This window comes from Deinococcus multiflagellatus, from assembly GCF_020166415.1.
Taxonomy (GTDB): Bacteria; Deinococcota; Deinococci; order Deinococcales; family Deinococcaceae; genus Deinococcus; species Deinococcus multiflagellatus.
The window spans coordinates 53,827-108,846 of the sequence record NZ_JAIQXV010000008.1 but is presented as its reverse complement, the minus strand read 5'-3'; the positions used below and the strand labels follow the sequence as shown (position 1 = coordinate 108,846).

54 protein-coding genes and 1 tRNA gene (2 of these 55 cut by a window edge) are annotated in these 55,020 nt (G+C 67.9%); 32 read left to right on the top strand and 23 right to left on the bottom strand.

The features are described from left to right. From K7W41_RS11645 to K7W41_RS11630, 4 genes are all read right to left on the bottom strand, one after another. Positions 1-461 carry the 5' portion of an alpha/beta fold hydrolase gene (locus tag K7W41_RS11645; protein WP_224608448.1) on the bottom strand. It extends 235 nt beyond the left edge of the window, so 461 of the gene's 696 nt are visible here — the first part of the coding sequence; its start codon is at positions 459-461; its stop codon lies beyond the left edge, outside the window. A 55-nt stretch (positions 462-516) separates the two neighbouring features. Continuing rightward, positions 517-1,290, bottom strand: coding sequence for an isocitrate lyase/PEP mutase family protein (locus K7W41_RS11640; protein WP_224608444.1), 774 nt, complete (start codon positions 1,288-1,290; stop codon positions 517-519). A gap of 71 nt (positions 1,291-1,361) precedes the next feature. Next, positions 1,362-1,529, bottom strand: coding sequence for an isocitrate lyase/phosphoenolpyruvate mutase family protein (locus tag K7W41_RS11635; protein ID WP_224608441.1), 168 nt, complete (start codon positions 1,527-1,529; stop codon positions 1,362-1,364). Then, positions 1,519-2,979 carry a DNA-3-methyladenine glycosylase 2 gene (locus tag K7W41_RS11630; RefSeq protein WP_224608438.1) on the bottom strand — a complete coding sequence of 487 codons (1,461 nt, stop codon included), beginning with the start codon at positions 2,977-2,979 and terminating at the stop codon, positions 1,519-1,521. The genes K7W41_RS11635 and K7W41_RS11630 overlap by 11 nt, the downstream gene beginning before the upstream one ends. A gap of 346 nt (positions 2,980-3,325) precedes the next feature. Here K7W41_RS11630 and purC point away from each other — a divergent pair, with 346 nt between their 5' ends. The 7 genes from purC to purL all read left to right on the top strand — a co-directional run bounded on the left by purC (position 3,326) and on the right by purL (position 8,872). Further along, a complete protein-coding gene (purC, locus tag K7W41_RS11625) occupies positions 3,326-4,054 on the top strand; it encodes a phosphoribosylaminoimidazolesuccinocarboxamide synthase (protein ID WP_224608435.1) in 729 nt (242 codons plus the stop codon). 76 nt (positions 4,055-4,130) lie between these two features. After that, positions 4,131-4,382: a phosphoribosylformylglycinamidine synthase subunit PurS gene (gene purS / locus K7W41_RS11620; RefSeq protein ID WP_224608432.1), complete on the top strand. Its 252-nt coding sequence runs from the start codon at positions 4,131-4,133 to the stop codon at positions 4,380-4,382. Next, entirely contained in the window at positions 4,379-4,750 is a 372-nt protein-coding gene (locus K7W41_RS11615) for a cupin domain-containing protein (protein ID WP_224608429.1), read from the top strand. Before purS ends, K7W41_RS11615 begins: the two co-directional genes overlap by 4 nt. A gap of 127 nt (positions 4,751-4,877) precedes the next feature. Then, positions 4,878-5,549 (top strand): phosphoribosylformylglycinamidine synthase subunit PurQ, encoded by a 672-nt coding sequence (purQ, locus tag K7W41_RS11610; protein WP_224608426.1) that lies wholly within the window; start codon positions 4,878-4,880, stop codon positions 5,547-5,549. An 11-nt stretch (positions 5,550-5,560) separates the two neighbouring features. Next, positions 5,561-5,914 carry a hypothetical protein gene (locus K7W41_RS11605; protein WP_224608423.1) on the top strand — a complete coding sequence of 118 codons (354 nt, stop codon included), beginning with the start codon at positions 5,561-5,563 and terminating at the stop codon, positions 5,912-5,914. Next, positions 5,911-6,624 carry an MOSC domain-containing protein gene (locus K7W41_RS11600; protein WP_224608420.1) on the top strand — a complete coding sequence of 238 codons (714 nt, stop codon included), beginning with the start codon at positions 5,911-5,913 and terminating at the stop codon, positions 6,622-6,624. The genes K7W41_RS11605 and K7W41_RS11600 overlap by 4 nt, the downstream gene beginning before the upstream one ends. A 19-nt stretch (positions 6,625-6,643) precedes the next feature. Next, the gene (purL, locus tag K7W41_RS11595) at positions 6,644-8,872 is read left to right on the top strand and encodes a phosphoribosylformylglycinamidine synthase subunit PurL (protein WP_224608417.1); all 2,229 of its coding nucleotides are present in this window, start codon (positions 6,644-6,646) and stop codon (positions 8,870-8,872) included. A gap of 74 nt (positions 8,873-8,946) precedes the next feature. Here the strand turns inward: purL and K7W41_RS11590 are convergent, their stop codons facing one another. Further along, entirely contained in the window at positions 8,947-9,318 is a 372-nt protein-coding gene (locus K7W41_RS11590) for an endonuclease domain-containing protein (protein ID WP_224608597.1), read from the bottom strand. Between the two features lie 110 nt (positions 9,319-9,428). Between K7W41_RS11590 and purF the strand changes: the two genes are divergently transcribed. Next, entirely contained in the window at positions 9,429-10,847 is a 1,419-nt protein-coding gene (purF, locus tag K7W41_RS11585) for an amidophosphoribosyltransferase (protein WP_224608414.1), read from the top strand. Between the two features lie 56 nt (positions 10,848-10,903). Here the strand turns inward: purF and K7W41_RS11580 are convergent, their stop codons facing one another. Continuing rightward, positions 10,904-11,686, bottom strand: a complete 783-nt coding sequence (locus K7W41_RS11580; RefSeq protein WP_224608411.1) for an SDR family oxidoreductase — start codon at positions 11,684-11,686, stop codon at positions 10,904-10,906. Between the two features lie 140 nt (positions 11,687-11,826). Between K7W41_RS11580 and K7W41_RS11575 the strand changes: the two genes are divergently transcribed. The 4 genes from K7W41_RS11575 (at position 11,827) to K7W41_RS11560 (ending at position 14,312) form a co-directional block, all read left to right on the top strand. Further along, the gene (locus K7W41_RS11575; RefSeq protein ID WP_224608408.1) at positions 11,827-12,033 is read left to right on the top strand and encodes a YwbE family protein; all 207 of its coding nucleotides are present in this window, start codon (positions 11,827-11,829) and stop codon (positions 12,031-12,033) included. A gap of 210 nt (positions 12,034-12,243) precedes the next feature. Further along, a complete protein-coding gene (locus tag K7W41_RS11570) occupies positions 12,244-13,383 on the top strand; it encodes a M48 family metalloprotease (protein WP_224608405.1) in 1,140 nt (379 codons plus the stop codon). Positions 13,384-13,682: 299 nt separating this feature from the next. Next, positions 13,683-13,874: a hypothetical protein gene (locus K7W41_RS11565; protein ID WP_224608402.1), complete on the top strand. Its 192-nt coding sequence runs from the start codon at positions 13,683-13,685 to the stop codon at positions 13,872-13,874. A gap of 144 nt (positions 13,875-14,018) precedes the next feature. Beyond that, positions 14,019-14,312 carry an addiction module toxin RelE gene (locus K7W41_RS11560; protein WP_224608399.1) on the top strand — a complete coding sequence of 98 codons (294 nt, stop codon included), beginning with the start codon at positions 14,019-14,021 and terminating at the stop codon, positions 14,310-14,312. Positions 14,313-14,379: 67 nt separating this feature from the next. Here the strand turns inward: K7W41_RS11560 and K7W41_RS11555 are convergent, their stop codons facing one another. From K7W41_RS11555 to K7W41_RS11545, 3 genes are all read right to left on the bottom strand, one after another. Further along, complete coding sequence (locus K7W41_RS11555) at positions 14,380-15,561, bottom strand: hypothetical protein (RefSeq protein WP_224608396.1); 1,182 nt, start codon at positions 15,559-15,561, stop codon at positions 14,380-14,382. 383 nt (positions 15,562-15,944) lie between these two features. Then, positions 15,945-16,202: a hypothetical protein gene (locus K7W41_RS11550; RefSeq protein ID WP_224608393.1), complete on the bottom strand. Its 258-nt coding sequence runs from the start codon at positions 16,200-16,202 to the stop codon at positions 15,945-15,947. 69 nt (positions 16,203-16,271) lie between these two features. Next, a complete protein-coding gene (locus K7W41_RS11545; RefSeq protein WP_224608390.1) occupies positions 16,272-17,147 on the bottom strand; it encodes an SMP-30/gluconolactonase/LRE family protein in 876 nt (291 codons plus the stop codon). A gap of 138 nt (positions 17,148-17,285) precedes the next feature. Between K7W41_RS11545 and K7W41_RS11540 the strand changes: the two genes are divergently transcribed. Beyond that, the gene (locus tag K7W41_RS11540) at positions 17,286-20,132 is read left to right on the top strand and encodes a 2-oxoglutarate dehydrogenase E1 component (RefSeq protein ID WP_224608387.1); all 2,847 of its coding nucleotides are present in this window, start codon (positions 17,286-17,288) and stop codon (positions 20,130-20,132) included. Between the two features lie 59 nt (positions 20,133-20,191). Here the strand turns inward: K7W41_RS11540 and K7W41_RS11535 are convergent. Continuing rightward, positions 20,192-20,312 (bottom strand) — tRNA-OTHER (locus tag K7W41_RS11535). A gap of 353 nt (positions 20,313-20,665) precedes the next feature. Next, positions 20,666-21,400: a DUF7873 family protein gene (locus K7W41_RS11530; protein WP_224608384.1), complete on the bottom strand. Its 735-nt coding sequence runs from the start codon at positions 21,398-21,400 to the stop codon at positions 20,666-20,668. Positions 21,401-21,602: 202 nt separating this feature from the next. Here K7W41_RS11530 and odhB point away from each other — a divergent pair, with 202 nt between their 5' ends. Together odhB and K7W41_RS11520 are read left to right on the top strand one after the other, a co-directional pair. Continuing rightward, positions 21,603-22,898, top strand: coding sequence for a 2-oxoglutarate dehydrogenase complex dihydrolipoyllysine-residue succinyltransferase (odhB, locus tag K7W41_RS11525; protein WP_224608346.1), 1,296 nt, complete (start codon positions 21,603-21,605; stop codon positions 22,896-22,898). A gap of 138 nt (positions 22,899-23,036) precedes the next feature. Next, positions 23,037-23,522 (top strand): hypothetical protein, encoded by a 486-nt coding sequence (locus K7W41_RS11520; RefSeq protein WP_224608343.1) that lies wholly within the window; start codon positions 23,037-23,039, stop codon positions 23,520-23,522. A 3-nt stretch (positions 23,523-23,525) separates the two neighbouring features. On the opposite strand, the gene ubiE is transcribed toward K7W41_RS11520, so the two are convergent. The 3 genes from ubiE to K7W41_RS11505 are packed head-to-tail and all read right to left on the bottom strand — an operon-like array spanning position 23,526 to position 25,873. After that, positions 23,526-24,245, bottom strand: a complete 720-nt coding sequence (gene ubiE / locus K7W41_RS11515) for a bifunctional demethylmenaquinone methyltransferase/2-methoxy-6-polyprenyl-1,4-benzoquinol methylase UbiE (protein ID WP_224608340.1) — start codon at positions 24,243-24,245, stop codon at positions 23,526-23,528. 51 nt (positions 24,246-24,296) lie between these two features. Further along, entirely contained in the window at positions 24,297-24,677 is a 381-nt protein-coding gene (locus tag K7W41_RS11510; RefSeq protein WP_224608337.1) for a hypothetical protein, read from the bottom strand. Between the two features lie 5 nt (positions 24,678-24,682). Further along, positions 24,683-25,873, bottom strand: coding sequence for a BioF/Kbl family PLP-dependent acyltransferase (locus K7W41_RS11505; RefSeq protein ID WP_224608334.1), 1,191 nt, complete (start codon positions 25,871-25,873; stop codon positions 24,683-24,685). A 65-nt stretch (positions 25,874-25,938) separates the two neighbouring features. Between K7W41_RS11505 and K7W41_RS11500 the strand changes: the two genes are divergently transcribed. After that, positions 25,939-26,469, top strand: a complete 531-nt coding sequence (locus tag K7W41_RS11500) for a WapI family immunity protein (protein WP_224608332.1) — start codon at positions 25,939-25,941, stop codon at positions 26,467-26,469. A gap of 3 nt (positions 26,470-26,472) precedes the next feature. On the opposite strand, the gene K7W41_RS11495 is transcribed toward K7W41_RS11500, so the two are convergent. Both K7W41_RS11495 and K7W41_RS11490 read right to left on the bottom strand, forming a co-directional pair. Then, entirely contained in the window at positions 26,473-26,982 is a 510-nt protein-coding gene (locus tag K7W41_RS11495; protein ID WP_224608329.1) for a GNAT family N-acetyltransferase, read from the bottom strand. Next, the gene (locus tag K7W41_RS11490; protein WP_224608326.1) at positions 26,979-27,908 is read right to left on the bottom strand and encodes a carbon-nitrogen hydrolase family protein; all 930 of its coding nucleotides are present in this window, start codon (positions 27,906-27,908) and stop codon (positions 26,979-26,981) included. The genes K7W41_RS11495 and K7W41_RS11490 overlap by 4 nt, the downstream gene beginning before the upstream one ends. A gap of 209 nt (positions 27,909-28,117) precedes the next feature. Here K7W41_RS11490 and K7W41_RS11485 point away from each other — a divergent pair, with 209 nt between their 5' ends. From K7W41_RS11485 to K7W41_RS11460, 6 genes are all read left to right on the top strand, one after another. After that, positions 28,118-28,678: a 5-formyltetrahydrofolate cyclo-ligase gene (locus K7W41_RS11485; protein ID WP_224608323.1), complete on the top strand. Its 561-nt coding sequence runs from the start codon at positions 28,118-28,120 to the stop codon at positions 28,676-28,678. 33 nt (positions 28,679-28,711) lie between these two features. After that, positions 28,712-29,332, top strand: coding sequence for a DinB family protein (locus tag K7W41_RS11480; RefSeq protein WP_224608320.1), 621 nt, complete (start codon positions 28,712-28,714; stop codon positions 29,330-29,332). 27 nt (positions 29,333-29,359) lie between these two features. Then, a complete protein-coding gene (locus tag K7W41_RS11475; protein WP_224608317.1) occupies positions 29,360-30,436 on the top strand; it encodes a PilT/PilU family type 4a pilus ATPase in 1,077 nt (358 codons plus the stop codon). A gap of 127 nt (positions 30,437-30,563) precedes the next feature. Further along, a complete protein-coding gene (locus tag K7W41_RS11470; RefSeq protein WP_224608314.1) occupies positions 30,564-31,019 on the top strand; it encodes a DUF488 domain-containing protein in 456 nt (151 codons plus the stop codon). 256 nt (positions 31,020-31,275) lie between these two features. Next, positions 31,276-33,411, top strand: a complete 2,136-nt coding sequence (locus K7W41_RS11465; RefSeq protein ID WP_224608311.1) for a hypothetical protein — start codon at positions 31,276-31,278, stop codon at positions 33,409-33,411. After that, positions 33,411-33,914 carry a hypothetical protein gene (locus K7W41_RS11460; protein ID WP_224608308.1) on the top strand — a complete coding sequence of 168 codons (504 nt, stop codon included), beginning with the start codon at positions 33,411-33,413 and terminating at the stop codon, positions 33,912-33,914. Before K7W41_RS11465 ends, K7W41_RS11460 begins: the two co-directional genes overlap by 1 nt. 10 nt (positions 33,915-33,924) lie before the next feature. Here K7W41_RS11460 and dnaE read toward each other — a convergent pair whose 3' ends face one another. Beyond that, positions 33,925-39,234, bottom strand: coding sequence for a DNA polymerase III subunit alpha (gene dnaE / locus K7W41_RS11455; protein WP_224608305.1), 5,310 nt, complete (start codon positions 39,232-39,234; stop codon positions 33,925-33,927). Between the two features lie 313 nt (positions 39,235-39,547). Between dnaE and K7W41_RS11450 the strand changes: the two genes are divergently transcribed. The 5 genes from K7W41_RS11450 (at position 39,548) to K7W41_RS11430 (ending at position 44,691) form a co-directional block, all read left to right on the top strand. Next, positions 39,548-40,117: a PAS domain-containing protein gene (locus K7W41_RS11450; RefSeq protein WP_224608303.1), complete on the top strand. Its 570-nt coding sequence runs from the start codon at positions 39,548-39,550 to the stop codon at positions 40,115-40,117. Between the two features lie 153 nt (positions 40,118-40,270). Then, complete coding sequence (gene dnaK / locus K7W41_RS11445) at positions 40,271-42,163, top strand: molecular chaperone DnaK (RefSeq protein ID WP_224608300.1); 1,893 nt, start codon at positions 40,271-40,273, stop codon at positions 42,161-42,163. Between the two features lie 169 nt (positions 42,164-42,332). Continuing rightward, entirely contained in the window at positions 42,333-42,980 is a 648-nt protein-coding gene (locus tag K7W41_RS11440) for a nucleotide exchange factor GrpE (RefSeq protein WP_380057113.1), read from the top strand. A 13-nt stretch (positions 42,981-42,993) separates the two neighbouring features. Beyond that, positions 42,994-43,725, top strand: a complete 732-nt coding sequence (locus K7W41_RS11435; RefSeq protein ID WP_224608297.1) for a VF530 family DNA-binding protein — start codon at positions 42,994-42,996, stop codon at positions 43,723-43,725. A 51-nt stretch (positions 43,726-43,776) separates the two neighbouring features. Next, on the top strand, positions 43,777-44,691 hold the full coding sequence (locus K7W41_RS11430; protein ID WP_224608294.1) for a DnaJ C-terminal domain-containing protein: 915 nt from the start codon (positions 43,777-43,779) through the stop codon (positions 44,689-44,691). Positions 44,692-44,888: 197 nt separating this feature from the next. Here K7W41_RS11430 and K7W41_RS11425 read toward each other — a convergent pair whose 3' ends face one another. The 4 genes from K7W41_RS11425 to fba form a co-directional block, all read right to left on the bottom strand. Further along, positions 44,889-45,305, bottom strand: coding sequence for a CBS domain-containing protein (locus K7W41_RS11425; RefSeq protein ID WP_221090514.1), 417 nt, complete (start codon positions 45,303-45,305; stop codon positions 44,889-44,891). Between the two features lie 238 nt (positions 45,306-45,543). Then, positions 45,544-48,081: a S8 family peptidase gene (locus K7W41_RS11420; RefSeq protein WP_224608592.1), complete on the bottom strand. Its 2,538-nt coding sequence runs from the start codon at positions 48,079-48,081 to the stop codon at positions 45,544-45,546. Positions 48,082-48,162: 81 nt separating this feature from the next. Continuing rightward, positions 48,163-48,858 (bottom strand): hypothetical protein, encoded by a 696-nt coding sequence (locus tag K7W41_RS11415; RefSeq protein ID WP_224608291.1) that lies wholly within the window; start codon positions 48,856-48,858, stop codon positions 48,163-48,165. Between the two features lie 194 nt (positions 48,859-49,052). Beyond that, entirely contained in the window at positions 49,053-49,970 is a 918-nt protein-coding gene (gene fba / locus K7W41_RS11410; protein ID WP_224608288.1) for a class II fructose-1,6-bisphosphate aldolase, read from the bottom strand. A 220-nt stretch (positions 49,971-50,190) separates the two neighbouring features. Here fba and K7W41_RS11405 point away from each other — a divergent pair, with 220 nt between their 5' ends. From K7W41_RS11405 to K7W41_RS11385, 5 genes are all read left to right on the top strand, one after another. After that, complete coding sequence (locus tag K7W41_RS11405; protein ID WP_224608285.1) at positions 50,191-51,405, top strand: aminotransferase-like domain-containing protein; 1,215 nt, start codon at positions 50,191-50,193, stop codon at positions 51,403-51,405. Continuing rightward, entirely contained in the window at positions 51,402-51,737 is a 336-nt protein-coding gene (locus tag K7W41_RS11400; RefSeq protein ID WP_224608282.1) for a nucleoside triphosphate pyrophosphohydrolase family protein, read from the top strand. Before K7W41_RS11405 ends, K7W41_RS11400 begins: the two co-directional genes overlap by 4 nt. 242 nt (positions 51,738-51,979) lie before the next feature. After that, positions 51,980-52,816 (top strand): glutamate racemase, encoded by an 837-nt coding sequence (gene murI, locus K7W41_RS11395; protein ID WP_224608279.1) that lies wholly within the window; start codon positions 51,980-51,982, stop codon positions 52,814-52,816. Beyond that, positions 52,813-53,562, top strand: coding sequence for a ribonuclease PH (gene rph, locus K7W41_RS11390; protein WP_221090507.1), 750 nt, complete (start codon positions 52,813-52,815; stop codon positions 53,560-53,562). The genes murI and rph overlap by 4 nt, the downstream gene beginning before the upstream one ends. Positions 53,563-53,621: 59 nt before the next feature. Then, complete coding sequence (locus K7W41_RS11385; protein WP_221090506.1) at positions 53,622-53,981, top strand: DoxX family protein; 360 nt, start codon at positions 53,622-53,624, stop codon at positions 53,979-53,981. A 46-nt stretch (positions 53,982-54,027) separates the two neighbouring features. Here K7W41_RS11385 and K7W41_RS11380 read toward each other — a convergent pair whose 3' ends face one another. After that, a complete protein-coding gene (locus tag K7W41_RS11380) occupies positions 54,028-54,477 on the bottom strand; it encodes a DUF4262 domain-containing protein (RefSeq protein WP_224608276.1) in 450 nt (149 codons plus the stop codon). After that, on the bottom strand, positions 54,474-55,020 hold the 3' portion of the coding sequence (locus K7W41_RS11375; RefSeq protein WP_224608273.1) for a magnesium transporter CorA family protein. Its footprint extends 389 nt past the window's final position; only the last 547 of its 936 coding nucleotides appear in the window; the start codon falls outside the window, past its right edge — the gene reads right to left on this strand; its stop codon occupies positions 54,474-54,476. The genes K7W41_RS11380 and K7W41_RS11375 overlap by 4 nt, the downstream gene beginning before the upstream one ends.

Below are 55,020 nucleotides of genomic sequence, written 5' to 3'. Positions count from 1 at the left end.
CAGCTGGTGATCAGGGCGCGGTGAACATCTGGGTTCCACTCGACCTCCAAGGCCGGCTCCTGCCCTTGCCCGGCCTCGTAGGCGGCTTTCCAGTCGCGGTCATTCTGAATGCCGGTGCCAGCCACGCTCAGCAGCCGGGTCACGCGCTCTGGGTGCGCCAGGGCGTAGGCCAGCCCCAGATCCGCGCCCCAGGAGTGGCCCAGCACGGTCCACTGCGCGGCGCCGAGGGTCTGGCGCAGGGCTTCTATGTCGGCCAGGGCCGTGCTCAGATCGTGCGGGCCACCGCCGCTCTGGCCCACCCCGCGCGGGTCGGGCAGCAGGCAGGTCCAGCCGGGCAACAGGTGGGCCACAGGTTGCAGATAGTTCACGCAGCCAGGGCCACCCGAGAGCAGCAGCAGGGGCGGGCCGTCGCCCAATCTGTTCACGTACAGAGGCGTGCCGTCGGGCGCAGAGAAGACCATGCCCCAGTGTGAGGTGAGGGCCGTGCGGGCCACATCGGCCAGCTGGCGCAGGGCTTCAGGGGGTGCGCTGTGGGCTGAACCACCCCTGCACCTGGGCAAAGGGCAGCGCGGCTGGGGGCGTCAAGGTGCCCCCGGTGCGCAGGGTCTGGGCCAGCTGTGCCACATACCCCAGCGCGGCCAGCAGCAACCCCGGCCCCACGCTGACCCGGCAGGCCCCGGCCGCCAGTAACTCTGGGGCGCCCGGCCCACCACCCTGCAGCATCACCGCCACGGGCCCGCCGATGCCCTCGCGTAGCGCCTGCACGGTGGCCGGGTCGGTCACGCCGGGCACGAACACGCTGTCGGCGCCGGCCTGCAGGTAGGCCCGGCCACGCCGGATGGTTTCGGCCAGCCGCTCGGCTGGGTCCTGCCCAAACGCGGTGAAATAGGTGTCGGTGCGGGCATTCAGATAGAGGGGCACGCCCAGGGCGTCCGCCGCCGCGCGGGCAGCGGTCAGCCGCGCCACCTGGGCGGGCAGCGGGTATAGGGGCGCGTGGGCCTCCCCGGTGGCGTCCTCCAAATTCACGCCCGCCGCCCCCAGCCCTACGGCGGCCTGGACCATCTGGGCCACGGCTTCAGGGGGGTGGCCATACCCCGCTTCGAGGTCGGCGGTGACGGGCACCTGCACCGCCGCCACGATACGGGCCAGGGCCTGCAGGCCGCCGGCGCGGGGCAGCACCTGGCCGTCGGGCTGGCCCAGGGCAAAGGCCACCCCCGCGCTGGTGGTGCCGATGGCGGGAAACCCCGCTTCCTGCAGCAGCCGGGCGCTCACAGCGGCTGCCAGTTCCATTGAGGGACCAGAAAGCGGCCCCTCAATTCCACTTCTGCCGCTGTGGTTTTCGGACACTCACTTCGTTCGCCTCAGGACGGTTGAGGGGACGTCCCCTCAACCGTCCTGAGTTCCGCTGTCAGGGCGTCCCAGGCGTTGGGCAGCACGAGGCCACTGGCGTGCAGGGCGCGCAAGTGCCCGGCGCGGGCGGCAGTCTCGGTCAGGGACGGAGGCGAGGGCTGGAGGGATTCAAGGGTCATGGGCGGCTCCTTTGGGATGAACGTGGTGCCAGAGAGAGAAGACCGCCGCGCTGCGCTGCGGGGCGTACGGGGCCAGGAGGGCCTGCACCTGCGGGGGGTCGGGGCGGCGGGGCAGTTGGTGGGCCCACTGCAGGGCCGCCGCCAGCGCCGCGTCTCCGGCCGGAACCACATCGGGAAAGCCCAGCACGCGCAGCAGCACGTATTCGGCGGTCCAGGGGCCAATGCCGGGCACCGCCCGCAGCGTGCGCCGCGCCGCCCCCACTGGGCCCCGGGCCAGGGCCGACAGGTTCAGTTCCTGCCGGGCCACCTGCCCCGCCAGTCGCCGCAGCAGGTCGGCGCGGGCCCCGGTCAGGCCCAGGGCGCGCAGGTCGGCCGGGAGCAGCGCGGCCACGGCCTCTGGCGTGGGGGGCGCCCACAGGCCCTCGCCCAGCGGGGTGCCGCAGCGCTCCACCAGCCGCCGCCGCAGGGTGCAGGCGTGGGCAAAGGTGACCTGCTGGCCCACCACCGCCCACACAAGGCCGTCAAAGAGGTCCGGCACCAGCGGCACCCGTAACCCCGGGGGCACCGCGAGCGGCGCCGCAGGTGTGGGGGCAGGCAGGGGGCCCGCCCCCGCTGCGCTCAGCCCCAGCGCCCGCCACGTCAGGTCGTGCAGGGCCAGCGCGTCGGCGGGGGCCAGCGGGCCGCCCGGTTCAGCCCTCACGGTGACGGTGCCGCCCCCCTCGCCCGAAAAGGTCAGCGTGACGCGGCGCGGCCCCGAGGGCAGGCGCCAGCCCAGCGTGACCCGCTGGCCCTGCACCTGGGCTGTGGGGCTGCGTGGGTCGCGGCCCAGGTCGCGCCGCACCTCCAGGGCCCGGAAGTCGCCGGGCAGGGCCAATGTCCAGCTGCCCTGGGCCAGCCCCTGCCGGAAGGCCTGCGGCGACACCCCCATGCCCCGCCGGAACTGCGCCCCAAAGGCCGACAGGCTGCCGTAGCCCGCCTCGAACGCCACCCCGGCCACCGAGGTGTCGGGCTCGGCCAGCAGCCGCCTGGCGGCCAGATGCACCCGCTCGCGGGCCAGCCACGCGGCGGGCGGGCGCTGCAGGTGGTCGCGGCACAGGCGATGCAGCGCGCCCCGGCCCACCCCCAGCCGCTGGGCCAGGTCGTGCGCACCCGGCACCTCGGCCACCGGCACCCCGGACAGGGCGGTCCAGAACGCGGCTTCTTCCGGGGGGACCCCGGCGCCAAAGGCCTCGGGGTGGCAGCGGCGGCAGGCGCGCAGCCCGGCGGCGCGGGCCTGGGCAGGGGTGGCATGAAAGGCCACATGCGCGGGCAGCGGCTTGCGCGCCCGGCACGACGGCAGGCAGAAGATGCCGGTACTTGTTACGCCGGTGTAAAACAGGCCGTCGAACGCCGCGTCGGCGGCGAACATCCGCTCCAGCATGAAATCGCGCGAGTACGGCAGAGCAGGCATGTCGCCTATTGTCTGCGCCCGGAACCCGGGTCCTCTACCGGATCTGTGCGGGGGAATTTCAGGGCGGCCCCGCCGCGTTTCGTCCCAGTCCTCTGAACACCCCCGGCGCGTGAAGGCGCGGGGGTGTTACGCTGGGGCACGGCAGGCCTCTTGGGGGCCCTGCACACCACCTTCCACTCCGCGTCCAGAGAGACGCCCCGCGCCGAGCGCGCGGTAAGTCCGTCCGAGAGACGGCGACTGGAGCCCATATGTTCAGCACCGCGACATTCAGGCGTCGCCCCGGCACGGTTGCGGGGGACGCCTGTCCTACGTGTGGCCCCGCGCCACGCCCCCACAGGGAGACGGTATGACCCAGCGCACCCGAGGCGAACTGAAGTACGAAGGCAAGGCCAAGCGCGTGTACGCCACCGACCACGAGCACGAGTACATCGTGGCGTACAAGGACGACGCCACCGCCTTCAACGGGGTCAAGAAGGCGCAGATTGGCGGCAAGGGGGCCATCAACAACGCCATTACCGCCCACCTGTTTCCGCAGCTGGAGCAGGCCGGGGTGCCCACCCACTTTCTGGAGAAACTCAGCGACACGGAACAGCGCGTGCGCGCCGTGACGATCATTCCGGTGGAAGTGATCGTGCGCAACGTGGCCGCCGGGTCGTTCAGCAAGCGGCTGGGGATTGAAGAAGGCACCCCCCTCTCGCGCCCGGTGGTGGAGTACTGCTACAAGAGCGACGCCCTGGGCGACCCCCTGATCAACACCGATACCGCCGTGGCGCTGGGCTGGGCCACCCCAGAGCAGCTGACGCGCATCCGCGAGCTGGCCCTGAAGGTGCAGGCGTTCCTGGTGCCCTACTTCGCCGCGCGCGACGTGCGCCTGATTGATTTCAAGCTGGAGTTTGGCACCACGGCTGACGGCGAGGTGGTCCTGGCCGACGAGATCAGCCCCGACACCTGCCGCTTCTGGGACGCCGCAACGAACGAGAAGCTCGACAAGGACCGCTTCCGCCGTGACCTGGGCGGCGTGGAAGACGCATACAGCGAGATGCTGCGGCGCGTGACCGCGCCGGTCAATGGTTGATGGTCGAAGGTTGATAGAAAACAGCCTTTTCCATCCACCATCAACTTTCAACCATCCACCTCCGAAGGAGCCCCCCATGTCCACCTACAAAGCCAAAGTCTTCGTGACCCTCAAGCCCAGCATTCTTGACCCCCAGGGGCGCACCGTGGAGCGCGCGCTGTCGCACCTGGAGCACGGCAATGTGTCGGGCGTGCGCGTGGGCAAATACATCGAACTGACGTTGCACGGCCGCCGCGAGGACGTGGAAGCACAGCTGAGGGACATCACCGAGAACGTGCTCTCGAACCCCGTGATGGAAGACGCCCACTGGGAGCTGGAAGGCGCGTGAGCGTGCCGCCGGTCGTGAATCTGAACGCCAAGTTTGGGCTGTTCAGCGAGCACTGGTCCCCCAAGGTGGTGGCCGAACTGAACGGCCAGCAGGTGAAGCTGGCCAAGATCAGCGGCGAGTTTCAGTGGCACCACCACGAACACGAGGACGAGCTGTTTTTTGTGGTACGCGGCACGCTGCGCCTGAAGTTCAGAGACGGCGACGCGGTGCTGCGCGAAGGCGAGCTGCTGGTGGTGCCGCGCGGCGTGGAGCACCTGCCGGTGGCCGAAACAGAGGAGACCTGGATCATGATGTTTGAACCCGCCAGCACCCTGAACACGGGCAACGTGACGAGCGAGCGCACCGTGGCGCAGCTGGAGCACCTGTGAAACGCCGGGCCTCCACCTTCGTGTCCTGCAGCGCTCCGCTGCAGGCCCCTGCGGCTCCGTCCCGGCGCCCTCTCTCCCTCTCGCTTCGCTCGGGTTTCGCCGCCTGGGCGGCTTCAACCGGAGTCCTATGAGAACGGCCGTCATTCAGTTTCCTGGCTCCAACTGCGACGCCGACGCCCTGCACGCCGCGCGGCTGCTGCTGGACGAGAACGCCCAGTTTGTCTGGCACACCGAGGCCGGGTTGCCCCAGGGCACCGACCTCGTGTTTCTGCCCGGCGGCTTTTCCTACGGCGACCACCTGCGCAGCGGGGCGATTGCGGCGCGCAGCCCCATCATGGGCGCAGTGAAAGCCCATGCCGAGCGCGGCGGCTTTGTGCTGGGCGTGTGCAACGGCTTTCAGGTGCTCACTGAAAGCGGGCTGCTGCCCGGCGCCCTGAGCCGCAACCGCGAACTGCATTTCATGTGCCGCCCCGTGCATCTGCGTGTGGAGAACGCGGCCACGGCCTTCACCCGCGCCTACGAAGCCGGGCAGGTCATCGAGATTCCCATCGCCCACGGGGAAGGCAACTACTACGCCGACGCCGAGACGATTGCGCGGCTGGAAGGCGAGGGGCAGGTGGTCTTCCGCTACGTGGACAACCCCAATGGCTCGCTCAACGACATTGCCGGCATTGTGAACGCGCGCGGCACCGTGCTGGGCATGATGCCCCACCCCGAGCGTGCGGTTGAGGCCCTGCTGGGCAGTGAGGACGGCCAGGGGCTGTTCGAGAGCCTCAAGGGCGCCCTGATCACCCGTTGAGGATGGAGCGCATGCCGTGGGACACCTTGACGCTGTGGGGCAGCGCGGGCCTGAGTGCCGCCCTGCTGCTGCTGCCGCTGGTCACGGCGCTGCGCTTTCCCGCCGCCCTGCCCTGGCCCAGAGCCCTGCTGGTGATGGGGGCGGCCCTGCTGGTCGCCCTGGCCCTCACGCTGGTGCTGGCCCTGGCGCTGAGTCTGCTGTACGCCGTGGCCCCTGGCTGGAATCCCTACAGTGGACCTGCGTTTGAATCCGTCGATGCTGGGCTGTTTCAGCTGTTTCTCAGCGTCTTTCTGGCGCTCGTGGTGACTGTGGCCGCGCAGTTCTGGTGGCTGCGGTCGCTGGTGAAGCGGAGCGGCACTTCATGAGCCACGTTGGTCACGTCGCCCAGCTGTACCGCTACCCCATCAAATCGGTGGGCGGTGAGGCCCTGACGCAGGTTGCCGTCAACGAGCGCGGCTTTGAAGGCGACCGCTGGTGGGCCGTGGAAGACGAGAACGGCAAGTTCGGCTCGGGCAAGAGCACCCGGCGCTTTCGCCGCATGGAGGGGCTGCTGGACTTCCGCGCGGCCCTGCCTGAAGGCGCCGCAGAGCCCATGTTGACCCTGCCGGGCGGCGAGACCTGCGCAGCGACCTCACCGCAAGCGACCGCCGCCCTGCGGGAGCGCACTGGGCACAGGGTCACCGTGACGCCAGAGCGCGAGATTTCCCATTTTGACGAGGGCGCCCTTCACCTCCTGACGACCTCGGCCCTGGCCTGGCTGGCGCAGGCCCACGGCGCCCCGGTGGCCAGCGGGCACTTCCGGCACAACCTGCTGCTGGACACCGGCCCGGTCCCCGAACATCTGGAAGAACGCTGGCTGGGCCGACAACTAGCTATTGGGGACACCCTGACCATCCAGATTGCAGCCCCCATGCCCCGCTGCGTCATGGTCAACATGGCCCAGCCCGGCGTCCCTGCCGACCCCGGCCTGCTGAAAACCATCGCCACCCTGCACCCGGACGCGTGTTTTGGCGTGCTGGCCCAGGTGGTGCAGCCCGGCATCCTTCGCCTGGGCGACGCGGCCCGCCTTCTTTAATCCCTCCCAAGGAGCTTTCATGACCCAGACCCAGTCTCTCCGTGACCGCGCCGGCACCTTTGGCCTGACGACGGACGAATTCGACCTGCTCGTGTCCCGCATGGGCCGCGAGCCCAACGCCCTGGAAGCCGCCATCGTGGGGGCCATGTGGTCCGAGCACTGCGGCTACAAGAACAGCCGCCCCCTGTTCCGGCACTTTCCCACCACCGGGCCGCAGGTGCTGCAGGGCCCCGGCGAGAACGCGGGCGTGGTGGACATTGGCGACGGCTGGGGCGTGGCCTTCAAGATGGAAAGCCACAACCACCCGTCAGCCGTGGAGCCCGTCCAGGGCGCGGCGACCGGCGTGGGCGGCATTCTGCGCGACATCTTCGCCATGGGCGCGCGCCCCTTTGCCGTGCTGGACAGCCTGCGCTTTGGCAACCCCGACAGCCCCCGCACCCGCTTTCTGGTGAACGGCGTGGTGGAAGGCATTGCCCACTACGGCAACGCCATTGGCGTGCCCACCGTGGGCGGCGAGGTGACCTTTCACCCCAGCTACCAGGAAAACCCGCTGGTAAACGTCATGGCCCTGGGCCTGCTGCGCCACGAGGACCTGGCCAAAGGCACGATGGGCGAGGTCGGGAACACCATCGTGTACGTGGGCAGCAAGACCGGACGTGACGGCCTGGGCGGCGCGGTGTTTGCCTCGGCGGACCTCAGCAATGCCAGTCAGGCCGACCGCCCCGCCGTGCAGGTGGGCGACCCCTTCATGGAAAAACTGCTGCTGGAAGCCACCCTGGAAGCCATTCAGGCGGGCGTGGTGGCAGGTGTGCAGGACATGGGCGCCGCCGGCCTGGTGTCCAGCACCTGCGAGATGGCCTACCGCGCGGGGCTGGGCATCACCATGAACCTCGACCTGGTGCCCACCCGCGAGGAAGGCATGGTGCCGATGGAACTGTGCCTCAGCGAATCGCAGGAGCGCATGATTCTGGTCCCCGTGCCCGGCAAGGAACAGGCGCTGCTGGACCTGCTGGCCAAGTGGGAACTGGACGTGGTGACCATTGGGCAGGTGGAAGAGCACCACAACTACCGCCTGACGTGGCGCGGCGAGGTGGTGTGCGACCTGCCGGTGGACCTGCTGAACGAGGCCCCCAAGTACACCCGCGAGGGCGTGGAGTCCGAGGAGATTCGGGCCAAGCGCGAGCAGGACCTGAGCGGCGTGCCCGTCCCCGGCGACCTGGGCGCGGTGCTGACCGAGCTGCTGTCTCACCCCACGATTGCCAGCAAGCGGCCCATTTTTGAACGCTTTGACCATCAGGTGATGACGAACACCGTGGTCGTGCCCGGCGCCGCCGACGCCGCCGTGATGCGGGTGAAGGGCTCGGGCATGGGCGTGGCCGCCACCAGCGACTGCAACCCGCGCTTCGTGTACCTGGACCCCTACGCGGGCGCCGCCGCCGCCGTGGCCGAGGCCGCCCGTAACCTCGCCTGCGTGGGCGCCACGCCGCTGGCCATCACCGACAACCTCAACTTCGGCAACCCCCACCGCCCCGAGGTGTATTACCAGCTGGAACGCGCCGTACACGGCATTGCCGACGCCTGCCGCGCGCTGAACACCCCGGTCACAGGCGGCAACGTGAGCCTGTACAACCAGTACACCGAAGGCCAGGAGCGCGTGGCGATTCACCCCACCCCGACCATCGGCATGGTGGGCGTGCTGCCCGACGTGACCAAGCGCGCCACCCTGAACTTGAAGGGCGAGGGCCAGACGCTGTACCTGCTTGGCGAGCACGCGGGGACCATTGGCGCCAGCCAGTACCTGGAAACCATTCACGGCCTGGAAGCCGGCCAGGTGCCGCCCCTGGACCTGAACCGCGAGCAGACCGTGATTGACGCCGCGCTGCACCTGATCCGCGCCGGCCTGACCGACACCGCCCACGACTGCGCCGAGGGCGGCCTCGCCGTGGCCCTGGCCGAGATGGCGATTGCGGGGAACACGGGCTTGAAGGTCACCCTGGACGCCCCGGATCACCTGCGCCCCGACGCCGTGCTGTACGGCGAGGCCCACAGCCGCATTGTGATTGCCACGCGCGATGAAGCGGGCGTGGAAGCGGCGCTGACGGCGCGCGGCGTGCCGTTTGCCCGCCTGGGCGTCAGCGGTGGCACCAGCGTCACGATTGCCCTGCCGGCCCACCACATACACTTGAGCGTGAACCTTGAGACGCTCAAGTCCGCGTACGAGACGCCCCTGAAGGGGATTCTGGGATGAGCACTGGTTGGGCACGGCCGACACAACGCCCTGCTCCCTCTCCCCTTGCGGGAGAGGGCTGGGGTGAGGGGAGACTACGACCCACTCACCGAATGCCCAAGTTCTTCCTGAATTCGCATCAGAACGCCGTCCAGATTGCCCCGCACCTCATGGTTCCAGAACCGCAGGACCCGAAACGTGCGGCCATTCAGATACGCCGTGCGCGCAGCGTCGTAGGCCTGTCCAGCGAGCTGGGCATGTTGCCCACCGTCCACCTCAACGACCAAGGCGCGCTCGAAACACACGAAGTCGGCTATGTAGAAGCCCAGAGGCTGCTGACGGCGAAATTTGACTCCCAGCTGCTCATTTCTGAGGGCGGCCCACAAGATCCGTTCCTCTGGTGTCGCGTCACGACGAAGACGCCGCGCTCGCTGCGTTCCTTCAGCATGTGTAAATCGCAATGCCATCAGCGTCAATATTGCGACTTGCATCACCTCAGCGCTGCTCACTTTGCGACCCAGTTCCCCTCTCCCCAGCCCTCTCCCGCAAGGGGAGAGGGAGCCTCAAGGACTCACCCATGATCTTCGACCCCGCCACCGACAAACCCCAGGACGAATGCGGCGTGTTCGGCCTGTATTCACCCGAACCCAACGACCTCGCCTGGTTGACCTACCTGGGCCTGTTCGCCCTGCAGCACCGGGGCCAGGAAGCGGCGGGCATGTGCGTCAGTGACGGCGAGCGCTTTCATGTGGAAAAAGACCTGGGGCTGGTCACGCAGGTGTTCGACGAGCGGCGCCTGGACGCGGTGCGGCTGGCCAACGCGCGCGTGAGCATTGGGCATGTGCGTTACAGCACCACCGGCAGTAACCTGCGCTTCAACGCCCAGCCGCTGACCACCCGCACGAACAAAGGGATTCTGGGCCTGGCGCACAACGGCAACTTCGTGAACGCCCGCGAGGTCCGCAACGCCATGCTGATGCAGGGCGCGCTGTTCCAGACGACCAACGACAGCGAGGTGATGCTCAACCTGATTGCCCGCGAGGCTGACCTGGACCTCGTGGAGGCCACCGCCGCCGCCATGAAGGAACTGCGCGGCGGCTTTGCCTGCGTCCTCATGAGCCGCACGCAACTGCTGGGCTTCCGCGACCCCAACGGCGTGCGCCCTCTGGTGATTGGCCAGCGCGACGACGGCGCGTATGTCATGGCCTCTGAGCCCTGCGCCCTGTACGCGGTGGGCGCGCGGCTGATCCGCGACGTGCAGCCCGGCGAACTGGTGTGGGTGGACCGCAGCGGCCTGCATTCGCTGATGGTGGAGCCCCGGGTGCCCACCCCGTGCGCCTTCGAGTGGATCTACTTTGCCCGCTCGGACAGCCAGCTGGACGGCGTGGACAGCCACGAGAGCCGCATTCGCATGGGCCACCAGCTGGCCAAGGAGCACCCCGTGGAGGCCGATATCGTGGTGCCCGTGCCCGACAGTGGGATTGGCGCGGCCATCGGCTACGCGCGGGAAAGCGGCATTCCCTTTGACTACGGGCTGTACAAAAACCCGTACGCGGGGCGCACCTTCATCGCTCCCACGCAGGAAGCGCGCGAGCTGAAGGTGAAGATGAAGCTCTCGCCCACCAGCGCGGTGCGGGGCAAGCGCGTGGTGCTGGTGGACGACTCGATCGTGCGCGGCACCACCAGCCGCCAGATCGTGAACCTGCTGCGCGAGGCGGGCGCCACCGAGGTGCATTTCCGGGTCAGCAGCCCGCCCATCAAGCACCCGTGCTTTTACGGCATTGACACCGCCGCCCGCAAGGAACTGGTCGCCAGCACGCACAGCATCGAGGAAATCCGGGAGCTGATCGGTGCCGACACCCTGACCTTTATCAGCGAACAGGGCATTCGGGAGGCCGTGAACGGGCCGGGCCTGTGCCTGGCGTGTTTCAACGGGGAATACCCGGCGGGCACGCCCCTGCTGAACGACGTGGACAAGCTGGCGCTGGAGGTGTAAAGCGCGTTCCCTCCAGGCCCCGCCCTCTATCTGGGCGGGGCCTCTCCTTTTCCCCTCTACCGCAGCAGCGAGGCGCCGCCGTCCACGTACAGCTCAATGCCGGAGACATGCCGCCCCAGGTCCGAGGCCAGGAACAGGCAGGCGTCGGCGACGTCCACCGGCTCGCCCTCGCCGCCGTGCAGGGCGGGGCTGCCTTTGGGAAGTTCCACCTCAATGCCAATGCGCTCGGTGTGGCGCTGGTCGGTGCGGTCCTGAATGTTGGTGTGAATCAGGCCGGGGCACACCGCGTTGCAGCGGATGTTGTGCCGGCCCAGTTCCAGCGCGATCATCTTGGCAAAGGCCACCTGCCCGGCCTTGGAGGCGCTGTAGGCACTGGCCCCCGGCGTGGAAAAGGTGCGGTTGCCGTTCACGCTGCTGGTGATCAGGATGCTGCCACCCCCCGCGCGCTTCAGGTGCGGCACGGCGTAATGCACGGTCAGGTAGGTGCCGCGCAGGTTGATGCTCTGGGTCTTGTCCCACTCCTCGGGCTGCAGCTCGTCAATGGGGGCCCACACACCGTTGATGCCCGCGTTGGCAAACACGATGTCCAGGCGCCCGTACGCGGCCACCGTCGCCTCAATGGCGTCCCGCACCGAGTCGGCGTCGCTCACGTCGCACTGGAGGTACAGTGCCTCACCACCTGCGCGGGCAATCTCGCTGCGTAATTTCTCGCCCTCCTCAGGCTGCACGTCCGCCAGGACCACGCGCGCGCCTTCCTGCGCAAACCGCCGCGCCGTGCCCGCGCCAATGCCGCTGGCGCCGCCCGTAATAAAGGCCACCTTGCCGTCTAACATGCCCATGTGCGCTCGCCTCCTGTGGACTGAACTTGCGGTGGGGTGCCTGCTTGCCCGTGCAGGGTAAACCGCGCCCCCAGCCCAAGCCTGATGCCCGCCTTGACCGTCCGATCACGTTGGGCGCAAGTGTGGCGTACCGTGCGGTCATGGATCCTCCCCGTTCCCAGATTCGCCCCGGCCTCACCGTGGACATCGTGCAGAAACAGGACCAAGCTTCGGGGCGGCTCACCCGTGGGGTGGTCGCGGCCCTGCTCACCCGCTCGCCCTCGCACCCCCACGGCATCAAGGTGCGCCTGACCACCGGACAGGTGGGCCGGGTGCAGGCGGTGGTCTCCCCCGGCGGGGGCGAGTAAAGCTGGGCAGCAGACGCGGCTGGCTGTCCCTATGCTGGGGCTGTGACGTCGACAGCGGCTGCCAGTTCCATTGAAGGGCTCAACAGCAGCCCTTCAACTCCACTTCTGCCGCTGTCTTTCACGGAGACTCACTTCGTTCGCCCCAACGTCGTTGAAGGGGGGCCCTCCAACGACGTTGGGTTCCGCTATGAACTTGCCCCGCAGAGCGCAATGGACCGGGTGTGGCAGCGGGTGGCGGACCGCGAAGCCGCGCGCCTGCGTGACCTGTTTACCGCTCATGCCTCGCCCACCGTGCCCCCCCGGGCGGCGCTGGGCCACGCGCTGGCCGCGCTGGTGCTGCTGGGCTTTGCGGCGCTGGCCCTGCTGGGCGGGTGGCTGCTGCTGCGCGCGCTGGGGCTGGGAGGGCTGAGCCAGGGCACCCGGATCGCCTGTGGGCTGGGGGCCTTGCCCCTGCTGCTGTTTGCCTGGACCGCGCGGCCCCGCGTTCACCGCATTGAAGGGGCGCGCCTGACTGAAGCCCAGGCCCCCGAACTACACGCGCTGCTGCGCCGGGTGGGCGAGGCGGCCGGGGTGACGCGCCCGGTGCAGATCGTCCTGACGCCAGAGGCCAACGCCTTCATGGGCCTGCACGGGCCGCGCCGCGAACCCACGCTGGGCCTGGGGCTGGCGCTGTGGTACGGCCTGGGCCCGCAGGAACGGGTGGCGCTGCTGGCCCACGAACTCGCGCACCTGAAAAATGGCGATCCCACCCGGGGCGGGCTGGTGCACCACGCGCTGACCGTGCTGGAGCAGACCGTCAGCGTCCTGTGGCCCGACCCCATTATGGAGGCGCGCGCCACTCTGCCCGAAAAAGTGGGGAACCTGCTCCTCAAGGGCGCAGCCCTGCTGCCCCTGGGCCTGGCCCACCTGCTGCTGGGGCTGGTGGGGGCCGGCCAGCAGGCGGCCGAATACCGCGCGGATCTGCTGGCCGCGCGGGTGGCTGGCTCGGCGGCCAAGGCAGGCCTGCTGGACCGGCTGCACATGGCCCACCTGCTGGACAGCGCCCTGCACAAGCAGCGCCACCAGCCCCAGCGCCCCCACGCCTTTGCCGAGTTCCGCCACATGCTCGACACCCTGCCGCCGGCGCAGTGGCAGCAGGCCCGCCAGGAGCAAGCGCAGCACCGCGTGCGCCTGGACCAGTCGCACCCCCCCACCGCCGACCGGCTGCAGGTGGTGCAGGCGTGGCCCAGTGCGCCGCAGCTCACCCTCAGCAGCGCCGAGGCCGCCCGGATTGACGCCGAACTGCTGCCCTTCGTGCCGGCCCTGGAGGCCGCCGCGACCGAGGCCTACCGCGACCGCATTTCGCGCTGAGAGCGTCGGCCGTGTGGCTCCACAGAGCCCTCGATTCTTCCGAAGCCGCCTCTTTTCCGGGAAGTCATAACGCAGGGCCCAGGAGCACTCCCGCCCCAGGGCGTCGCTTGAGCCGCCCCTCAGGCGCCCTTCATAGGGTGCCCACCCGTACGTTCTGGGCGCGGGGGCTGCGCTTTGCTGGGGGTGTTCGTCCCGGGGCAGTCCTCCCCTGCCCACGCCGGAGCCGTCTGCTCTGCGTGCCCCCGGCCTGGCCCTGGCGGGGCCAGCCCCCCTGTCCTCTTTTTCCCGGAGGTGTGGCTATGAAACTGCACAACATCCTGTATCTGCTGGGCTTCGGCTCGATTCTGCTCAGTGCCTCGCAATACTTTAAAGACGAGTCCTCGGACAAGGAGCGCGACGGCCTGTTCGTGGGCCACTGGGCGCCCACCTTCTTTATTCTGGGCAAGATTGCCGAGGACAAGGCCCGCCTCAACCGCGCCCTGACTGAGTAGGGCCGCGCCGCCCTTTGCCGCTGTGCCAGTGCCCCGAGGGGTGGACTGGTGCAGCGGCCTTTGTGGTGAACGGTGACGGGGCCTGAAGACCTCCCTCACCGCCCTTCATGGCCCCTGGCCTACGGTCAGGCCCAGGAGGTCCCCATGCCCAAAGCCTGGACCAACAAAGACGAGCGGCAGTACGAGCACATCAAAGGCAGTGCCCTGGAACGCGGCGAACCCGAAGACCGCGCCGAAGAGATTGCCGCCCGCACGGTGAACAAGCACCGCCGCGAGGAAGGGCGCACGCCGAACACGCGCACCCAGGGCACCGGCAACCCCAACAGGGCCCTGGCCGAGCTGACCCGCGACGAGCTGTACAACCGCGCCCGCGAGCAGGGGATCAGGGGCCGCAGCGCCATGAGCAAGGCGCAACTGGTCGCCGCGCTGGGCGGTTAAAGAGCTGGGGCCACGAAAGGAGGCCGGTGCAGCGAATGCACCGGCCTCCCCTCTTTTCCTGCCCTGCTTATTTGCCGTTGCCGTTGCCGTTGCCATTCCCGTTGCCGGGAGGGGGCGTGGTGGGGCAGCCCTCGGGCGGCGCGGGGATGATGTCGCCGTGGCCCTCGTGGGCGCTGAGGGCATTGCGGCTGATCGTGATCAGGTTGTAGGGGTTGTTGGCGCTGCCCGTGGCGTGGCAGATCGTCACCTTGTCATTGTCCGAGCCGCCTCCAGGCGGGGTGGGGCTGGGGGGCGCCGGGTTGGGCGGGGTGGGGCTGGGTGGAGTCGGGCTGGGTGGGGTCGGGCTGGGGGCCGCACCGCTGGCCGTGGTGGGGCACCCTTCGGCGGGCGCCGGGATGATGTCACCGTGGCCCTCGTGGGCGCTCAGGGCGTTGCGGCTGACGGTGATTAGGTTGTAGGGATTGGTCTCGCTGCCCGTGCGGTGGCAGATGGTCACCTTGTCGTTATCCGAGCCGCCTTCAGGGGGCGTGGGGGCGGGTGGCGCGGGGTTGGGGGGCGTGGGGCTGGGCGGCGTAGGGGACGGCGGCGTGGGAGAGGGCGGCGTGGTGCCGGGGGCGCTCACGGTGACCGGGCAGCCGCCCGCAGGCGCGGGGATAATGTCGCCGTGGTTGCGGTGGGCGCTCAGGGCATTGGCGCTCACCGTGATCAGGGTATAGGGGTTCGTGGCGCTGCCGGTGCGGTGGCAGATGGTCACGCGCCCACTCGTGCCGCCCGCAGGCGGGGTGGCAACGGGGGGCGTGGTGCCGCCCGCCACCGGGGCCGTGACGGGCGTGGGGGTCGCCACAGGCGCGGGAGCGGGCAACTGGCCGGGCAGCAGGGTTACCGGTGCCACCGGTAGCAGGCGCACGCTGCCCACGGCCACGGGGGTGCCGGGGGCCACTGGCGTCTGCAGTTCGTAGCGCTGCGCCCCGGTGCCGCGCGTGACCACCACGGCCGTGGCGGGCGCACTGCCCGCGGCCAGCAGGACCGTGGGCCCGCGCACGGTGGCGGCCACCACGTTGCGCCCGGTGACCAGGGTCAGGACGCCGCCGCCCCGCTGCAGATCGGCCAGCGTCACCGGGGTCACGGGCACCGCCGTACCAAATGGGTTGATGGTGGTGCCCGCCGGGCGCGACACCGCCGGACCACCGCCCGCGAGGGCAGGGGTCAGCAGCAACAGGGCAAGAGAAAGGGCGCGTTTACCGTTCATATCGGCCTCCTGGGAAGGGCACTGCTTGGAATGTCCACCGATGGTAGGAGGCCGGCGCCCGGCTGTCTTTTAAGTGACGTTGGTTTTTCTGTGTTACACCACACGGTTGAAGAACCCCTCAAGGGCCGCCTCATCTGGGGACGGACGGGGTTGAGGGCAGGCGCCGGCTGGGCCGCCGCCCCAAAGGCCTTGGACCGTGGCGCGCATAGGGGCCTCTTCTTGGCCTCCATGCGGTGAGCAGCGGAGCGTTTGAGCGGATTTGACCGCCGAGCCTTGTGTGGCGCGCAAGCCTCCCCCCCCACCAACAGTTGACCCCCGCGTGGCCCCAGAACACCTCCAGGGCACGCGGGGGCGTCTCAGGCCGCTCAACGGCAGCGCAGGCGTTAAGGGCGCCCGGCTTCAGTATCAGGGCGCGGCCGTTCAGCGCGGCGCAGGCCCAGTCCGGCCAGGAGCCCGCCCACTGCGGCCAGCCCCACAGTGATCAGCACGTTGTTCAGCGGGCTGGGAAAGTTGGTGCTGCGGTTGGCGTTGGCCACAGCGTGCAACTGGTTGATGTCAATGACATCCTTGCCCAGCAGCACCGCCGCAGCGATGAGCAGAATGACGCCAAGCAGCAGGGCCACGCGCGACAGCAGGTACATGCCCCAGTGTAGGCACCCGGCCCCCGGCGCGGCCTTCAGGCGTTCTTGGGGCTGTGGCCCGCCGAGCCCTCAGCCGCGCACCCGGGTGGGCACGCGCCAGAATTCGGTGCTGGCCGTCACGTACAGCGTGGTGCCCTCCGGCCCGCCGAAGCACAGGTTGCTGACCGTCTGGGGAAAGAGGATGCGGCCCAGTTCCTGGCCGTCCGCGCTCAGCACATGTACCCCGTCCCCGGCGCTGCTCCAGATGCGCCCGGCCCCGTCCACGCGCAGGCCGTCGGTCTTGCCGGGCGCCACGCGGAAGTGCTCACCCGCGCAGGTGGCGCGGCCATCTGGCTCCACCTCGTAGCGGTAGGTGACGCCGTCGCCCGTGTCGGCCAGCAGCAGCGTGCGGGCGTCAGCAAAGACGAGGCCGTTGGGCTTCTGGCGGTCGCGGATGGGGGCGGTCAGTTCGCCGTCCGGGCCCAGGCGAAACACCCAGCGGCCCGGCAGTTCCATGGGCGCGCCGGTGCCGCCTTCCTCCGGCTTGTCCAGACCGTAGCTGGGGTCCGAGAACCACAGGCTGCCGTCGGGGTGCAGGGCCACGTCGTTGGGGGAATTGAATCTGTGGCCTTCAAAGCGCTCAGCCAGGGTGGTCCAGGTGCCGTCTTCTTCCTGGCGCAGCAGCGCGCGCTGGCCGTGCGAGCAGGCGATCAGGCGCCCCTGGGCGTCCAGGCAGTGGCCGTTCTGGTGGCCGCTGGGGTTCAGTTCCTCGCGCAGCTCGCCGCCGTCCGTGTAGGCCCAGGTGCGGTTCTGGCGCACGTCGCTGAAGATCACGGCCCGGCGCGCCGGAACATACACGGGCCCCTCGGTCCAGGTAAACCCCTCGCCCAGCCGTTCGGGGGCGGCGCCTTCAGGAAAAAGGCTCAGGAACTCGGGGTGGGTGGCCTGAAAGGCGGAATGCGGCATGGGCCTATGGTGCCGCGTCTGGGGGCAGGCCGGGCCGCAGACCTCTGTCCAGCCCCTGGGAATGGTTACGCGCCCAGGGACAAACAGGCGGCGCTGGGGTGCCATTTCGCGCGACACCGGGCGGTATGCTGAGGCGTTATGACGCAGTCGCAGACGATCATGTCCGGGGGCAACGCGGCCTTTATCGAGGGGCTGTACGAGGCCTACCTGGCTGACCCGAACAGTGTGGACCCGCAGTGGCGGGCCTACTTCGACGAGGTGCGCGCCGGCGCGCCCGACACCGCGCATTCCGCCATTCAGCAGGCGTTTTACCAGCTGGGCACCCAGCGCCGGGGCCAGGCCGTGCTGCCGGTGCCCCAGGGCGTCAGCGGGGCGCAGCAGGCGGCGGGCGCCCTGATCACCGCCTACCGCGTGTACGGCCACATCAGCGCGCGCACCAACCCGCTGAAAATGCGCGGCCTGCCGGTGGTCCCCGAACTGACCCCCGAGTACTACGGCCTGTCGGCGGCCGACCTGAACGAGCACGTCCACGACAGCACGTTCAGCGGCCCGCTGGGCCAGGTCATTGAGGACCTGCGCACCACCTACTGCGGCGCCATTGGCTTTGAGTTCAACTACCTGCCCGCCACCGAGCGCGCGTGGTTTCAGGAGCGCATTGAGGCCGGGCGCGGCCGGGGCGGGTACAGCCGCGAGGAACGCCGCCGCCTGATGCAAAAGCTCACGGCCGCCGAGGGGCTGGAACTGTACCTGAAAAACAAGTACCCCGGCGTCAAGCGCTTCGGCCTGGAAGGCGGCGAGAGCTTTATTCCGCTGCTGGACCGCATTATTCAGCAGGCGGGCAAGGCGGGCGTGAAGGAAGTCGTGCTGGGCATGGCCCACCGGGGCCGCCTGAACACGCTGGTGAACATCTTCGGCAAGCCCAGCTCGGTGCTGTTCGACGAGTTCGACGGCAAGAAGAAGCTCAGCGACAACCCCGACGTAGCGGGCGACGTGAAATACCACATGGGCTATTCCAGCGACGTGCGCACGCCCGGCGGCCCCATGCACCTCGCGCTGGCCTTTAACCCCAGCCACCTGGAAATCGTCTCGCCCGTGGTGCACGGCTCGGTGCGCGCGCGCCAGGACCGCCGGGGCGACGTGGAACGGCGCAGCGTGCTGCCCATCACCGTGCACGGCGACGCGGCCGTCAGCGGGCAGGGCGTGGTCATGGAAACGCTGAACCTCTCGCGGCTGCGCGGCTTTTCCACGGGCGGGGCAGTGCGCATCGTCATCAACAACCAGGTGGGCTTTACCATCTCGGACCCGCGCGACACCCGTTCCAGCCGCTACTGCACCGACGTGGCCAAGATTGCCAACGCGCCTGTGCTGCATGTGAATGGCGACGACCCCGAAGCCGTGGCCTTCTGCGGCGACCTCGCGCTGGCCTACCGCCAGGAGTTCGGCAAGGACGTCTTCATTGACCTGATCTGCTTCCGCCGCAACGGCCACAACGAGGGCGACGAACCGCGCATGACCCAGCCGATCATGTACCGCGAGATTGACCAGCACCCCGGGACCCGCGCCCTGTACGCCAAGATGCTGGAGGGCGCGGGCGTGCTGGAGCCCGGCGAGGGCGACCGCCTGGTCGAGCGCTTCCGCGACCAGCTGGACGCGGGCGAAGCTGTGGTCGAAGAGATGGAAAACGCGGCCCAGAGCAAATTGGCCGTGGACTGGAGCGAGTACACCGGCACCCACTGGCGCGACGAGGTGCCCACCAGCGTGCCCCAGGCCAAGCTGACCGACCTGGGCCTGAAGCTGACCGAGGTCCCCGAAGGCTTCAAGGTGCACCGCACCATTGAGCGCACGGTGATCAAGCCCCGGCAGGCCATGGCGCGCGGCGAGCAGCCCCTGGACTGGGGCATGGGGGAGATGCTGGCCTACGCGACCCTGCTGGACGAGGGCTACGGCGTGCGGCTGGTGGGCCAGGACTCGGGGCGCGGCACCTTTGTGCACCGCCACGCCGTGCTGCACGACCAGAACGCCCAGGACCCCATGAACGAGGAATACATGGCCCTGGCCCACCTGCGCCCGGAGCAGGGCCGCGTGGAAGTGGTGGACTCCACCCTCTCGGAAGAAGCCGTGATGGCCTTTGAATACGGCTACTCCACCTCTGAACCCAAGGCGCTGATTGCCTGGGAAGCGCAGTTCGGGGACTTTGCCAACGGTGCGCAGGCGGTCATTGACCAGTTCCTGAGTGCGGGGGAAAGCAAGTGGCAGCGCCTCAGCGGCCTGACGCTGCTGCTGCCCCACGGCTATGAGGGCGCGGGCCCCGAGCACTCCAGCGCCCGCCTGGAGCGCTACTTGCAGCTGTGCGCCCAGAAGAACATGCAGGTGGTGGTGCCCTCAAGCGCCGCGCAGATCTTCCACCTCCTGAGGCGTCAGGTGCTGCGCCCCTACCGCAAGCCCCTGATTGTGATGACCCCCAAGAGCCTGCTGCGCAACAAGCAGGCCATGAGCCCGCTCTCGGAGCTGGCCGAGGGCCGCTTCTGCGAGGTCATTGGCGACGACACGGTGCAAAGCGCCCGGCGCGTGGTGATCAGCTCTGGCAAGCTACACTGGGAACTGGTGGAAGCGCGCGATGCCGACAAGGATGGCTACGCCGGCACCGCCCTGATTCGCCTGGAACAGCTCTACCCCTTCCCGGCCCAGGCCCTGGCCCAGGAACTGGCCAAGCACCCCGGCGCGCAGGTCGTGTGGGCCCAGGAAGAACCCGAGAACCAGGGCGCGTGGCTGATGATCTGGGAGGACCTGGAAAAGATCCTGGCCCCCGGGCAGACCCTGAAGAGCGCCACCCGCCCACGCGCCGCCAGCACCGCCGCCGGGTACGCCAGCGTGCACGCCAAGGAACAGGCCAAGGTGATTGCCGACGCCCTGGGCGAGAAGATCAGCCGCGAGGTCGTGCAGGACCAGAAGGAACTGGCCCAGACCGCGCAGCAGGACGGGTAAGGTTCACCTGAAAAGCCCCTGGGGACATCCCCGGGGGCTTTTTCTGCCCATCAAAGAGGTGGAGCGAAGGACATGTCCGGTCCTCCGCCCCTGGGGTGCCACTGAATTGCACGGGTCCACGGCGTTTAAGCGTCCGGTTCATGCTCAGCAGCCGTGCTCTCCCGGCTGAGCTACCGCTCCGTGGGTGGAGGAGCGAAGGGGTTTTGAACCCCTGACCTCGGCTTGTCCGACCGGCCGCCCTTGATTGGACCCTCAGCGGCGAATGCTCAGCTTGGAGTGGGAGCTTGAGCTTGTGTTTCGAAGGGCCGCCGCCGCCTCTACCGGTTTGGGCTACCCCGCCGCAGTGGTGGCGGGCGCAGGACTCGAACCTGCATTGAAACGCGGCCTTCCTGTCAGCTTGAGGCTGAGCCTCAGCGTGGTACTCCGAGGCTCAGGATAAAGACTAGGTCTGCACTCCACATGCGCTGGGTGGCGTACGCCAACGGAGGCGCCGGAACCCCGTATGGAGGTTCCGGCGCCGGTGTACTTATGGCTCAGCTGTCCAGCAGGTACGCAAACACCCGCTCGCCCACCTTCTGCTCGGTGACTTCAAAGCTGTTCGCTTCCTCGCGGGCAAATTTCACGGCCTGCTGCAACTTCTGCACGCGGGTCTGCAACTCGTGCACGCGCTGGGCGGGCAGGGCGCCGCTGAACTTCACGGTGCGCCAGTAGCCCACCGTCACGTCCTCGTAGTACACCTCCACCTGCGCGGGGTGCTTGTCAGTGGCCTCGGCCTTGACGTGGTTGCGCGGAATCTTGCGGGTGCGCACGGTCTGAATGGGCTCGGTGGCGTAGGCGTCGGCACCCGGGTCGAAGGTCCAGCTTTCGCTGGCGTCCAGCACGGGCAGCTTGCGCAGAAAGGTGTTCAGGTCGGTGAGCTGCTTTTCCAGAAACAGAAGGTAGCTGACCGGCACCTGTTTCAGGAGCACGCGCTCGCCCACCACCACGTCGGCCTTGGCCTGGCAGTTGGCCCAGTCCTTGGTGGCGGTCACGTCAAACAGCCCGGTCAGAATCTGGGCGGTCTGGCGCACCACCTCTTCGGCTTTCACCTGCACGCGGGTGGATTCGGGTGGCAGCAGTTCGCCTTCCTCGTCCTTGGGGCGGTAGGTGCGGGCAATACCGCCCAGCAGGGTGGGCTTTTGCAACTGCTGGTGGGCGTCGGTGAGTTCGGCAAAAGAGCGGCTTTTCACACCCTTTTCCACGGCGATAATCTGGTTCAGTCTGGTCATGGCAACACCTCCGGAGGCGGCGTCAGGCGCGCGCCCCTTGCTCTGCCCTACGCTAGCGGCCCGCCGCGCCCGCCGAAATTCGCCGCATGACGCACTGGCCCCTAAGCCAAAGGGCGCGGCCCGCCCGCAGAGACAGCCGGGCGGCCCTGGGCCTGCGTTCCCGGCCCAGTCACAGCCGCCGGGGGGTATAACAGAGGGCGTTATGGCGGACATCAAGGTTCCTGTTTTTTCCGAGTCGGTGAGCGAAGGCACGCTGCTGGCGTGGCACAAGAAGCCCGGCGATCCCGTGAAGCGCGGCGAGGTGCTGGCCGAGATTGAAACCGACAAGGTGGTGCTGGAAGTCACTGCCCTGCAAGACGGCGTGCTGGTCAGCACCGCCAAGAACGAGGGCGACACCGTCCTGAGCGAAGAGGTGCTGGGCGTGGTGGGGGACGCAGGCAGCGCGCCCGCTGCTGACCCCGCCGCTGGCCCGGTGGCGGGCGAGACCTCGGCGGGCGGCACCGCTGCGCAGCCCGACAGCGCCCAGGCGGGTGCCGCCGGCAACGAGGCCACCCGCCGCGACGACCTCTCGCCCGCCGTGCGCAAGATCGTGGCCGAGCAGGGTCTGAACCCCGCCCAGATTCCTGCCACCGGGCCCCGGGGCAACATCACCAAGGCCGACGCTGTGGCCGCCGCGCAGGGTGGCCTGACCTACCAGGGCCCCCAGGACGCCGCCCGGCCGGTGAGCCAGCAGGCCGCGCCGCCTCAGCAGCCCAGCACCCCCGCTGTGGTGCCCGCCGCCCACATTCCGGCTGGCGCGCGCCCCGAACAGCGCGTGCCCATGACGCGCATTCGCCAGCGCATTGCCGAGCGCCTGAAAGACGTGCAGAACACGGCGGCCCTGCTGACCACCTTCAACGAGGTCAACATGAAGCCGGCCATGGACCTGCGCAAGAAGTACCAGGACCAGTTCGTGGCGAAGCACGGCACCAAGCTGGGGTTCATGAGCCTGTTCGTGCGCGCGGCCACCGAGGCCCTGAAGGCCTTCCCGGTCGTCAATGCCAGCGTGGAAGGCAAGGACATCATTTACCACGGCTATTACGACATTGGCATTGCCGTGGCCAGTGACCGTGGCTTGGTGGTGCCCATCCTGCGCGACACCGACCAGATGAGCCTCGCGGGCATTGAGAAGCAGATCGCTGAATTTGCCACCAAGGCCAAGGGCGGCAAGCTGACGCTGGAGGATATGTCCGGCGGCACCTTCTCTATTACCAACGGCGGGACCTTCGGTTCCATGATGAGCACCCCCATCATCAACGCGCCCCAGAGCGCGATTCTGGGGATGCACAACATCATTGAGCGCCCCATTGCCCAGAACGGGCAGGTGGTGATCGCCCCCATGATGTACATCGCCCTGAGCTACGACCACCGCATCATTGACGGCAAGGAAGCCGTGCAGTTCTTGGTGATGATCAAGAACCTACTGGAAGACCCCGCGCGGATGCTGCTGGAACTGTAAGGGGTGATGGTCGAAGGTTGATGGTTGATGGAAACATCCCCTTCGACCGACAAGGGGCAGGCTGGCGCACCCATGACGCCGCCTGCCCTTTCTTTTTCCATCCACCATCACCCATGAACCATCACCCATAATCCCCCTATGGATGCTCTCTCAGGCCGCTTTGGCGGTGTTGCGGATGGGGTGGCCCTGCAAGCCACCTGGGACGGCGAGCGCCTGAAGGGGCGCGTGGGCGGCTACACGGACGGCACCGATGTCACGGTCTGGATTGACGAGGGCGTGCTGCTGGGCCGTGTGGGCGGGGTCACCCACGGCTTCGACGTGCGCGCGCAGATTGCGGCGGGCGTGATGACCGTGCGCCTGGGGGGCTACACCGAGGGCGTGGACGTGAGCCTGAATTTCACCCCGGACACCGTGACGGGCCGCTACGGTTCGTTTACCGACGGCCTGGACGTCAACCTGCGCCACTACGCGGGCGAGGTGCGTGGGCGCTTCGGGTCGTTCACGCGGGGGGTGGACGCCCGCATGGACCTGGGCGCGGTGCCCTTTCCGCTGGGCGCCCTGCTGCTGGCCTGCGCCCTGCGCCTGTGGCTGGGCCAGGGCCGGCTTCTCAGCGCCAGCCGCTGAGCCCTACAGCTTGTCGCCGACGTGGATGGCGGCAATGCCAAAGGTCAGCAGCCGATAGCGGGTGCGAAAACCCGTGGCCTGCATCATGCGTTCCAGCCGCGCCGGCTCGGGAAAGGCCAGCACGCTTTCGGGCAGGTAGGTGTAGGCCCCGGCGTTGCCGCTGACCAGCGCGCCTATGCGCGGCAGGACGTGCTGGAAGTAAAAGCGGAACAGGGCCCCAAACAGCCCGGGGCGGGGCGGGGGGAACTCCAGAATCACCGCCCGGCCCCCCGGCGCCAGCACCCGCCAGAATTCGGCCAGCCCGCGCTCGTAGTCGGCAAAGTTGCGAAACCCGAAGGCGCAGGTCACGGCGTCGAAACTGCCATCGGGGTAGGGCAGGTTCAGGGCGTCGCCCTCTTCCAGAGCGATCTTCAGGTGGCGGGCCTGGGCCTTCTCGCGGCCAATCGCCAGCATCTCCGGCACGAAATCGCTGCCGATCACCTCGGCTGCTGGAGCGCGGCTCTTGAGTTCCAAGGCGAAGTCGGCGGTGCCGGTGGCCACGTCTAGAACGCGGCGGGGCTGCAAGGCCAGCGCCTCCTGGGCCGCCGCGCGGCGCCAGCCCCGGTCCACGCCCAGGCTCAGCACCCGGTTCAGCAGATCGTAGCGGGGCGCAATGGCGGCGAACATCGCCTGCACGTCCTGCCCCTTGTCCTGCCGGTCGCCCACCGCTGGCCGCTTGGTCATGGGGGCATGATAGGGCGCGCCGCCCGGGACAGGAGGGAAAAAAGGGCAGGGTCAGGCAGGCCCCGCCGCCACGCGGCGCCACAGGCACTCACCCACCCCAGGCACGGTGTGGACCGTCAACCCCTTGAGTTCCATCATCCGCCGCAGCCTCAGGTTGGGCCGGGCGCAGTGCAGGGCATGCACGCGCCACTCGACAAACCCCAGCCCCTGCTGCCGCGCGTACCGGCTGGCCAGGGCCGCCAGCACGCCCTCGCCGCCGTCGTCAATCTGGGCCAGTTCGAGGATCAGGGTGTCACCCGAGACCGTGAATTGCCCCAGCACCTCCGACGAGCCGATGCGGAACACCACCGGCTCGTCCGTCAGGGCCAGGGCCCGCAGCTGCTCATCCGGCAGGGCCAGGCGTTCGTCGGCGGTGTAGCCCTCAAAGAGCACCGCCCTCAGCCCCCAATCGTGCCCAGGGCGCGGCCCACCTTCTCGTAGGCGGCCAGGGCCTGTTCCAGATCGTCGCGGGTGTGCTCGGCGGTCACGATGTTGCGGATGCGGGCCAGGGTGCGGGGCACGGTCGGGAAGCCCAGGCCCACGGCAAAAATCCCCTCGTCGAACAGGCGGCGGCTGGCCTCGAAAGCGGCGGGCGCTTCCCCGAAAATGACCGGGGTAATGGGCGTGACGCTGCCAAAGGTATCGAAGCCCAGGCGCTGCAACTCCGCCTTGAAGAAGCGGGTGTTGTCCCATAGCCGCTCCATCATGGTGGGGTCGCGCTGCACCTCGTCCAGGGCGGCGGCCAGGGCGCCCACGGTGGCCGGAGCCTGGGCGGTGGAGAACAGGTAGGGCCGGGCACGGTTGATCAGCAGCTGGCGCAGGTTGGCGTGCCCGGCCGCGTAGCCGCCCACCCCACCCCAGGCTTTGGACAGGGTGCCCACCTGAATCACGTCGTCGGCGTATTCAAAGCCGAAGTGGTGCACCGTGCCCCGGCCCTGCGCGCCCATCACGCCGCTGCCGTGGGCGTCGTCCACATAGGTCACGGCCCCGTACTTGCGGGCCACCTCAACGAGTTTGTCCAGCGGGGCCACGTCGCCGTCCATGCTGAACACCCCGTCGGTGACCACCATGATCAGGCCTTCGGTGGGGTTTTCGCGCAGCACGCGGTCCAGGTCTTCGGGGTCGGCGTGCTTGAAGACCTTGCGGGTGGCCTTGGTCAGGCGCAGGCCATCAATGATGCTGGCGTGGTTCAGCTCGTCGCTGACCACGAGGTCGCCTTCTTTCAACAGGCCGCCCAGCACGCCCTGGTTGGTGGAAAAGCCGCTGTGCAGCACCAGCGCGCTGCCGGTGTGCTTGAAGCCCGCAATCTGCTCTTCCAGTTCCTCGTGAATGCGCAGGGTGCCCGCAATGGTGCGCACGGCCCCGGCGCCCACGCCCCATTTCTCCAGGTACTCGGCGGCGCGCGCCTTCAGGGCCGGGTGGTCGGCAAAGCCCAGGTAGTTGTTGCTGGCAAGGTTCACGACCTCGCGCCCGTCCACGGTGGTGCGGGCGTGCTGCGGGGCGTCCAGCACGCGCGGGCTGATCAGCAGGCCACTTTCACGCAGGCCGGAGAGTTCGGCGCTCAGGCGGTCGGACAGGGTGACAGGCATGGGGGCAGTGTACGGGCGTGAGGGCGGGTTTGTCCGTGCGGCAGGGACGGGTAAAATCAAGAGACATGCAGTTGCAGAACGGTGGCGGCCTTCACCTGTCTCTCGAGATCGTGGACTACCAGTTTCCGGAGGCCACCGACGAATGGGACGCCAACTGGCTGAATGTGCGGCTGCATCTGCACTTGCCGGATGGCCGCACCTGGGACGTCATTGACCCCTGCCTGACCGCGCAGGAGGCGCAGCGACTGGGGACCTGGCTGAAAGAGGTGGCAGAATACGCCCCGACCTTTATTGGCTGGCAGGGGACCGTGCTGAGCAGCGAGGAATCCTTTACCGAACCCTGCTTGATGATCGCAGCCCGTTCGCCCTGGTTCAGACACCCTGAACGGGACGACCACCTGCACCTGCGCGTCACGCTGAGTTCAGAGTATCTGCCGCCCTTTGCGCACGAACTGGACCATTCACCAGCCTGGTCAGAAACTGGTGAAATCTTGGAATGCTGGCTCGACTTTCCCCTCACCGAGGAGGGTCTGCGCAAGCTGATAGCGCAGTGGGAGGCACAGATCAGCCAGTTTCCAGTTCGGCCCACACCCTGAAAGCTAAAGGGGCAACCACATCCAATGCTCCTCATGTACCCGCCCGTTCCGGCGCACCGCGTCCGGCTGGGTGCCCCACACGCGAAAGCCGCAGCGTTCGTACAGGCGCCGGGCGGCGTGCTGGGTGTCCATGACGGTGAGGTGAAGTGAAGTCACGCCGGGCCAAGTGTGGGCGTGGTCCATGGCGGCCCTTACCAGCGCCTCGCCCACGCCCTGCCCGCGCGCCGCTGGGGCCACCGACACGCTGAAGATGTTCACGCGGTGCGCCTGGGTTGGGGGCTCCTCGCGCATCAGGGTCAGCAGGCCCACGAGGTCGCCGTTCAGGAAGGCGCCCAGGGTCACGCCGGGGGCGTCGGGGGCGAGGCGCTCGGCCAGCCGTTCAGCCGGCCACGCGGCGAACTGCTCGGCGGTGGTCACAAAGGCCTCGGGGTCGGCGCGCAGGGCGGCGAGACGAGCCGCACGGTAGGCGGGGGCATCGGCCAGGGTCAGGCGGCGAATGGTGGGGGCGGTCATGCGGGCACCTCGGCCGCCAGGGGGACCACCTCGGCGGGGCCGGGGCGGCTCTGGCCTATTTGCCGGTCGCGCCAGTTCAATACGTGGCCGTCGGCGCGCACATGGCGGGTCAGGGCCAAGTCCAGGTCGGCCACCAGCCAGCCGGTCTCGTTCCAGCCGCGCTGCGCCACCACGCCGTCGGCGGGCAGGCCGTTGTCGGCGGGGGCGTAAATGCCGGCGGCGCCGTGGGCGTCTTCCACCGCGTAGGTCCAGGGGGCATGGGCAATCAGGGGCGCGTGCAGGGCGTAGCACTGGTTTTCCAGCGCGCGGGCCATGCTGCCCACCCGCACGCGCGTGTACCCGGCGCGGCTGCCGGTGAACGACGGCACCACCAGCAGTTCCGCGCCGGCTTCAGCCAGTTGGCGGGCCAGGGTGGGGAACTCGCTGTCGTAGCAGATGGCAATGCCAAAGCGCAGCGTCCAGCCGGGCAGCGGCAGGTCAAACACACGCACGCCTTCGCCGGGGGCAATGGCCCATTCCTCGGCCTCAAAGCGGGTCATCAGCAGCTTGTCCTGGTGGGTCTGGGTGCCGTCGGGGCCAAACACGTAGGCGCGGTTCACAAAGCCCTCGCCCTGGGCCACCGGATAGCTGCCCGCCACGATCCCCACGCCGTGCTGGCGGGCCAGCCGGGCGTGCAGGGCCAGGAACTCGGGCAGAAAGGCCTGCAGCGCCGGGCGCATGCCCAGCACGTCGTGGTGCAGGGCACGGGGCAGCAGGCTGATCAGTTCCAGCGGGCTGTACTCGGGAAAGACGAGGAGCTGCGCGCCCTGGGCCGCCGCCTCGCCCACCCAACGCGAGAGCTTGGCCTCGTAGGCCGTCCAGCCCTCCAGAAAATCCACCGGGTACGCCGCCGCCGCCACCCGCACCACCAAGCCCTGTGCCGTCATGGGCCCGAGTGTAGGCCAGGGCCCCCGCCGCGCGCCGCCGCCAGATGACCTAAGTCACTCGCTGTTGATCTTGAGATCAACCGAGCGGGCTGGAACAGCTGCGCCGCAGAGCGAGAGGCGAAAAAAGGACCTCGCACCGAGAATGGAAACGTTTCGGCGCTCTTCTGAAACGTTGAATTGGGAGGGGCGAGGTCCTTAGCCTGGGCGGCATGCTGACCGCTGGGGCCTACCGCGAGCAGGTGTGGGACGAGTTGCAAGCCCGCCGCGCCTGCGCCTACCCGCTGCCGCCGCACGGGCACTGCCCGAACTTTACCCACGCCCGCAAGGCCGCCGCCCAGCTGCTGGCCCACCCGCAGGTGGCGGCCCTGCACACCCTGATCGTGGGCCCGGAGCGCGCCCTGTACCCGCTGCGCACCCTGGCGCTGAAGGCGGGCAAGACGCTGTATGTGCCCCACCAGAAAAAAGAGGGCTGGGCCTGGCACCTGACCGACCCCCGGGGCGCGCGCCTGAGCGCCATGCCCACGTACGGCGAGCCGAAGCTGACCACCGAAGGCGCTCAGGCTGCCGTGCTGGCCTGCGTGGCCGCCGACCCCCAGGGCGGGCGGCTGGGCAAGGGCTTTGGCTGGGGCGCGCGCGGCCTGGGGCTGGGCCTGCCGGAGTACACGCTGGCCCACCCGCTGATGCTGCCCGCGCAGTTGCCCTGCCCACCGGATTCCCGGGTGGCGCTGATCGGCACGCCCGGCGGCGTGGTGGAGTGTACCCCGGTCTGAAACTTCCCAGACCCGCAGCGCGTACCATGCGGCATGAGCCGACGTGCCAATCCCTATGTGCCCGCCCTCGTCACGGTCGCCACGGTGGGGGTGGCGGCCGGCGCCGCGTACCTGGCCCGCACGCGGAAGAAAGAGGTGACGGGGCTGGTGGTCAGCCGCGTGCTGGAACGCCCGGCCTCGCGGTCCTCGTACAGCGACCTCGCCCAGAGCCTGGAACGGTCGGGCACCTTCCTGGCGGGCCGCAGCGAGCGCGCCGCCGACACCCACGCCAACCGCGAACTGCTGGGCCACATCATTGGCATTGAGCGCTGGGGCCAGAGCCGCATTGAGGCCGCCCTGCGCGGTCAGGCGCCAGCCGAGGCCACCTACCACCCCCATCGCCCGCCGCAGGACACGCCCCTGCCCGAACTGCGTGCCCAGGTGAGCGCCACCCGCGCGGCCACGGTGGACCTCGCGCGGCGCCTGCAGCGCGAGGCCCCCGACGACACCCTGAGCGCCCCGCACAACCAGTACGGCGACCTGAGCCTGAAGGCGTGGCTGCGCTACCTCTCGCAGCACGCGGACTTTGAGAGCCGGCGGCTGCGCGGCGCCCCGGCCCAGACCCCGCCGCAGGGCCAGCCAGCGGCGCTGCCCTCGCCTGCAGCAAAACTGTAAGAGGCCCCCACGTACCCTGAGGGCGCCATGAGTGTCCTCAACAGCGTTCTGACTGCCCTGGTCAAGGAAGGGGCCAGCGACATCCACCTGCGTACCGGAAGCCCGCCCGCCGGGCGCGTGAACGGCCTGATCAAACGCTACGGCGAGACACGGCTGGCCCCCGACCACGTGGAAGGCTTTGCGCGGGAAATGATGACCCCCGCCATGTGGGAGGAGTTTGTGCTGCGCCGCGAGGCCGACTTTGCCTACGGCATCCCCAACTTGGCGCGCTTTCGCGTGAACGCCTACTGGCAGCGCGGCAGCATTGGCCTGATCATGCGCGTGATTGAGGAAAAACCCATTCCCAGCTTTGCGCAGCTGGGGTTGCCCCAGGAGACCTTCGAGCAACTGGCGCAGCACGAGCGCGGCCTGATTCTGGTCACCGGGCCCACCGGCAGCGGCAAGACCACCACCCTGGCCAGCCTGCTGGACCACATCAACGACACGCAGCCCGTGAACATCGTGACCCTCGAAGACCCCATTGAGGTGCTGCACAAGGACAAGACGGCGATGATCAGCCAGCGCGAGCTGGGCATGGACACCCTGACCTTCGCCAACGGCCTGCGCGCCTCCATGCGCCAGGACCCCGACGTGATCCTGATTGGCGAGATGCGCGACAAGGAAACGGTGGAAGCCGCCCTGTCGGCGGCGCAGACCGGGCACCTCGTGTTCTCCACGCTGCACACCCAGGACGCCATTCGCACGGTCAACCGCATCATTGACTTCTTTGCGCCGCACGAGCGCGACCAGATTCGCCAGGGGCTGTCCGAGAGCATCGTGGGGATCATCAGCCAGCGCCTGCTGCCCAAGGCGGGGGGCGGGCGCGTGCTGGGCCTGGAAATCCTGCTGGGCACGCCCACCGTCCGCGAGTGCATCAAGGACCCGGAGCGCACCGAGGAAATCAAGCAGGCCCTGCTGGAAGGCGGCGCCCGCGGCATGCACACCTTTGACCAGCACCTCGCCAGCCTGGTGCAGGCGGGCCTGATGACCGAGGAAGACGCCCTGGCCAGCGCCACCAGCGCCCACGAACTGAAGATCATGATGATGCGGGCGCAGTACGCGTAAAGGGGGTTGTGGGGAGTAGGCAGTGGGTTGTGGGAAAAGAGGAGGGCGGGCCTGTGGGCTCGCCTTTTTTTGTGGGGGTGGATGGGGGTCACGGTGGCGCGGTGGCGTCTCCCCTACCCTGCGGGACATGAGCGCCCCGACCCTCTGGACCATTGGCTACGAGGACGCCGAGCTACATGCCTTTCTGGACACGCTGAAGGCGGCAGGCGTGACGGTGCTGGTGGACACCCGCGAGCGCGCCCAAAGCCGCCGCCGGGGCTACAGCAAAACCGCACTGGGGCAGGCGCTGGCTGAACAGGGCATGGGCTACCGGCACCTGCGCCAGCTGGGCACGCCCCCCGTGCTGCGCAAGACGTACAAGGTGGATAAAGATTTTGTCGCGCTGAAGGCGGGGTACACCCTGCACCTGGCGACACAGGGCGAGGCGCTGGATGAACTGGGCGCCCTGGCCGCGCGGGAGCGGGTGGCCCTGCTGTGCTACGAGCGTGAAGCGGGCGAGTGCCACCGCAGCCTGATTGCTGGGCGGTTGCAGACGCTCGGGTGGGTGGGGGACGTGGTGGACTTGGTGCCGCCGCGCCGGTGAGCGGGACCCTGGCCCCTGGGACCGTCACGCCGCACCAGACGAGCGCCCTCCATTCCCGTTCCCCACGCCACTGGGCTGAATCAAAGGAACGCGTGCCTGGACAGGGGTGACGGCTTGGGAGTCGCCAGATCGCCAAACCATCAGCCGGCCGCCCCTATGCCTTGAGAACGCCCTTGGTGTTCATGACTTCCGCATGGACGCCAGGCTGCGCAGGAGTATTGTGGCGACGAACCGCAATCCGTCCTGGAGGGCCGCCTTGATTCAGCCAACCGAGCGCAAAACTGCCACGTCAGCCACGTCTGTACCGCTCTCACCGGCAGGCCAAACAACCAAAGCCAGCGCCCTGAAAACCAACCAGCAGTCCTGGACGCGAAAGTTCAGTGGCTCCGCCAAGGGCGTTCATTTTCAGCTGTGGGTGCAGCGCGAACCTTCAGGCCACCTGCACGCCCGCTATCAGGTGACCCCGGGCAATCCAAAGGGCTGGCACCTGGAAGGCCAGATCCGGGAAGACAATACGTTTGCCCTCAGTGGCGCCAACGGCGCTGTCTTCGAAGGGCGATTCCTGGCCGGCGGCGTGGGCCTGATTGCGCATTTTCGGCGTGGAACCGCTTTTGAAGTCAACGCCCTGAAAATGACCAAGACTTCACCCAGCGCCGCCGCACGGCGGCCAGCGGTCCCGAAGACAGCCCCTTCAGCGGCCTCAACCCCGCAGCAGACGGTTCCAGCATCTGCAGGTCACAGCGCGCCGCCACCCAAAGGCGCCGACAGCACAGGTGTGAAGTGGCAAGCCCAGAAAACGGGGCTGAGGGGGTTTGACCTTCAACCCGACGTGCAGGCGGCCATTCTCTGGGGCGCAGAGCAGCTCAAGGTCAATCCCAATGATCTGGCCGCAACGATTGGCTACGAAACGGCAGGCTCGTTTCGGCCATCGGTTGAAAATGAAGCGGCACGCCGCAAGGGCAAGAAGGGGGCGGTCGGCTTCATTCAGTTCACCCCCAGCGTGGGTATCCCCGGGCTGAATGAGTTCTTGCAAACCCCGAAGGGCCGTCAATGTGCGCGCACGCTGGGCATCACCGCGACCAGCGTGACCCGCGACAGCCTGCTGAACATGGCGCCGTTGGAGCAGATGCGTTTTGTGGTGCTGTATTTCAGGATACCGGTCAATGCCCTGCCCGAACACGCGACCTACGACAAGATTTACCAGAAGATCCTGGCCCCTGGACGCAACAGCGACATCTGGTACCGGGAAGGCGACGGGAACTACGAGGCCAACAGCCAATTCGACACCAACAAGGATGGGCAGATCACGCGCCTTGAAGCCGCCGGCGAAATCAGGAAGCAGGGGTTTGTGGTCAACTACTTTCAGCCCGTGACCGACGCTTCAGCGCAGTCCGCGCCTGCACCCAGGAAGCCGAGTCCGCAAGGCCCATCGGCCGCACCACCAAAACCAGCCGCGCAGACGCAGGCCGCTGCCCCAAAGACCCCGGTTCCGACAACCGTCAATCCCCAGATGGGCGACAAGGCCTCCTTTGACGACCGGGTGACCCAGGTCCTCACCGCATTTACCCAGGCCTACCATTTCCCCGTCACGGTGCGGTGGCAAGACCCGCAGGGAACACACGAGAACAGCATTCAGGTTCAGACGCCCTACTTCATCAACAGCGGCTCTATTCAGGTGTCCATTCGAAAGAACAGGGCCAACATGTCGGCGGCGGACCGCGCGGTCTTTCAGCAGGCGCCCGCGACCGCCCGTCTGGGCAAGGCCAGCCCCGAACAGATGCAGGCGTTCGCGCAGCTTCTCGTGCAGGCCAATCCCTTCGGGGTGCCCCCAGGCAGCATCACTGGCGCGCTGGTGACGGGCTGGCTGAAAAAATATGGCATTGGTGTGGACTGCTCCGGCTTCGTCTCGCAGGCGCTGGACACCGCCACCACGCAGCTGACGGGCCAAGATCCTCACATCGGCGATCCCAATGTGCGTGTCAACCGGGCTTCGGGCAGCCTGCACGGCAACAACCAGGAGTTTGAGAAGGTCGGCACACCGGCCGAGGTGCGGCCCGGCGACACCATGTGGCTCAGTGGACACATTCGGATCGTGCTTCGGGTGGGACCCGGGCCGGGCGGCAAAGGCATTCAGATGATGATTGCCGAATCAACGCCCAATGCCCAGCTTCCGGTGGCCCGCGCCCAGGGCACCACCACCCTGACGGGGGTTGACCGCGCGATCTGGTGGTTTGCTGACGCCACCAAGTTCACGCGGCGGGGCCTGAAGAAGAAAACCGAATCCTACAACTGGGACGCCCTGCCCACAGACAAATGGGAAACGGCCAACACGGCAGACATAGAGAGCTTCTACTTTAGCCGCTACCGCCCGCTGGACCGGGGGCGGCGCTGATGATCCGGATGCTGTTCCTCATGGCGCTGCTGGCGCCCACAGCTGTACCGCCCGGCATTCAGGAGTGGGCGCAGGACGAGCAGTTGACCCTGCAGAGTGCGCGCACCACAACGCAGGGCGACTGGTCGGTGTTTGACGGTCAATACAGGGCCTTGTCCGGGAAAGTGACCGTCAAACTGGTGTCCTCCCGGGCCGGGGGCGACGGCACACCGTACAACCGGTTGCGGTACGACTTCGTGTATCCCCGTGACAGCGCCGCAGCGGTCACGATGGTCAAGACGTATGCCCAGCAGGAGGCCGTCGAGGTGCTGGACAGCAAACGGCTCAACGCCTGTCTTGAAGCGGTCCAGCAAGCGAAAGCGCCCCAGGTCAAGACGATGGTCTGGAAAATGCTCAATGCTCAGGAGGGCCGGTTCCTGAAAGTGAACTGCGGGGTGACCGCCACCTCAACGTATGTCACGTACGAGGAAAAGGCCCTCTCGTCGACGTACTGGAAGAAGTAGCTCGGGCGCCTCACGCCCGCATGCCCCCACCGTTCTGGCGGTTCATCCATGCCGGCGGCTTGGGCGCAAAGCGGCCCAGGATCGTCTGCTGGTCGTAGGCCAGGTAGGCTTCGGCCCAGGGGAAGGTCTGGTTCAGCACGCGAATGGCCTCCGGGCTGCCCATCCCGTGGTCCAGCTGGTACAGCACGAATTGTTCGGGCGTCTCCAAGCGCAGGTAGGTGGGCATGGACCCCGCGTGCTCGTCCAGCACGCTCTGAAACTCGCCCACCGCGTCAGGCGTGGCGTTCTCCAGGTCAATGGTCACGTACATGACCTTGGGCACGTCGGCCAGCTGCTCCACGCTCACCACTTCCTCGGCAATGGCGCGCAGGCCACCGTCCTCGCTTTCCAGTTCCACGATCACCAGGGCGGGTGTGTCGTTGACCAGCTTATCCTGAATGCGCTCGTAGGCCCGGCTGAAGGCCACCAGTTCGGTCTGCCCGGATTCGTCGGCCAGGATGAAACGGGCCATCATGCCGCCCGATTTGGTGGGCTTCTTGACCACGCTCTCGATCATGCCCGCCAGCACCGCCTTGATGCGTTTGCCGGGCGCCACGTTCTGCGTCTGGAACCACGTGTCCAGGTCCGAGATGCGGCAGCTGGCGGCCTCGCGCAGGCCTTCGTGCTGTTCCAGCGGGTGGCCGGAAATGTACAGACCCAGCGCCTCTTTCTCGATGCTCAGGCGTTCCAGGTCCGTAAAGGGCGCAATGCCGGCGCGCAGGGGCCGCTCCTGCTTCACCTCGTCCATGCCGAACATCATTGCCATGCCGCTCTGGGCCTTGGCGTTGATATCCGCCGCGCCCGCCGCGTCTTCCAGGGCGTCTTCCAGGCTGTGCATCAGCTGGTTGCGTTCGCCAAACTGGTCAAAGGCGCCGCTCTTGATCAGGCTTTCCATGGCCTTGCGGTTGCACACCTTGTTGCCCAGGCGCGAGCAGAAGTCCGCCAGCGACTTAAACCGCCCAGCCCGCTCGCGCTCTTCCAGAATCTTCTGCACGGCGGCCTCGCCCAGGCCCTTGATGGCGTACAGCCCGAACAGAATCTCCTCACCCTGCACCGCAAAGTCAGCCGCCGAGCGGTTGATGTCCGGCGGCAGCACCCGCACGTCCATTTTGCGGGCATCACTGACATATTCCGCGACTTTGTCTGAATCCTTGCGCTCGACTGTTAAAAGCGCGGCCATGAATTGAACGGGGTAGTTGGCTTTCAGCCACGCGGTCTGGTAGGTGATGACCCCGTACGCCGCCGAGTGGCTGTTGTGCACCACCAGATCGTTCGCCACGAAGTTGTGGGTGCCCGGCACTTCCAGGTCGTAGGTCTGGGCCTCGCCAGCAGGTTCAATGCTGACAATGGTGTCCCAGTACAGCTCCTCCGAGCAGGCGTCCAGCAGCGCGGCATCCTCGAAGAACTCGCCCAGCGTCTGAATCGTGGCGCGGCGGAAGCCCTTCTTGTGGGCCTTGGGGGCGCCGTAAAACTCCTTGGTGCATACGCCGGTCTGCGCTTCAATCTCGCGCCAGCCCAGGCCGCTGGCCTGCTTGGCGGTCTGCACGCGGGCCTTGATGCTGGCGGGCACGGTGTCCACTGTCTCACGGCCCTGCGGGGTGCCCGCGTAGTAGGCGCGCAGCGCGGCCAGTTGCGCCTCGCGGCCCACCAGATGCGGCGCGACCACCGTGAGGAACTGGTCAATGGAGCGCCGACCCACCAGATGCACGGTGTACCCGGTGCGGCCAGCGGTGTCCTCGCCGCGCGCATACGCAAAGTGCTTCTCGCTGACCTTGGCGACCATCCCCAGGCGCAGCAGAACGTGCGCCAGATCGTCGGCCAGCTGGCGCGAGGCCGTGGCGGCGTACGGCGTGGTGTTTCCCGGGCCAGACAGAAACCCGTCGCCCGACCAGTAGCGGCCCACCAGCACCGCCAGAGAAGCGTTGTTCAGACGGAAGGCGGCAGTGGGCAGCGCCTTCTCGGTGGCTTTCACGCCCACCAGCCCCAGCCCTTCCAGCCACAGCCGCACGCCGGACTTGCCCGCCGCACTGCCGCGCAGGCCAGTGCCCAGGTACACGTCATGCACGTTGTGGCGGTCGGGTCTGGCCTTCACGCTGGGCCGGGTGTTGGGGAACTGCCCGGCCAGCGCCACCATGTCGGCCACCTGGGCCTCACTTTGCGAGTACAGGTAGGCGCCGCAGGGGTGGCAGGTGTTGCCTTCGGCCAGCACCCAGCCCAGCAGGCCCGCTTCGTGCTCGGGCCAGTGGTCGGTGCCCAGTTCCGGCAGGCGGGCCGGTGCGGCAATCCGGTCGCCCGCCGTCAGGTCGTCCACGTTGCGCCAACCGTCCAGCGTCAGCAGGGGGTGGTTGCCGGTGGCCGTCAGTTCGCGGCCCAGCGCGGTCTTCACCTTGAACACGGGTTTTACGCCATTGTCGAAGAACTGGCCGGTGGGGCGCAATTCCAGGCGGTACGCGGCGTTCACGCTGGGGAGCTCAACTTGCCGGCCTTCGCGGTACAGGTCCTCCATGCGGCGCAACTCGCCGCCGGCTACGGGCACGCGCGTGTCGCCTGTCAAACACTTGTTGAAGCCGTAATTTGCAAAGGCATCCAGCAAATCAAAGAGCTTGTTCCCTTCTTCTTTGGGCACGCCATTCTTTTCCGCACCGTCCACAAAGATCTGCCGCTGGCGTTTCATCTCCTCGGCGTCTTTCTTGCCCATCGCGCGGCGCAGCAGGTCCGCGCCGCCTAAGCTAAAGCCCGCGACCTCCGAAGCGATCTGCATGATCTGCTCCTGGTACACGGGGATGCCGTAGGTTTCGGCCAGGATCTTTTCTAGGTGCTGGGCGCTGGCAGGAAAGCCGTCGCGCTCGTAGTTCACCTCTTCCAGGCCGTGGTGGCGCCGGACATAGGTAGGAATGTTTTCCATCGGCCCCGGGCGGTACAGGGCCGAGAGCGCGATGATGTCCGCCAGGCGCCGGGGCTTCAGGCGGCGGGAGGCGTCGGCAATCCCGGCGCCTTCGAGCTGAAACACGCCCTTGGTGTCGCCCCGGCTCATCAGGGCGTAGGTCTTCTCGTCGTCGAAGGGAATATTGTCGAAGGTGCCGTACGTGTCCTCGAAGTCGGTGCCGGATTCCTTGAGGATGCGCTTGGCTTCGTCCAAGAACGACAGGGTGCGCAGGCCCAGGAAATCCATCTTGATCAGGCCAATGTCCTCGACGGCCTTCATGTCGTACTGGCAGACCATGCCCTCGCCGGACGTGTCGCGCATCACGGGCACCAGGTCGGTCAGCTGCGTCTTGCCGATCACCACGCCCGCCGCGTGGACCGAGGCGTGGCGGGTCAGCCCTTCGAGTTTCTGCGCGAACTCATAGGCTTCCAGCAGTTGGGCGTCCTCGGCCAGCAGCTGCTGAATGTCCGGCACCGCCTCGCGCGCCTGTTCCAGCGAGTAGCTTTTGCCGAACTTGATCGGAATGAGCTTGCTGACCTTGTCCACCTTGGCGTATTCCAGACCCATCACGCGCGCCACGTCCTTCAGGCACGCCTTGGAGGCCATCGTTCCGAAGGTGGCAATCTGCGCCACCTTGTCCTCACCGTACTTGTCCTGCACGTAGGCAATGACCTCGCCGCGCCGGGCGTCGTTGAAGTCAATGTCGAAGTCGGGCATGGAAATGCGGTCGGGGTTCAGGAAGCGCTCGAACAGCAGCTCGAATTCCAGCGGGTCGAGGTTGGTGATCCGCATGGCATACGCCACCAGCGACCCGGCGCCCGAACCACGCCCCGGCCCCACCGAAATGTCCTGATCCTTGGCCCAGTTGATGTAATCCGCGACAATCAGGAAGTAGTCGGGGAAGCCCATGTTGTTGATCACGCTCAGCTCGTACTCCGCGCGGCGCAGGATGACCAGGGCGTGCTTGTGGTGTGCGCGGGTGGTTTCCTCGTCGGGCGCGGCGGGGTCAAGTTCAATACGGGTGTCGCTGTCCTTCTGGCTGGCCTTGCGGCAGTCCTCGTGGGCGTAGGCGGGGAGGCCCCCAGCCTCGGCTTCTGCCTCCATCAGTTCCAGCGCCGGATATTTCGTGTACTTCTCGCCGGCTGCCTTGCCGCGCGCCTCCCACACGCTGCCCATGAAGGCCAGCAGCGTCAGCAGCGTTTCGAGGTCGCAGGTGCGGGCGTCGCAGCCGTCCACGCGTTGCAGCACCGCCGGGGCATCCTCGCCCAGGGCCGCCAGGGACCGCTGGGCGTAGTCGCGCAGGAGGTTCTCGGTGGCGTGGCCGGGGTAGCGCTTGACCGTGCCCCGGTAGGTCTGCACCCGCAGTTCCTCGGCCATGGTGCGGCCCTCGGGAATCGGCAGGGCCGGCATCTGGTACACGCGCTTTTTGCCCACGGGCAGGTCCACGTTGCACAGCTCGGCAATCATGGCGGTGTTGTCGAAGGGCTCCTCGCCCCAGTCAGCCACTGGCAGGGCGCGCTGCATCTCTTCCAGGTCCTTCACATAGAACTCGTCGCAGGGAAACTTGAAGCGGTTCTCGTCGGCCAGCGTGGCTTTGGTCTGAATGGCCAGCAGCGTTTCGTGGGCGGTGGCGTCGGACTTCTTCACGTAGTGGCCGTCGTTGGTGGCGACCAGGCCAATGCCCAGTTCCTGCGCCCAGGCTTTCAGAATGGGGTTGTTCTTCTTCTGTTCCGGCAGCCCGTGGTCCTGAATCTCAATGAAGTAGTTTTCCCCGAACAGCTCGCGGTACCACAGCAGCCGCTTTTTGGCGTCGTCCTCGCGGCCCTGCAGCAGCAGTTGCTGCACCTCGCTGCCCAGGCAACCGGAAAAGGCGATCACGCCTTTGTGGTGCTCCTGCAGCAGTTCGTGGTCAATGCGCGGCTTGTAGTAATAGCCTTCGGTATAGCCCCGGCTGCTCAGGCGGCAGAGGTTCTGGTAACCCTCGAAGTCGCGCGCCAGCAGGGTCAGGTGAAAGATGCCCTTCTCGCCGTCCTGGCCGCGCGTGCGGTCGCGCCGGGTGCCCTGCCCGGGAACCACATACGCCTCGTAGCCGATGATCGGCTTGACGCCCATGCCGGTCGCGTAGTTGTAGAAATGCACCGCCCCGTGCATGTTGCCGTGGTCGGTCATCGCCAGGGCGGGGGTGCAGCCTTCTGGCGTGACCTCCTTGGCCCATTTGAGCAGGTCCTTCAGTTTCGCCGCGCCGTCCAGCAGGCTGTACTGCGTGTGCTGATGCAGGTGGGCGAAGCGCTTGGGCTTGCAGCAGGAGCCGTCGGGCAGGTGAATGTGGGGGGCAGCGGCGTCGGGGGCGGTCACGGCTTCAGGATAAGGAGCGGCCGCAAACCCTACCGCGACGCGCGTCTCTTGACGGCGCTCCTCTCAGCAGCCGTGCCGCGCGTCACTGCCTTGAGAAGCGCCCTGCGCGTTGCCTGTGGCGGCCGATCATCTCAGCCCCCCGAGCATGCTCTCTGTCTCAGTCAGACTTTTGTAAGAGCCCTGTAACCCCGGGCCCCGCACCCTAAGGCATGGAGCGGGCTGCGGCGCTGTCGCTTTCCTTCCGGCGTGGGTCTGGCCTGCCGCCGGGCGCCCGCATGGCCCTTGTTTCCCATCCCGGCGGTCCACACCGGCCATGAGACCGGGGCTGCTAGAGCTGCGCTGGGCGTACCTGCTGTTCGCCCTGCTGGCCCTGAACAGTTTTCTGGTGGTGTGGCTGGTGCCGCGCCCGCAGGCGTTCTGGGTGCTGGCGCCACTGGTGGCGGTGCAACTGATTGCCGCGTGGCTGGCCCCGCGCATCGTCCGCATGGTGCGCGGCCACCGCCTGCTGCAGGAATCCTACGCCGAGGAACTGGCCTTTGCCCGGCAGCTGATGGAAAGCGTGGAACACGGCCTGACGGTCACCGACGAGGACGGCCGCTTTGTGTACGTGAACCGCGCCTACGCTGAGCTGCTGGGCACCACCCCGGAGCGCGTGCTGGGCCGCACGCCCTTTGAGTTCACGCTGCCCGAGGACCACGCCCGGCTGCAGGCGGCCCGCGCCGAGCGCCGGGGCGGCCAGAGTTCGTCCTACCGCACCCGGCTGCGCCGCCCTGACGGCGCCCTGGTGGACGTGGTGGTGACCGGCACCCCGCGCTGGCATGCGGGCCGCATTGTGGGCAACGTGGCGGCGGTAGTGCCGCTGCGGGACCTGGGCGAGGGCTAAGCTGGGCGCGGCCCTGGCTCCACCTTCACCTGCCCTAAACTTGAGCGCACTGCACTCAACTCTATTGACACTCCTGAACTGTGGCCCTATGATTGATGGCAGTCAGAACTGCTGCCCACATGGCGGCAAATCCCCATACTTACAGGAGTCAACATGCCCAAAGCAGTCGGAATTGACCTTGGTACCACCAACTCCGTGATCGCCGTGATGGAAGGCGGTCGCCCCGAAGTGATCGTGAACGCCGAAGGCGCGCGCACCACCCCCTCCGTCGTGGCCTACAAGGGCGACGAGCGGCTGGTGGGCCAGATTGCCCGCCGCCAGGCCGCCCTGAACCCTGCCGCGACCCTCTTTGAAGTCAAGCGCTTCATTGGCCGCCGCTGGGACGAGGTGAAAGAAGAAGCCGCGCGCAGCCCCTTTACCGTGAAAGAAGGCCCCGGCGGCTCCGTGCGCATTGAAGTGAACGGCAAGGACCTCGCCCCCGAGCAGGTCAGCGCCGAGGTGCTGAACAAGCTGGTGCAGGACGCCAGCGCCAAGCTGGGCGAGAAGATCAAGGACGTGGTGGTCACCGTGCCCGCGTACTTCGACAACTCGCAGCGCGAAGCCACCAAGCAGGCCGGTGAAATTGCGGGCCTGAACGTGCTGCGCGTGATCAACGAGCCCACCGCCGCCGCGCTGGCCTACGGCCTGGAGCGCAAGGGCAACGAGACCGTGCTGGTCTTCGACCTGGGGGGCGGCACCTTCGACGTGACCATCCTGGAACTGGGCGACGGCGTGTTCGAGGTGAAGTCCACCTCCGGCGACACCCACCTGGGCGGCGCGGACTTCGACCAGCGCATCGTGGACTGGCTGGCTGGCGAATTCCAGAAGGACAACTCCTTCGACCTGCGCAAGGACAAGCAGGCCCTGCAGCGCCTGATCGAGGCCGCCGAAAAGGCCAAGATCGAGCTGAGCAACGCCTCGGAAACCACCATCAGCCTGCCCTTCATCACCTTCGACCCCGAAACGCGCACCCCCATGCACCTGGAGCGCACCCTGAGCCGCGCCAAGTTCGAGGAACTGACCGCCGACCTGCTGCGCCGCGTGCGCAAACCGGTGGAGCAGGCTTTGGCCGACGCCAAGCTGGACGCGGGCAAGATTGACGAAGTGATTCTGGTGGGCGGCTCCACCCGGATTCCCGCCGTCAAGCGCATCGTGCAGGAGATCGTGGGCAAGACCCCCAACGAGTCCGTGAACCCCGACGAGGCCGTGGCGCTGGGCGCCGCCGTGCAGGCCGGGATTATCCAGGGTGACAGCAGCCTGGGCGACATCGTGCTGGTGGACGTCACCCCGCTGACGCTGGGCGTGGAGGTCAAGGGCGGCATGATCGCGCCGATGATCACCCGCAACACCACGGTGCCCGCCAAGAAGACCGAGATCTACACCACCGCCGAGAACAACCAGCCCGGCGTGGAGATCAACGTGTTGCAGGGCGAGCGCCCCATGGCCGCCGACAACAAGAGCCTGGGCCGCTTCAAGCTGGAGGGCATCCCCCCCATGCGCGCCGGCCAGCCGCAGATCGAAGTGACTTTCGACATTGACGCCAACGGCATTCTGCACGTCACGGCCAAGGAAAAGCAGAGCGGCAAGGAAGCCAGCATCCGCATCGAGAACACCACCACCCTCGACAAGAGCGATGTGGAGCGCATGGTCAAGGAAGCCGAGCAGAACGCCGAGGCCGACAAGAAGCGCCGCGAGCGCGTCGAGAAGCGCAACAACCTCGACTCCATGCGCGTGCAGGCCCTGGGCCAGATTGAAGAGAACGAAGGCGCCGCAGGTGACGCCAAGGACAAGCTCAAAGCCGCCGCTGACGAGGCCGAGGAAGCGGTGCGCAGCGACGACGACGCCAAGATCGAGGCCGCCCAGAAGCGACTGGAAGAGGAGCTGCGCAGCTTCATGACCGCCGCCCAGGCCGGTGCGCAGGGCCAGGACGCGGGCGCCCAGGGCCAGCCCCAGGCGAACAAGGCCGACGACGACGTGATCGACGCGGACTTCAAGCCGGCGGAATAAGGCCACCCCTCAGTCGCCCTGCGGCGACCGCTCCCCGCCCAGGGGAGCCGACACAGCCCCCCTGCCTCCCCTCTCAGGGGAGGTGCCCCGAAGGGGCGGAGGGGTTCTCCCGGGAGAGGACGGCCAGCGCGCCGCCTCTCCCCTCTTCCACTCCACTACTCTGGAACCGATGTTCCGCAAGCGAGGCCCCAAGATGACCGACGAACACAAACCCGGCCAGACCCCTGACACCGAAGCCCAGGCCACCGAAACCGAACTGGACGTGCCCGAAACCGACACCGACAACCTGGAAGAAGACCAGGACGCGGCGTTCCCCGGCCTGGACGGCATGGACGAAGGCATGCTGGGCCAGGTGCAGGAGATGATGGCCAAGCTCCAGCGCGCCGACGAGCTGGAAAAGGAAAACGCGGACCTGAAGAACCGCCTCGCCCGCCTCGCCGCCGACTTCGAAAGCTACCGCCGCCGCACCCAGGACGACGTGCAGGCCGCCCAGGGGCAGGGCGTGAGCAAGGCCGCCGAGGCCCTAATGCCCATTTACGACGACCTGGACCGCGCCGTGAGCATGGGCGCCGCCGACCCCGCCAAGCTGATTCCCGGTATGCAGGCTGTGCAGGGCAAGGTGCTGGGCGTGTTCTCAGGGCTGGGCCTGGACGCCACCGGCAAGGAGGGCGAGGCCTTTGACCCCCAGTGGCACGAGGCGCTGCAGGTGGTGGACGGCGAGCAGGACGACGTGATCGTGCAGGTGTATCAGGTGGGCTTCCGCATGGGCGACCGTCTGGTGCGCCCGGCCCGCGTGGTCGTGAGCAAGAAAGGGTAATGGGTGATCGTTGATGGTTGATGGAGAAAAGCAGGAGCGTCAGCCATCAGCGGCCCGCGACCCCTTACATGGCGTCACCCTGGAACGGCTCGTCAGGCACCTGCACAGTGAATACGGCTGGGAGGAACTGGCGCGGCGCATTCCGGTGAAGTGCTTTCAGGCCAACCCCAGCGTGGGCAGCAGCCTCAAGTTCCTGCGCAAGGTGGGCTGGGCGCGCGAACAGGTGGAGGGCGAGTACCTGAAGCTGGTGCGGCGCGAAGACGCCAATCCGCTGATTGCGGCGCTGAAGGCCGGCACCCTGAGCGCCGACTTGCCCGCGCCCAGCCAGACTCGGGCGCACGAGGCCCTGGCCTGGGCGCTGCGCCACGGCGCCGCCGAGGCTGACCTGCGCACCCTGATGGCCTTCGTGCAGGACGTGAACTTCTGGCCCGAGCGCGAGCGGCTACCACTGCTGAACCTCGCCATTGACCGGGACGCGCCGCCCGCTTTTGTCCGCGAGCTGCTGAAACAGGGCGCCGACGCCAACGACCCCCGCTACTGGCCGCCGCTGCTGCACACCGTAGACGTGGAAGGACTGGCCTACCAGACCGGCCGCCGCGCCCCCCGCACCGATGTGCTGGACCTGCTGCTCTCGCACGGTGCCCACCCCGACGCCAGCGACAAACGCGGCCACACCGCCCTGGACCTCGCCCGCGCGTATGGCCTGAAAGCCGTGCTGAACAAGCTGGGCCCCGCTGCCCCCTAGACCCCCCTCGACCCTCTGACCCCTAGACCCACCGACTGAAAGGAGGTGTTCATGGCCTACAAGGATTACTACGACGTGCTGGGCGTGTCGCGCGGCGCGTCCGACGCGGACATTAAAAGTGCCTACCGCAAGCTGGCCAAGCAGTACCACCCCGACAAGAATGCCGGGGACGAGAAAGCCGCCGAGAAGTTCAAGGAGATCGGCGAGGCCTACGCGGTGCTCTCCGACCCGGAAAAGCGCAAGGTGTACGACCAGTTCGGGCACACCGGGCAAGTGCCCCCCGGCTACGCGGGGCCCGGCGCGGGCGGCTTTCAGGGCGGGGACTTCTCGGGGTTTGACCCGGGGCAGTTCAGCGACTTTTTCCAGGGGCTGTTCGGCCAAGCCGGGCGGCGTGGGGGCGGCGCGGGGCCCGGATTCCAGGGCGCGCAGGTGAACCTGGAAGACCTGCTGGGGGGCTTAGGGGGCACCGGGCAGGGGCGGCGCTTTGTGCAGAACGTGGAAGGCGAGCTGCAGGTCACGCTGGAAGAAGCCTTCCAGGGCTCGGACGAGGTGATCAACGTGGACGGCAAGCGCCTGTCGCTGCGCGTACCCGCCGGCACCCGCGACGGCGCCCGGCTGCGGCTGGCCGGCCAGGGCCCCGGCGGCGGCGATGTGCTGCTGACCATCCGCGTGCTGGAAGACGCCCGCTTTGACCTGGACGGTGACCACCTGACCACCAGCGTGGACGTGCCTGCCCCGGTGGCGGCCCTGGGCGGCGACGTAACGGTGCAGACGCTGTCGGGCAAGGGGAACCTGAGTGTGCCCCCGGGCAGCAGTGGCGGGCGCCGCATGCGCCTGCGCGGCCAGGGGTGGCCCCGCAAGGACGGCACGCGCGGCGACCTCTACGTGAAACTGAACGTGACCGTGCCCTCGCAGCTGACCGAGGAGCAAAAAGAGCTGTACCGCAAGTTGCGCGACCTGGGCTAAGACGACACGCCGGGCGAGGGGTGAGCGGACTCGCAGAGTGATGAACGGACAGGGCTACGGCAATTGAGAAGCATCCCTACGCTCTTCCCACTCTGCTCTGGCATCGGACGAGTCCCGTTTAAGCAGGCGCCTGCCCCTCCACCCGCAAGCAGGCCACCCCTCCCGTTCCTGAGGAGAGGTGGCCTGCCTCTTTGGGGTCAGATCGTAGGCTGGCTGATGCCCTGCAGCGCCTGTTCATCGGCGCCGCCAGAAGTGCGGGTGGCGAGGTCGCCGAGGCTCACGATGCCCACCACCTGACCGTTTTCAGTCACCGGCAGGCGGCGCACCTGGCGCTGGGCCATCTGGCGGGCGGCGTCCTGCACATCGGTGTCCGACTCCAGGGTGAACACGCCCCCGGTGGCGTAGTCGCTGGCCACGCTGCCCAGGTCGTGCCCGTAGGCCACGGCGCGCACCACGATGTCGCGGTCGGTAATGATCCCCTGCAGGGTCTCGCCGTCCATGATCAGCACGTTGCCAATGTCCTGTTCGCGCATCAGGGTGGCGACTTCCTTCAGGGTGGCGCGGGGGTCGGTGGTCGTGAGGTCGCGGGTCATGATGTCTTTGAGGGTCGGCATGGTCTGAAGGTAAAAGGTGCCCCGCAGCGCCGCATGGGAAAACCGGAAAGGTCAGCCGCACAAACCCTACAGCCAGCCTTGAGGGAAGCAAGAGCGGAAACGCCCAAGCCAGGCTCAACCGCTGGACCCCAGGGCCCCTCACCGCCACCCGTGCTGCCGAGCACCTTGGTGATGCACACCAAAGCCGCCCCAGGGCTGTCCCGGGGCGGCTCCAGTTTCTGCGTTCAGACTGCTGCTTTTACTTCATCAGCCAGTCGAAGGCGGTCTTCATCAGGATGGTGCGGCTGTTGGGGGTCAGGCCCTCCAGCCCGAAGCCCATGGTCACGGTGCGGTATTTGCCCGCGTCGTTCGCCACGATGGCCCCGGCATTTTCACCGGCATTCTGGGCGCTCACGCGCGGCTGATTGCGGGTCTGGGCCTGGGTGTTGCCGCCCAGAATCTGGTTCAGGATGCCGCCGATCAGGTTGGCTGCAATCTGCTCCACCAGCCCACGCGGGTCCTGCACCTTCTGGGCGGCGCGGTTGCGGTTGGGGTCCACGCGGATGCTCTGGGCCGTAATGGTGCCGGCCGTGGCGTTGGCCGTGCCCCACGAAGCCACCACGCTGCTGCCGCCCTGATCGGCAATCACGTCGGGGTAGTACTGGTTCTTGGCGCTGCCGTCTGCGTTCAGGGTAAAGGCGGTGTTCCCAAAGGCCCCGCGCGTCACGAACTTGGCCTGCCCGCTGCTGTCGGCCACAAAGCGCGTCTTCAGCACGCCCGTGTAAAAGGCGCTGGTGCCAATGTCATAGCCGATGTCCTGGCCGGTGATCAGCAGGTTGCCGCCGCCCTCCACGTACTGGCGCAGCACGTTCTGATCGGCCGCCGTGATGGTGTTCTGGTACTGCTCGCCCGTGGCCCACACCACGATATCGGCGCGCTTCAGTTCGCTCAGCGGCACCTGCCCCTGGCTCTGGGTGTTCCACACAAAGGCCCCGCCGCTCACCGCGTTCGCCTTGATGGCCTCGCGCAGCGCGTTCGTCACGTCGGCGCCCTGGCCCATGTCGTCGTCCACCAGCAGCACGCGCGGCTTCCTGCTGCTGCTGGGCGGGGTGGGGGTCGGGGCGGGCGGCGTGGGGGCCGGGCCCGCACCGGGGCGGTCCTTGATAAAGCAGCCCTTGCGCTGGCCGGGGGCGGGGTCACGGCCCCACTCGGCCACGGTGCAGTTAAAGCCGTCGGTGCCCACACCGGTCAGGTACTTGCCGGCCGTGCCGAAGGCGGCGTCCTTCTGGCCACTGAAGTCGCACTTGCTGCCCTCAATGGCGCACAGGGTGTAACCCGCCGGGCCCGTGGGTGGCGTGGGGGTAGGCGCTGGGGGCGTGGGCGCGGGCGGTGTGGGTGCCGGGGGGGTGGGGGTTGGCGCGGGTGGGGTAGGGGCGGGCGGCGTCGGTGCTGGAGGCGTTGGGGCCGGCGCCGGCGCGCCCACGCCCAGCTTGCCCAGGGCGCCGGGCACGCTGATCAGGCCGTAGCCCACGTTGTTGTTCTTGCTGCCCGCGTTGCTGGCGCTGCTGTACAGGGCGTTCTTGATGGCGTCCACCGAGCTGCCCGGCTTGGCCGAGAGCAGCAGGGCCACGGCGCCCGCCGCAATGGGGCTGGCCTGTGAGGAGCCGCTGAGCGCGCCGTACTGCCCGTTGGGGAAGGCGCTGGTGATTTCCACACCGGGCGCGGCAATATCGGGCTTCACGAACACGCCCTTGATGGTGCTGTTCCAGTTCACCGGGCCGCGGCTGCTGAAGCTCGCCACTTGGCCGTCTTTGTCCACGGCGCCCACCCCAATCGCGTCGGGCAGGTTGCCGGGGCTGCCGGTGCTGGCCGGAGACGGGCCAAAGTTGCCAATGGCGAACACCGGCACCACGCCCGCCTTGATCATGTTCTGCACCGGCACGATGAATTCGTCGTAGGTGCCGGGAATGCCCAGGCTCATGTTCACCACGTCGGCGCCGTCGTCGGTATTCGCGTTGTTGTCGGGGTCCAGCACGTACTGCATCCCGGCGATCACCTGGGCAAAGGTGCCTTCGTTGTTGGGCAGCACCAGCGCGCTGATGATCTTGGCGCTGGGGGCCACGCCCACGGTGTCGCCCACCAGCAGGCCCGCCGTGTGGGTGCCGTGGTTGGTGGTGTCGCGCACGGCCGCCCCCTGCACGCGGTCGCCGGCGGCGTTAAATTCGGCGAAGCCGGCCACCTTGCCGTTCAGCTGCGGATGGGCCGCGTCAATCCCGCTGTCCAGGTGCCCAATCTTGATGCCCTGGCCCTTGAACCCGGCGGCCCAGGCCTGCGGCGCGCCAATCTTGGCGAGGTGCCACGCCTCGCCGGGCGCGGCGGCGGCGGCGCTCAGGGCCACGGCCCGCTGCGGCTTGGGAATCTGCACCTTGAAGTTCTCGAACACATCCGAGACGAAGGGCAGCAGCGACAGGGCGCGCGCCTGCACCGGCGTTAGGGGCAGGTAGATGCTCTGGTCCAGCCACAGCTGCGTGGCCTTGCCCGAGTTGATTGCCTGGGTGATAAACCCGGCCGCCGGGCCCAGTTGCGCCAGCTTGGTGTTCAGCTGACTGCGCAGGTTCTTGAACTGCGCGCGCCCCCGCTCGTCGTTGGCAAACTGAAAGCGCACGATGACGCCCACCGGGGTCTGGTCGCCCTGCTGAGCGCGTTGCAGCAGGGTGGGCGACAGGCGACCGGCGCTGGCCTCGGACAGCCCGCCCAGGGTCAGGGCGGCGCCCAGCAGCAGCAGATTTCTCTTCATCATGCCGCTTAGGGTAGGCGGCGGGCCGTGACGTGCCCTGAAGGGAAGGTGAGGAGACCTTGACCTGCGGTCAGGCGGGCATCAGGGGCGGGTATAGTCCACGATCAGCTCGCCCTGGTTGATTTTGTTGTCCATCATGCTGTTGCGCTTGTAGGCCAGCACAATGCGCCCGCTGCTCAGGTGCAGCAGGGTCAGCGTGCCGTTCACGCCGCGGCCCTGGGTCGCGTTGCTGCCAAAAATCCGCCACTGAAAGCCGGTTTTGACTTCCAAGCCCCGGTTGGGATCGTCGTTGGCCGGCACCGTGGCTGGGCGCGCCGTAAAGCCTTCGGGCGAGCGCATCTCGCCGGTTTTCAGGTCAACGCTGACCCCACGCAGCACCCCATTCATGGAGGGGCCGTCGCCAAAGGTCACGCGGGTGGCGTCGCGCGTGACCGCGAGCCGGAACGTCTTGCCCGTGGACACCAGCGTTTCCTGAAACACCACGTACTTCCTGAACTCCTCGGGCGAGATGTTCAGGCGCTCGTCGTACACGGGCTTAATGCCCCGTGCCGCGCTGACGGCAATCTGGCGCAGCACGCCCGGATCGCCGCCCGCGTTGGCCACCTGCAATTCCAGCTGCACGGTGGAAATGCTGGAGCGGCGGGTCAGCAGCGTGACCGGCTGCGCGGTCTGCGGCAGCAGGCTGCTCAATTTGGTCAGCAGTGCGGGTGACAGGACCGCTGGGCTGGGCGCCGAGGACGCGCCAAAGCCGTCTCCGGCCACCAGCAAGCCAGACACAAGGGCAAGTGCACAGAGGGGCCGGGCCAGCGTCATGCACTGGCGAGCATAGACCCCCAGGGTGAGAATTCACCGCTGCGGAGCGGCAGAAAGATGAACCCCCCATCAGGTGGCCGTCAGGTCGGTTGGCCATGGGCGCGCGCCTGCCCCCTTGCGGGACAGCAGGCGCGCCTGGGGGGCTCAAACGGCGCGGTTCAGGCCTTGCCCACGCTGCCCAGCACGGTCAGTTTGTGCTCCACGATCTGGCTCATCAGGTCGCGGGCGGGGCCAAAGATCTTGCGGGGGTCGAATTCTTTGGGGTTGGCGTTCAGGGCCTCGCGGATGGCCACGGTGCTGGCCAGACGCAGGTCGGTGTCCACATTCACCTTGGCAATGCCGTGGCCGGTGGCGCGCTGCAGGTCCTCGTCGGCAATGCCGGCCGCATCGCCGATCACGCCGCCGCCCGTGCGGAAGCGCTCCACGATCTCGGCCGGCACGCCGCTGGAGCCGTGTGCCACGAGGGGAATGCTGGTCAGCTGCGCAATTTTCTCGATGCGGGCGTGGTCAATAAAGGGGCGGCCCTTGCCCTTGTAGGCGCCGTGGCTGGTGCCAATGGCAATGGCGAGGTAATCGGTGCCGGTCTGCTCGATAAACTGCACGGCTTCCTCGGGGTCGGTCAGGAAGGCGTCTTTCTCGTCCACCACGATGTGCTCTTCGATGCCGCCCAGGCGCCCTAGCTCGGACTCCACGCTGATGCCCATGGCGTGCGCGGCTTCCACCACGCGCCGGGTTTCCTTGACGTTTTCCTCGAAGGGGTGGTGCGAGGCGTCAATCATCACGCTGGTAAAGCCCATCTTGATCGCCTTCAGCGCCGACGCATACGAGGAGCCGTGGTCCAGGTGCAGCGCCACCGGCACGCTGGCGCGCCCGGCAATGTCAATGACGATGTTGGCCAGATCCTGACCGCCGTACTTGATGGCGCCCTCGCTCATCTGCACCATCACGGGGCTGCGCAGCTTTTCAGCGGTGTGAATGATCGCCTGCGTGATTTCCATGTTGTTCGTGTTGAACGAGGCCACGCCGTATTTGCCAGCGCGGGCGGGAACCAGAATGTCGTTACCAGTGACGAGCATGTGAGTGCCTCCTTGGGGGCGCGGGGGGGGCGGCCGTGAGGGCCGCCGGAGCCGGGCAGAGCGGGCGCGTGTTCAGCAGCGGCCAGGGCGGGCGCAGGCGAGGCCGGCGGCCCCACAGGTCACTGTGAGCGCCCCCACTTTAACGGCTCGCGGGGCCGGGTGCGGGCCAGGCGTCCACACGACTGGGCCGAGCGGGGGGCCGGGGCGTAGCATGGCAGGTATGAGCCGCCCTTCTGTCGCGTTTGATCCGGCCAGCGCCCTCTCGCGCCGGGCCCGCACCATGAACGCCAGCGCCATCCGCGAGATTCTGAAAATCACCCAGCGCCCGGACGTGATCTCGTTCGCGGGCGGCCTGCCAGCGCCCGAACTGTTTCCCATAGAAGAGGTGCGCGCGGCCACCAACGCGGTGCTGGACCGCGCCGGGGCGGCGGCGCTGCAGTACTCCACCACCGAAGGCCACTCGCCGCTGCGCGAGTGGATTGGCGCGCAGGCGGGCATTCCGGCCGCCAACGTGCAGATCGTGACTGGCAGCCAGCAGGGCCTGGACCTGCTGGGCAAGGTGCTGCTGGACGAAGGCGACGTGGTGCTGGTCGAAGCCCCCACCTACCTGGGGGCGCTGCAGTCCTTTCAGCCCTACCTGCCGCGCTACGTGCAGCTGCCCACCGATGAGGGCGGCATTGACGTGGACGCGCTGGAAGAGGTGCTGAAGCGGGAACGGGCCAAACTGCTGTACGCCATTCCTAACTTTCAGAACCCCACGGGCCGCACCCTCAGCGCCGAGCGCCGCCAGCGGCTCGTCGAGCTGACCGCGCAGTACGGCGTGCTGGTCATTGAAGACGACCCCTACGGCCAGCTGCGCTTTTCCGGCGAGCCGGCGCCCAGCCTCTACGAACTGGGCCTGCGCCTGCACGGCGACCCGGACCGCAACCATGTGGTGTATTCCAGCTCGTTTTCCAAGACCCTGGCGCCGGGGCTGCGCGACGCCTGGGTGCAGGCCGCCGCGCCGATCATCGCCAAGCTGATTCAGGCCAAGCAGGGCTCGGACCTGCACACGCCCACGCTGAACCAGATGATCATGGCCGAACTGGTGCACGACGTCCTGCCCCGCCAGATCGAGCGGGTGCGTCAGGCGTACGGGGAGCGGGCGCAGCACATGCTGCGGGCCATCCGCGCGCACTTTCCGGCCGAGGTGGAGCACACCACGCCCGAAGGGGGCATGTTCCTGTGGCTGACCCTGCCGGCGCGCGTGAACACGGGGCCCCTGCTGCCCCGCGCGGTGGAGCGCAAGGTGGCCTATGTGCCCGGCAGCCCGTTTTACGCCCTGGGCGGCGGCGAGAACACCATGCGCCTGAGCTACTCCAACGCCACGCCTGAACAGATCGACACCGGCATGCGCGCCCTGGGCGGGCTGCTGCGCGAGGAGCTGGGCGCATGACCCAGGCCACGCCCGGGGTGCTGGCCGAGGTGGAGCGCGAACGCCAGCGCCAGGAGGCCAAGTGGGGCGAGCAGAATCTGGAGCCCGCCGTGTGGCTGATGGTGCTGGGTGAAGAGGTGGGCGAAGCGAACAACGCCGCTCTGGAAGCCCTGATGACCCACTGCGACAAGCAGGCGGGCGTGCGCGGCGCACGCAGCCTGGACGACTACCGCGCCGAACTGATTCAGGTGGCGGCGGTGGCGGTGTCGGCGGTGGAAAGCCTGGACCGCCAGCGGGCGAGGACCGACCAGGCGCTGCAGGCCCAGGCGACAGCGGCGCCCAGCCCGGTCTGACTGCGGCAGCCTGGGCCTCCTCGGACTTAGCAGGGGGCGCAGGTGAACGGGCGGGGCAACTGTTTCGCGCGAGCCTTCTCCTCTTTCCCAGCAGAGCGGCCCCGGGTGATCCCCAGGGCCGTTCCGGGCGCCGCGCTCCATCTGTGACTGAACCCGAATGTGGCGCGGCCTCACCCCTGTAGCGCTTTTGGGTGAACCCCCACCCCTTGGGAGATGGGGGCGGCCCTTCTACACTGACGGCCATGACCCCTCCCCCGCCCCTGGGCGTGTTCGATTCCGGCGTGGGCGGCCTGAGCGTGCTGGCCGAGCTGCGCCGCGCCCTGCCCGGCCAGGACCTGCTGTATCTGGCCGATACCGCCCATGTGCCCTACGGCGCGCGCCCCGACGACGAGATCCGCGCCCTGACCGAGCGGGCCGTGGCGGCGCTGCACGCGCAGGGGGCCGGGGCCGTGGTGGTGGCGTGCAACACGGCGTCGGCCTTCAGCCTCACGCACCTGCGCGAACGGTTCGACATGCCCATCATTGGGCTGGTCCCGGCAGTGAAACCCGCCGTGCAGGCCACCCGCAGCGGCGTGGTGGGCGTGCTGGCCACCCCCGGCACCCTGCGCGGCACCCTGCTGGCCGATGTGATCCGCGAGTGGGCCGAGCCGGCGGGCGTGCAGGTGCTCCGGGCGGTGAGCACCGAACTGGTGCCGCTGGTGGAAGCGGGCAAGGCCGACCATGTAGAGACGCGGGCGGTGCTGCGCGAGGTGCTGACCCCGCTGGCCCAGGCGGGGGCCGATCAGCTGGTGCTGGGCTGCACCCATTACCCCTTTCTGGCCGCCAGCCTCCGCGCGGAATTTGGCGACACCTTCGCCCTGCTGGACAGCGGCGCGGCCGTGGCCCGCCACACCCGGCGCGTGCTGGACGCCGCCGGGCTGCTTGCCCCCGACACCACGGCCGGCACGGTGCGCTACTTCGTGACCGGCGACCCGGCGCGCGCTGCCCCAGTCTTCGCCGCGCTGCTGGCCGAAACCATGCACAATGGGGAAGAACCTCACCGGGCCCCCGCGCCCAGAATCGAGCGCCTGCACACATGACTGCCCCCCAATCCAGCAAGTTTCCCGCCCGCGAGGGCCGCGACCCCCTCACCCCCCGGCCCGTGACCGTCAAGCGCGGCGTGAACCCGCACGCGCCGGGCAGCGCGCACCTGATCATGGGGCGCACCGAAATCCTGGCGACCGTGACCCTGGAAGAAAAGCCTGCCCCCCACATGCGCGGCAAGAAAGAGGGCTGGCTGACGGCCGAATACTCCATGCTGCCGCGCGCCACCACCGACCGGCAGGCCCGGGAACGCAACCTGCAAAACGGGCGCCGCTACGAGATTCAGCGCCTGCTGGGCCGCGCCCTGCGCGCCGGGATGGACCTGCGCTTCTTTCGCAACCAGACGTTGTACGTGGACTGCGACGTGCTGGTGGCGGACGGCGGCACCCGGGTCGCCAGTATTCTGGCCGGCCACGCCGCCCTGCACGACTTCTGTGACCGCCTGATTCAGAAAGGCCAACTCACCGACTGGCCCATTGCGCGCAATGTGGGGGCCATCAGCGTGGGGCTGCTGGGCGACGAGGTGCGCGTGGACCTGGACTACGCCGAGGACAAGGCCGCGCGCGCCGACCTGAACGTGGTCGCCACCGACGCGGGGCTGATCGTGGAGGTGCAGGGCGGCGCCGAGGAAGGCGCCCTGACCCACGAGGAATATGTGCGCCTGCTCTCCACTGGCACCGCCGCCGTGCAGGACGTGATGCGCGAGATCACCCGGCAGCTGGCGGTGATTCAGGGGCTCTGAAGACCGCCCGGGGGCGGGCTGCGCTACACTCCGGGGCAGTTCAAAGGAGGGCAGAAGGCATGAGCGTGACGAGATTCATCGGGCGGGCGCTGCTCGCAAGCATCTTCATCAAGAGCGGCCTGGACCACCTGCAGCACCCCGAACCTATCGTGCGCGCCGCGCGCGGCGCCGAGGTGCCCGAACCCGAACTGGCCGTCAAGGTCAACAGCGGCGTCATGGTGGGGGCGGGCGCCCTGCTGGCCCTGGGGCTGGCCCCCCGCGTCAGCGCCACCGCCCTGGCCGCCAGCCTGATCCCCACCAGCGTCATCGGCCACCCCTTCTGGGACAAGTCCGGCAAGGAGCGCCAGCAGCAGCAGACACAGTTTCTGAAGAATCTGGCCCTGCTGGGCGCGCTGCTGATGGTCACCAGCCAGGACTGACCCGCCCGGTCCACCGCGAGCCAGGGGCAGGAGCCTCTGGTTCGTTTCATTGAAGCAGCGGTTGACGGGTCACCGAAACGGGCAGACCGGGGCCGGGAAACTGGCCCGCCCGATTGGGCCAGATGATCTGCAGGGCGGCGAACGGCACATCCCCCGAAAAGCGCTGGGCCGTTCCCAGAAACTCACCGTGGTGCCGGGCGTTGACCTGCCCAAACCGCACTTCGGTCTGCTCCAGCAGTTGCTCTGAATGGGTTCCGGCCTGAAAACGCTGCCCTTCTCGAATCAGCGCCACCGCCAGATTCAGGATGGCCTGCATGGTGGGCAGCGGCAGCCCGAAAAGAATCAACTCTGGATGGCGGAAGGTCTGCGTCAAGCCGACCGTGTAGGCAAAGGCTGGGCCCTCAGCGTCCTCGGGCACCATGACGACCTGCCAGCCATAGGCGCGGGCACCTGCCAGCACCCTGGCCCAGACCGGATCAGCCACCGTGCCGCTCACAGCACGCGCAGGCGGTAGAAAATGCCGGCCAGGGTTCCGGCCAGGGCCAAAGCCAGCGCCAGGACAATCCACATGCCTTCGGGGTTTTCCTGAAAGGGCAGCGGTACGTTCATACCGAAAATGCTGGTGACCAGGGTGGGAATCGCCACCAGAATGGTCGTCACCGTCAGCACCTTCACCACCTGATTCACGTTGTTGGAAATCACGCTGGCAAAGGCGCCCGCCATGCTGGTCAGAATGTTGCTGGCAATACTGGCCATCTCGATGGCCTGCAGGTTCTCGATCAGCACGTCGTCCAGCAGGTCACTGTCTTCTTCGTACATCTCGAAAATCCGGTCGCGCTTGACCCGTTCCATCATGGCCTCGTTGGCCTTCAGGCCGGTCAGGAAGTACACGAGGCTCTTTTCCAGTTTCAGCAGGTTCAGCAGTTCGCGGTTCTGCTGGCTGTTTTCCAGCTTATCCTCAATGGTGTCCACGCGCTTGTTGATCTGCCGCACGTCAATCAGGAAGCGCTGGGCGTTGCGCAGAAACAGCTGCAGCGTC

Excerpts from the sequence above, each read along its gene's own strand:
- K7W41_RS11640 (WP_224608444.1), bottom strand. The coding sequence starts at position 1,290 with ATGGAACTGGCAGCCGCTGTGAGCGCCCGGCTGCTGCAGGAAGCGGGG.
- K7W41_RS11635 (WP_224608441.1), bottom strand. The coding sequence starts at position 1,529 with ATGACCCTTGAATCCCTCCAGCCCTCGCCTCCGTCCCTGACCGAGACT.
- K7W41_RS11630 (WP_224608438.1), bottom strand. The coding sequence starts at position 2,979 with ATGCCTGCTCTGCCGTACTCGCGCGATTTCATGCTGGAGCGGATGTTC.
- purC (WP_224608435.1), top strand. The coding sequence starts at position 3,326 with ATGACCCAGCGCACCCGAGGCGAACTGAAGTACGAAGGCAAGGCCAAG.
- purS (WP_224608432.1), top strand. The coding sequence starts at position 4,131 with ATGTCCACCTACAAAGCCAAAGTCTTCGTGACCCTCAAGCCCAGCATT.
- purQ (WP_224608426.1), top strand. The coding sequence starts at position 4,878 with ATGAGAACGGCCGTCATTCAGTTTCCTGGCTCCAACTGCGACGCCGAC.
- K7W41_RS11605 (WP_224608423.1), top strand. The coding sequence starts at position 5,561 with ATGCCGTGGGACACCTTGACGCTGTGGGGCAGCGCGGGCCTGAGTGCC.
- K7W41_RS11600 (WP_224608420.1), top strand. The coding sequence starts at position 5,911 with ATGAGCCACGTTGGTCACGTCGCCCAGCTGTACCGCTACCCCATCAAA.
- purL (WP_224608417.1), top strand. The coding sequence starts at position 6,644 with ATGACCCAGACCCAGTCTCTCCGTGACCGCGCCGGCACCTTTGGCCTG.
- K7W41_RS11590 (WP_224608597.1), bottom strand. The coding sequence starts at position 9,318 with ATGGCATTGCGATTTACACATGCTGAAGGAACGCAGCGAGCGCGGCGT.
- purF (WP_224608414.1), top strand. The coding sequence starts at position 9,429 with ATGATCTTCGACCCCGCCACCGACAAACCCCAGGACGAATGCGGCGTG.
- K7W41_RS11580 (WP_224608411.1), bottom strand. The coding sequence starts at position 11,686 with ATGGGCATGTTAGACGGCAAGGTGGCCTTTATTACGGGCGGCGCCAGC.
- K7W41_RS11575 (WP_224608408.1), top strand. The coding sequence starts at position 11,827 with ATGGATCCTCCCCGTTCCCAGATTCGCCCCGGCCTCACCGTGGACATC.
- K7W41_RS11570 (WP_224608405.1), top strand. The coding sequence starts at position 12,244 with ATGGACCGGGTGTGGCAGCGGGTGGCGGACCGCGAAGCCGCGCGCCTG.
- K7W41_RS11565 (WP_224608402.1), top strand. The coding sequence starts at position 13,683 with ATGAAACTGCACAACATCCTGTATCTGCTGGGCTTCGGCTCGATTCTG.
- K7W41_RS11560 (WP_224608399.1), top strand. The coding sequence starts at position 14,019 with ATGCCCAAAGCCTGGACCAACAAAGACGAGCGGCAGTACGAGCACATC.
- K7W41_RS11555 (WP_224608396.1), bottom strand. The coding sequence starts at position 15,561 with ATGAACGGTAAACGCGCCCTTTCTCTTGCCCTGTTGCTGCTGACCCCT.
- K7W41_RS11550 (WP_224608393.1), bottom strand. The coding sequence starts at position 16,202 with ATGTACCTGCTGTCGCGCGTGGCCCTGCTGCTTGGCGTCATTCTGCTC.
- K7W41_RS11545 (WP_224608390.1), bottom strand. The coding sequence starts at position 17,147 with ATGCCGCATTCCGCCTTTCAGGCCACCCACCCCGAGTTCCTGAGCCTT.
- K7W41_RS11540 (WP_224608387.1), top strand. The coding sequence starts at position 17,286 with ATGACGCAGTCGCAGACGATCATGTCCGGGGGCAACGCGGCCTTTATC.
- K7W41_RS11530 (WP_224608384.1), bottom strand. The coding sequence starts at position 21,400 with ATGACCAGACTGAACCAGATTATCGCCGTGGAAAAGGGTGTGAAAAGC.
- odhB (WP_224608346.1), top strand. The coding sequence starts at position 21,603 with ATGGCGGACATCAAGGTTCCTGTTTTTTCCGAGTCGGTGAGCGAAGGC.
- K7W41_RS11520 (WP_224608343.1), top strand. The coding sequence starts at position 23,037 with ATGGATGCTCTCTCAGGCCGCTTTGGCGGTGTTGCGGATGGGGTGGCC.
- ubiE (WP_224608340.1), bottom strand. The coding sequence starts at position 24,245 with ATGACCAAGCGGCCAGCGGTGGGCGACCGGCAGGACAAGGGGCAGGAC.
- K7W41_RS11505 (WP_224608334.1), bottom strand. The coding sequence starts at position 25,873 with ATGCCTGTCACCCTGTCCGACCGCCTGAGCGCCGAACTCTCCGGCCTG.
- K7W41_RS11500 (WP_224608332.1), top strand. The coding sequence starts at position 25,939 with ATGCAGTTGCAGAACGGTGGCGGCCTTCACCTGTCTCTCGAGATCGTG.
- K7W41_RS11495 (WP_224608329.1), bottom strand. The coding sequence starts at position 26,982 with ATGACCGCCCCCACCATTCGCCGCCTGACCCTGGCCGATGCCCCCGCC.
- K7W41_RS11490 (WP_224608326.1), bottom strand. The coding sequence starts at position 27,908 with ATGACGGCACAGGGCTTGGTGGTGCGGGTGGCGGCGGCGGCGTACCCG.
- K7W41_RS11485 (WP_224608323.1), top strand. The coding sequence starts at position 28,118 with ATGCTGACCGCTGGGGCCTACCGCGAGCAGGTGTGGGACGAGTTGCAA.
- K7W41_RS11480 (WP_224608320.1), top strand. The coding sequence starts at position 28,712 with ATGAGCCGACGTGCCAATCCCTATGTGCCCGCCCTCGTCACGGTCGCC.
- K7W41_RS11475 (WP_224608317.1), top strand. The coding sequence starts at position 29,360 with ATGAGTGTCCTCAACAGCGTTCTGACTGCCCTGGTCAAGGAAGGGGCC.
- K7W41_RS11470 (WP_224608314.1), top strand. The coding sequence starts at position 30,564 with ATGAGCGCCCCGACCCTCTGGACCATTGGCTACGAGGACGCCGAGCTA.
- K7W41_RS11460 (WP_224608308.1), top strand. The coding sequence starts at position 33,411 with ATGATCCGGATGCTGTTCCTCATGGCGCTGCTGGCGCCCACAGCTGTA.
- K7W41_RS11450 (WP_224608303.1), top strand. The coding sequence starts at position 39,548 with ATGAGACCGGGGCTGCTAGAGCTGCGCTGGGCGTACCTGCTGTTCGCC.
- dnaK (WP_224608300.1), top strand. The coding sequence starts at position 40,271 with ATGCCCAAAGCAGTCGGAATTGACCTTGGTACCACCAACTCCGTGATC.
- K7W41_RS11440 (WP_380057113.1), top strand. The coding sequence starts at position 42,333 with ATGTTCCGCAAGCGAGGCCCCAAGATGACCGACGAACACAAACCCGGC.
- K7W41_RS11435 (WP_224608297.1), top strand. The coding sequence starts at position 42,994 with ATGGTTGATGGAGAAAAGCAGGAGCGTCAGCCATCAGCGGCCCGCGAC.
- K7W41_RS11430 (WP_224608294.1), top strand. The coding sequence starts at position 43,777 with ATGGCCTACAAGGATTACTACGACGTGCTGGGCGTGTCGCGCGGCGCG.
- K7W41_RS11425 (WP_221090514.1), bottom strand. The coding sequence starts at position 45,305 with ATGCCGACCCTCAAAGACATCATGACCCGCGACCTCACGACCACCGAC.
- K7W41_RS11420 (WP_224608592.1), bottom strand. The coding sequence starts at position 48,081 with ATGAAGAGAAATCTGCTGCTGCTGGGCGCCGCCCTGACCCTGGGCGGG.
- fba (WP_224608288.1), bottom strand. The coding sequence starts at position 49,970 with ATGCTCGTCACTGGTAACGACATTCTGGTTCCCGCCCGCGCTGGCAAA.
- K7W41_RS11405 (WP_224608285.1), top strand. The coding sequence starts at position 50,191 with ATGAGCCGCCCTTCTGTCGCGTTTGATCCGGCCAGCGCCCTCTCGCGC.
- K7W41_RS11400 (WP_224608282.1), top strand. The coding sequence starts at position 51,402 with ATGACCCAGGCCACGCCCGGGGTGCTGGCCGAGGTGGAGCGCGAACGC.
- murI (WP_224608279.1), top strand. The coding sequence starts at position 51,980 with ATGACCCCTCCCCCGCCCCTGGGCGTGTTCGATTCCGGCGTGGGCGGC.
- rph (WP_221090507.1), top strand. The coding sequence starts at position 52,813 with ATGACTGCCCCCCAATCCAGCAAGTTTCCCGCCCGCGAGGGCCGCGAC.
- K7W41_RS11385 (WP_221090506.1), top strand. The coding sequence starts at position 53,622 with ATGAGCGTGACGAGATTCATCGGGCGGGCGCTGCTCGCAAGCATCTTC.